This is a genomic window from Aliirhizobium cellulosilyticum (assembly GCF_014198105.1).
GTDB lineage: Bacteria > Pseudomonadota > Alphaproteobacteria > Rhizobiales > Rhizobiaceae > Neorhizobium > Neorhizobium cellulosilyticum.
In genome coordinates this window covers 1-57,671 of sequence record NZ_JACIGW010000011.1, presented here as the reverse complement: position 1 = coordinate 57,671, position 57,671 = coordinate 1, and the positions used below count along the sequence as shown (strand labels likewise).

52 protein-coding genes and 1 pseudogene (1 of these 53 running past the window's edge) are annotated in these 57,671 nt (G+C 59.4%); 24 read left to right on the top strand and 29 right to left on the bottom strand.

Features of this window, described 5'->3' with window-relative positions; translation table 11 throughout:
• Positions 1-306 carry the end of a DNA polymerase III subunit epsilon gene (gene dnaQ / locus GGE33_RS25450; RefSeq protein WP_183829760.1) on the top strand. Its footprint begins 399 nt before the window's first position, so the window shows 306 of its 705 coding nt (coding positions 400-705); the start codon falls outside the window, past its left edge; it ends in the stop codon at positions 304-306.
• Positions 307-416: 110 nt separating this feature from the next.
• On the opposite strand, the gene secB is transcribed toward dnaQ, so the two are convergent.
• Positions 417-893 carry a protein-export chaperone SecB gene (gene secB / locus GGE33_RS25445; protein ID WP_148143820.1) on the bottom strand — a complete coding sequence of 159 codons (477 nt, stop codon included), beginning with the start codon at positions 891-893 and terminating at the stop codon, positions 417-419.
• Between the two features lie 82 nt (positions 894-975).
• Positions 976-1,500: an FxsA family protein gene (locus tag GGE33_RS25440; protein WP_183829756.1), complete on the bottom strand. Its 525-nt coding sequence runs from the start codon at positions 1,498-1,500 to the stop codon at positions 976-978.
• Between the two features lie 120 nt (positions 1,501-1,620).
• Between GGE33_RS25440 and GGE33_RS25435 the strand changes: the two genes are divergently transcribed.
• The 5 genes from GGE33_RS25435 (at position 1,621) to gyrB (ending at position 6,930) form a co-directional block, all read left to right on the top strand.
• Complete coding sequence (locus GGE33_RS25435; RefSeq protein ID WP_183829752.1) at positions 1,621-2,319, top strand: Tim44/TimA family putative adaptor protein; 699 nt, start codon at positions 1,621-1,623, stop codon at positions 2,317-2,319.
• Positions 2,316-3,440: a murein transglycosylase A gene (gene mltA / locus GGE33_RS25430; protein ID WP_183829748.1), complete on the top strand. Its 1,125-nt coding sequence runs from the start codon at positions 2,316-2,318 to the stop codon at positions 3,438-3,440. Before GGE33_RS25435 ends, mltA begins: the two co-directional genes overlap by 4 nt.
• Positions 3,437-4,000, top strand: a complete 564-nt coding sequence (locus GGE33_RS25425) for a Smr/MutS family protein (RefSeq protein WP_148143824.1) — start codon at positions 3,437-3,439, stop codon at positions 3,998-4,000. The genes mltA and GGE33_RS25425 overlap by 4 nt, the downstream gene beginning before the upstream one ends.
• Positions 3,997-4,353: a helix-turn-helix domain-containing protein gene (locus tag GGE33_RS25420; RefSeq protein WP_183829745.1), complete on the top strand. Its 357-nt coding sequence runs from the start codon at positions 3,997-3,999 to the stop codon at positions 4,351-4,353. Before GGE33_RS25425 ends, GGE33_RS25420 begins: the two co-directional genes overlap by 4 nt.
• Positions 4,354-4,494: 141 nt before the next feature.
• A complete protein-coding gene (gene gyrB, locus GGE33_RS25415) occupies positions 4,495-6,930 on the top strand; it encodes a DNA topoisomerase (ATP-hydrolyzing) subunit B (protein ID WP_183829742.1) in 2,436 nt (811 codons plus the stop codon).
• A 97-nt stretch (positions 6,931-7,027) separates the two neighbouring features.
• On the opposite strand, the gene GGE33_RS25410 is transcribed toward gyrB, so the two are convergent.
• Positions 7,028-7,627, bottom strand: coding sequence for a nitroreductase family protein (locus GGE33_RS25410; protein WP_183829740.1), 600 nt, complete (start codon positions 7,625-7,627; stop codon positions 7,028-7,030).
• 168 nt (positions 7,628-7,795) lie between these two features.
• Between GGE33_RS25410 and GGE33_RS25405 the strand changes: the two genes are divergently transcribed.
• The 3 genes from GGE33_RS25405 (at position 7,796) to GGE33_RS25395 (ending at position 10,508) form a co-directional block, all read left to right on the top strand.
• Positions 7,796-9,091, top strand: a complete 1,296-nt coding sequence (locus GGE33_RS25405; RefSeq protein ID WP_183829802.1) for a polyhydroxyalkanoate depolymerase — start codon at positions 7,796-7,798, stop codon at positions 9,089-9,091.
• 136 nt (positions 9,092-9,227) lie between these two features.
• Positions 9,228-9,650, top strand: a complete 423-nt coding sequence (locus GGE33_RS25400; RefSeq protein ID WP_183829737.1) for a DUF2852 domain-containing protein — start codon at positions 9,228-9,230, stop codon at positions 9,648-9,650.
• Positions 9,651-9,746: 96 nt separating this feature from the next.
• Positions 9,747-10,508: a M48 family metallopeptidase gene (locus GGE33_RS25395; protein WP_183829734.1), complete on the top strand. Its 762-nt coding sequence runs from the start codon at positions 9,747-9,749 to the stop codon at positions 10,506-10,508.
• Positions 10,509-11,030: 522 nt separating this feature from the next.
• Here the strand turns inward: GGE33_RS25395 and GGE33_RS27625 are convergent.
• Positions 11,031-11,427: pseudogene (locus GGE33_RS27625) on the bottom strand (cell wall hydrolase); the annotation flags it as partial.
• Positions 11,428-11,885: 458 nt separating this feature from the next.
• Between GGE33_RS27625 and GGE33_RS25385 the strand changes: the two are divergent.
• From GGE33_RS25385 to GGE33_RS25365, 5 genes are all read left to right on the top strand, one after another.
• Positions 11,886-12,542, top strand: coding sequence for a phosphoribosylanthranilate isomerase (locus GGE33_RS25385; protein WP_183829727.1), 657 nt, complete (start codon positions 11,886-11,888; stop codon positions 12,540-12,542).
• A gap of 11 nt (positions 12,543-12,553) precedes the next feature.
• On the top strand, positions 12,554-13,774 hold the full coding sequence (gene trpB / locus GGE33_RS25380) for a tryptophan synthase subunit beta (protein ID WP_183829724.1): 1,221 nt from the start codon (positions 12,554-12,556) through the stop codon (positions 13,772-13,774).
• Positions 13,775-13,776: 2 nt separating this feature from the next.
• Positions 13,777-14,616 carry a tryptophan synthase subunit alpha gene (gene trpA / locus GGE33_RS25375; protein WP_183829721.1) on the top strand — a complete coding sequence of 280 codons (840 nt, stop codon included), beginning with the start codon at positions 13,777-13,779 and terminating at the stop codon, positions 14,614-14,616.
• 148 nt (positions 14,617-14,764) lie between these two features.
• Positions 14,765-15,661: an acetyl-CoA carboxylase, carboxyltransferase subunit beta gene (gene accD, locus GGE33_RS25370; protein WP_183829718.1), complete on the top strand. Its 897-nt coding sequence runs from the start codon at positions 14,765-14,767 to the stop codon at positions 15,659-15,661.
• Between the two features lie 128 nt (positions 15,662-15,789).
• Positions 15,790-17,133 carry a bifunctional folylpolyglutamate synthase/dihydrofolate synthase gene (locus GGE33_RS25365; protein WP_394353695.1) on the top strand — a complete coding sequence of 448 codons (1,344 nt, stop codon included), beginning with the start codon at positions 15,790-15,792 and terminating at the stop codon, positions 17,131-17,133.
• A 697-nt stretch (positions 17,134-17,830) separates the two neighbouring features.
• On the opposite strand, the gene trxA is transcribed toward GGE33_RS25365, so the two are convergent.
• The 12 genes from trxA to GGE33_RS25305 all read right to left on the bottom strand — a co-directional run bounded on the left by trxA (position 17,831) and on the right by GGE33_RS25305 (position 35,399).
• Entirely contained in the window at positions 17,831-18,151 is a 321-nt protein-coding gene (trxA, locus tag GGE33_RS25360) for a thioredoxin (RefSeq protein ID WP_148143837.1), read from the bottom strand.
• 72 nt (positions 18,152-18,223) lie between these two features.
• Positions 18,224-21,778 (bottom strand): double-strand break repair helicase AddA, encoded by a 3,555-nt coding sequence (gene addA, locus GGE33_RS25355; RefSeq protein ID WP_183829712.1) that lies wholly within the window; start codon positions 21,776-21,778, stop codon positions 18,224-18,226.
• On the bottom strand, positions 21,771-24,968 hold the full coding sequence (gene addB, locus GGE33_RS25350; protein WP_183829708.1) for a double-strand break repair protein AddB: 3,198 nt from the start codon (positions 24,966-24,968) through the stop codon (positions 21,771-21,773). Before addB ends, addA begins: the two co-directional genes overlap by 8 nt.
• 3 nt (positions 24,969-24,971) lie before the next feature.
• Complete coding sequence (locus GGE33_RS25345) at positions 24,972-25,709, bottom strand: nucleotidyltransferase family protein (RefSeq protein WP_183829705.1); 738 nt, start codon at positions 25,707-25,709, stop codon at positions 24,972-24,974.
• 14 nt (positions 25,710-25,723) lie between these two features.
• Positions 25,724-27,238: a tRNA (adenosine(37)-N6)-threonylcarbamoyltransferase complex ATPase subunit type 1 TsaE gene (gene tsaE / locus GGE33_RS25340; RefSeq protein WP_183829702.1), complete on the bottom strand. Its 1,515-nt coding sequence runs from the start codon at positions 27,236-27,238 to the stop codon at positions 25,724-25,726.
• Entirely contained in the window at positions 27,235-29,802 is a 2,568-nt protein-coding gene (locus GGE33_RS25335) for a sensor histidine kinase (protein WP_183829699.1), read from the bottom strand. The genes tsaE and GGE33_RS25335 overlap by 4 nt, the downstream gene beginning before the upstream one ends.
• A gap of 206 nt (positions 29,803-30,008) precedes the next feature.
• Positions 30,009-31,409, bottom strand: coding sequence for an adenosylhomocysteinase (ahcY, locus tag GGE33_RS25330; protein ID WP_183829696.1), 1,401 nt, complete (start codon positions 31,407-31,409; stop codon positions 30,009-30,011).
• A 143-nt stretch (positions 31,410-31,552) separates the two neighbouring features.
• Positions 31,553-31,828: an HPr family phosphocarrier protein gene (locus GGE33_RS25325; protein ID WP_183829693.1), complete on the bottom strand. Its 276-nt coding sequence runs from the start codon at positions 31,826-31,828 to the stop codon at positions 31,553-31,555.
• 13 nt (positions 31,829-31,841) lie between these two features.
• Positions 31,842-32,243 (bottom strand): PTS sugar transporter subunit IIA, encoded by a 402-nt coding sequence (locus GGE33_RS25320; protein WP_112459233.1) that lies wholly within the window; start codon positions 32,241-32,243, stop codon positions 31,842-31,844.
• A gap of 124 nt (positions 32,244-32,367) precedes the next feature.
• A complete protein-coding gene (locus tag GGE33_RS25315; RefSeq protein ID WP_183829690.1) occupies positions 32,368-32,826 on the bottom strand; it encodes an HPr kinase/phosphorylase in 459 nt (152 codons plus the stop codon).
• A complete protein-coding gene (locus GGE33_RS25310; RefSeq protein WP_183829799.1) occupies positions 32,823-34,592 on the bottom strand; it encodes a stimulus-sensing domain-containing protein in 1,770 nt (589 codons plus the stop codon). The genes GGE33_RS25315 and GGE33_RS25310 overlap by 4 nt, the downstream gene beginning before the upstream one ends.
• A gap of 87 nt (positions 34,593-34,679) precedes the next feature.
• A complete protein-coding gene (locus GGE33_RS25305; RefSeq protein WP_112511969.1) occupies positions 34,680-35,399 on the bottom strand; it encodes a response regulator transcription factor in 720 nt (239 codons plus the stop codon).
• Between the two features lie 353 nt (positions 35,400-35,752).
• Here GGE33_RS25305 and GGE33_RS25300 point away from each other — a divergent pair, with 353 nt between their 5' ends.
• The 3 genes from GGE33_RS25300 to GGE33_RS25290 all read left to right on the top strand — a co-directional run bounded on the left by GGE33_RS25300 (position 35,753) and on the right by GGE33_RS25290 (position 38,523).
• The gene (locus tag GGE33_RS25300) at positions 35,753-37,363 is read left to right on the top strand and encodes a phosphoenolpyruvate carboxykinase (RefSeq protein ID WP_148143845.1); all 1,611 of its coding nucleotides are present in this window, start codon (positions 35,753-35,755) and stop codon (positions 37,361-37,363) included.
• A gap of 102 nt (positions 37,364-37,465) precedes the next feature.
• Positions 37,466-37,900 carry an alternative ribosome rescue aminoacyl-tRNA hydrolase ArfB gene (arfB, locus tag GGE33_RS25295; protein ID WP_148143846.1) on the top strand — a complete coding sequence of 145 codons (435 nt, stop codon included), beginning with the start codon at positions 37,466-37,468 and terminating at the stop codon, positions 37,898-37,900.
• Between the two features lie 14 nt (positions 37,901-37,914).
• Positions 37,915-38,523 carry an alpha-ketoglutarate-dependent dioxygenase AlkB family protein gene (locus tag GGE33_RS25290; protein WP_148143847.1) on the top strand — a complete coding sequence of 203 codons (609 nt, stop codon included), beginning with the start codon at positions 37,915-37,917 and terminating at the stop codon, positions 38,521-38,523.
• Here the strand turns inward: GGE33_RS25290 and GGE33_RS27765 are convergent.
• Entirely contained in the window at positions 38,520-38,642 is a 123-nt protein-coding gene (locus tag GGE33_RS27765; RefSeq protein WP_281388891.1) for a hypothetical protein, read from the bottom strand. The two genes, GGE33_RS25290 and GGE33_RS27765, sit on opposite strands and share 4 nt — an antisense overlap.
• Positions 38,643-38,780: 138 nt before the next feature.
• Here GGE33_RS27765 and GGE33_RS25285 point away from each other — a divergent pair, with 138 nt between their 5' ends.
• The gene (locus tag GGE33_RS25285; RefSeq protein WP_183829687.1) at positions 38,781-39,764 is read left to right on the top strand and encodes a glycosyltransferase family 87 protein; all 984 of its coding nucleotides are present in this window, start codon (positions 38,781-38,783) and stop codon (positions 39,762-39,764) included.
• On the opposite strand, the gene coaA is transcribed toward GGE33_RS25285, so the two are convergent.
• The 7 genes from coaA to hisB are packed head-to-tail and all read right to left on the bottom strand — an operon-like array spanning position 39,751 to position 44,404.
• The gene (gene coaA / locus GGE33_RS25280) at positions 39,751-40,740 is read right to left on the bottom strand and encodes a type I pantothenate kinase (protein ID WP_183829684.1); all 990 of its coding nucleotides are present in this window, start codon (positions 40,738-40,740) and stop codon (positions 39,751-39,753) included. The genes GGE33_RS25285 and coaA overlap by 14 nt on opposite strands.
• A complete protein-coding gene (locus GGE33_RS25275) occupies positions 40,737-41,060 on the bottom strand; it encodes a phosphoribosyl-ATP diphosphatase (protein ID WP_183829681.1) in 324 nt (107 codons plus the stop codon). Before GGE33_RS25275 ends, coaA begins: the two co-directional genes overlap by 4 nt.
• Positions 41,061-41,084: 24 nt before the next feature.
• Entirely contained in the window at positions 41,085-41,861 is a 777-nt protein-coding gene (hisF, locus tag GGE33_RS25270; protein ID WP_183829678.1) for an imidazole glycerol phosphate synthase subunit HisF, read from the bottom strand.
• On the bottom strand, positions 41,858-42,601 hold the full coding sequence (gene hisA, locus GGE33_RS25265; protein WP_183829675.1) for a 1-(5-phosphoribosyl)-5-[(5-phosphoribosylamino)methylideneamino]imidazole-4-carboxamide isomerase: 744 nt from the start codon (positions 42,599-42,601) through the stop codon (positions 41,858-41,860). Before hisA ends, hisF begins: the two co-directional genes overlap by 4 nt.
• Positions 42,602-42,631: 30 nt before the next feature.
• Positions 42,632-43,282, bottom strand: a complete 651-nt coding sequence (hisH, locus tag GGE33_RS25260; protein ID WP_183829672.1) for an imidazole glycerol phosphate synthase subunit HisH — start codon at positions 43,280-43,282, stop codon at positions 42,632-42,634.
• Entirely contained in the window at positions 43,282-43,776 is a 495-nt protein-coding gene (locus tag GGE33_RS25255; protein ID WP_183829669.1) for a DUF2628 domain-containing protein, read from the bottom strand. The genes hisH and GGE33_RS25255 overlap by 1 nt, the downstream gene beginning before the upstream one ends.
• A 19-nt stretch (positions 43,777-43,795) precedes the next feature.
• Positions 43,796-44,404, bottom strand: a complete 609-nt coding sequence (hisB, locus tag GGE33_RS25250; RefSeq protein WP_183829796.1) for an imidazoleglycerol-phosphate dehydratase HisB — start codon at positions 44,402-44,404, stop codon at positions 43,796-43,798.
• Positions 44,405-44,629: 225 nt separating this feature from the next.
• Between hisB and hslV the strand changes: the two genes are divergently transcribed.
• The 5 genes from hslV to GGE33_RS25225 all read left to right on the top strand — a co-directional run bounded on the left by hslV (position 44,630) and on the right by GGE33_RS25225 (position 51,222).
• Positions 44,630-45,157 (top strand): ATP-dependent protease subunit HslV, encoded by a 528-nt coding sequence (gene hslV, locus GGE33_RS25245; protein WP_139679091.1) that lies wholly within the window; start codon positions 44,630-44,632, stop codon positions 45,155-45,157.
• Positions 45,158-45,232: 75 nt separating this feature from the next.
• Positions 45,233-46,543 (top strand): ATP-dependent protease ATPase subunit HslU, encoded by a 1,311-nt coding sequence (gene hslU, locus GGE33_RS25240; RefSeq protein ID WP_183829666.1) that lies wholly within the window; start codon positions 45,233-45,235, stop codon positions 46,541-46,543.
• A 205-nt stretch (positions 46,544-46,748) separates the two neighbouring features.
• Positions 46,749-47,684 (top strand): DUF1402 family protein, encoded by a 936-nt coding sequence (locus GGE33_RS25235; protein WP_183829663.1) that lies wholly within the window; start codon positions 46,749-46,751, stop codon positions 47,682-47,684.
• A gap of 44 nt (positions 47,685-47,728) precedes the next feature.
• Positions 47,729-49,126, top strand: a complete 1,398-nt coding sequence (locus tag GGE33_RS25230) for a cytochrome P450 (RefSeq protein ID WP_183829660.1) — start codon at positions 47,729-47,731, stop codon at positions 49,124-49,126.
• 86 nt (positions 49,127-49,212) lie between these two features.
• Positions 49,213-51,222, top strand: coding sequence for a hydantoinase/oxoprolinase N-terminal domain-containing protein (locus GGE33_RS25225; protein WP_183829657.1), 2,010 nt, complete (start codon positions 49,213-49,215; stop codon positions 51,220-51,222).
• A gap of 163 nt (positions 51,223-51,385) precedes the next feature.
• Here the strand turns inward: GGE33_RS25225 and GGE33_RS25220 are convergent, their stop codons facing one another.
• A complete protein-coding gene (locus GGE33_RS25220) occupies positions 51,386-52,057 on the bottom strand; it encodes a L,D-transpeptidase (protein WP_183829654.1) in 672 nt (223 codons plus the stop codon).
• A gap of 187 nt (positions 52,058-52,244) precedes the next feature.
• Here GGE33_RS25220 and GGE33_RS25215 point away from each other — a divergent pair, with 187 nt between their 5' ends.
• Entirely contained in the window at positions 52,245-52,739 is a 495-nt protein-coding gene (locus GGE33_RS25215) for an MmcB family DNA repair protein (RefSeq protein ID WP_183829651.1), read from the top strand.
• Positions 52,740-52,808: 69 nt separating this feature from the next.
• Here GGE33_RS25215 and GGE33_RS25210 read toward each other — a convergent pair whose 3' ends face one another.
• The 4 genes from GGE33_RS25210 to GGE33_RS27405 form a co-directional block, all read right to left on the bottom strand.
• Positions 52,809-53,384, bottom strand: coding sequence for an ActR/PrrA/RegA family redox response regulator transcription factor (locus GGE33_RS25210; protein ID WP_148143861.1), 576 nt, complete (start codon positions 53,382-53,384; stop codon positions 52,809-52,811).
• Positions 53,385-53,447: 63 nt separating this feature from the next.
• Positions 53,448-54,749, bottom strand: a complete 1,302-nt coding sequence (locus tag GGE33_RS25205) for an ActS/PrrB/RegB family redox-sensitive histidine kinase (RefSeq protein WP_183829648.1) — start codon at positions 54,747-54,749, stop codon at positions 53,448-53,450.
• A gap of 101 nt (positions 54,750-54,850) precedes the next feature.
• Complete coding sequence (hrpB, locus tag GGE33_RS25200; RefSeq protein WP_183829646.1) at positions 54,851-57,340, bottom strand: ATP-dependent helicase HrpB; 2,490 nt, start codon at positions 57,338-57,340, stop codon at positions 54,851-54,853.
• Between the two features lie 150 nt (positions 57,341-57,490).
• Positions 57,491-57,671: hypothetical protein (locus GGE33_RS27405; protein ID WP_210298034.1), on the bottom strand; the 181-nt coding region annotated here is incomplete at its 5' end.

The window sequence follows — 57,671 nt, the reverse complement described above, 5'->3', positions numbered from 1 at the left end:
GACGCCCTTTGCCGTCGTTACGGGATCGATAACACCCACCGTACAAAACACGGCGCATTGCTGGACTCCGAACTACTGGCCGAAGTTTATATCGAAATGAATGGTGGCCGACAGGCCGCCTTGGGACTGGTCGGCTCAGATCAGGTGGTAGAAGTCGCCGAGGCTGAAGAGACGGTGTTCATCACGGACCAGGTGCGCCCGCGCGCACTTGCGAACCGGTTGAGTGCAAAGGATTTGGAGCACCATGCATCAATGATCGCCTCTATGAAAGGCAAAGCGATCTGGCTGAAATATCGTCAGGAATAGGGTCGTTCCAGCAAAAGCGCAAAATGGTCTTGTGCCGGGAACTGCGTGAGACGTAGCGATTGAGCAATAAAAAAGCCCGGAACTTCCGGGCTTTTCCGATTTTTGTCTGATCAGCTGTTGAGCGGCTGAACCTTGGCGCGGGCCTGTTCTTCGGCCATGCGCTGCGAAAACATCTGGGCAAAATCGATTGGATCGATCATCAGCGGCGGGAAACCGCCATTGCGGGTCACATCTGCGATGATCTGACGCGCGAACGGGAACAGCAGGCGCGGGCATTCGATGAACAGAACCGGCAGCATGTGTTCCTGCGGAAAACCGGTGATGCGGAAGACGCCGCCATAAACCAATTCGGCTGCGAACACGACCTTGTCGCCTTCCTTGGCTTCGGCGTTCAGCGAAAGAACGACGTCGAAATCGGTATCCGACAGCGGGTTGGCGTTGACGTTCACGCCGATATTGATGGCCGGCGCGTTGTCACGCGCCTGAAGCGACCGGGGTGCACCTGGATTTTCGAAGGAAAGGTCCTTGGTGTACTGGGCAAGAATGTTGAGCGAAGGGCTCGCCGACTGCGTGTTTTCGTCTGCCATGGGATATCCTCAGGACTGATGCGTTGAGGCCGCATAACATCTAGGCATTTTGCTTACAACCCGTTGTGGCTCTGGCTTATGGTCACGGATCGCGGTCAATGCCTTTTGACCACGGAGAAGATGGGTTCGGATCCGTGTTCCGATGAAAATCCTCTTCCTCGAGATCGACGACCTTGCCGGCTGCATTCGGATTTTCGCGCGCGCCGCCGGCCGGATGGCTGAAACCGCCACGGCTGCTGCGGGGGCCGACCACCACGACACGCTTTCCGATCGCCGACCAGAGAAGCCGCCGCACAAACGGAATGAACAGTGCGATGCCGATAATGTCGGTGACGAAGCCGGGCAGAAGCAGAAGGATGCCGGCAACGACGATCATCGCCCCGTCGATAACGGAACTTGCCGGGATTTGCCCCTGCTGGCTTTGCTCCGAAAGCTTCTTCAAAAGATGCAGGCCCTGTTGCCGCATCATGAAGGCGCCGAGCAATCCGGTACCGATGACGAGGCCAAGTGTCCACCACAGGCCGAGCGCACGCCCGACCACGACAAATCCGGCGATTTCGGCCAAAGGCCAGGCAAGCAGCACGCTAAGAGCAATAAATGGGCGCATGATCCATTGAATGTTGTACGAGGTCGTTTCGAAGGCTCACACCTTCGCTATTTGAAGATGGCTTAATGCAGACTATATGATGATGTGAATTCAACTTTTAAACGGTAATTGCGGGTTAATATGGGTTCCAACGACTTCATTACACTCTTTTTCCTTGTTGCGGCGGTCCTGATTTTCCTGCAACTGCGCAGTGTGCTCGGCCGCCGGACGGGAAACGAGAAGCCGCCGGAGACATATGTCTCGCGCGAAGCGCTTAAAACCCCTGCCGCTGCGGATGACGGTAAGGTCGTAACTTTGCCGCGTCGCGAAGCCGGCGAAGAGGATCAGCGTCTGGCGGAGGTCGATGCTCTCGTAAAGCCCGGCAGCGAGTTGAACGAGTCGCTGAAGTCGCTGATAAGGGCCGATGTGTCCTTCCAGCCGAAGGAATTCCTAAACGGCGCTAAGATGGCCTATGAGATGATCGTCATGGCGTTTGCCGATGGCGACCGGAAGACCCTGAAGGGCCTTCTCTCTAAGGAAGTCTTTGAAGGTTTCGATTCCGCTATCCGCGAACGCGAGGCCCGCGGCGAAGTGGTGAAGTCCACTTTCGTCGGCATCGACAAGGCGGCCTTCACCCAAGCCGCTGTCAAGCAGTCGGAAGCTCAGGTCACGGTTCGCATCGTCAGCCAGCTGATTTCGGCTACCTTCGACAAGGAAGGCAAGCTAATCGACGGTGACCAGGAGGCCGTTGCCGAAGTGACCGATATCTGGACCTTTGCAAGGGATGTCCGCTCCAAGGATCCGAACTGGAAACTGATCGCGACCGAATCCGAACAATGAGCCCGACTTCGCCAGGATACCGCCTGTCTTCCGTATCCTTCGGCGACCTTCCCGGTTGGGAAAGGGACGATCCCCGCGCCTTGTTTGATGCGATGGCGCGGTGTCTTACCCATATTCGCGACGTGAAGCCCTATCGGACCGGCGTTCTTGGCCTCACCGCCGATGACTTGATGCCGCTTCTGGCTGCAGCTGGCATACTATCGTCTGATATGACGCAAGCGCAGGCGCGCGCGTTTTTCGAAGAGAGTTGCATTCCCTTCCGTATCGAGCGCGATGACGCCCAGCCGGGTCTGGTGACCGCCTTTTACGAGCCGGAAGTCGATGTCTCGGCAAAACCAGACGAGACGTTCGCCCATCCCTTCTATTTCCGTCCTGACGATCTCATCGATCTTGACGAAACCAACCGGCCTACCGAAATGGACTCCGGCTACATGTTCGGTCATGCGACTGCTTCCAGTGTGACCGAATATCCGGATCGTAAGGAAATCGATCGAGGTTTTCTCGCCGGGCGCGGCCTTGAAATTGCTTGGGCACGGTCGAAGGTTGACGTCTTTTTCGCCCATGTCCAGGGCGCAGCACGCCTTCGTTATCCGGATGGCGACATTCGCCGTATCACCTATGCCGCAAAGGCTGGTCATCCATTTTCTCCGATCGGAAAGCTCCTGATCGATCTCGGGGAAATCCCGCGCGAAAAAATCTCGATGCAGAGCATCCGTAAATGGCTAGCCGAGAATCCGGCTAAGGTTGATGAAATCCTTTGGCATAACCGGTCCTATATCTTCTTCCGCGATGCCGATGTTTCCGACGACACACTCGGTCCCGTCGCCGCGGCCAAGGTGCCGCTCATCGCCGGGCGCTCCCTTGCTGTGGATCGTATGATCCATACATTCGGTTATCCCTTCTTCATTCATGCTCCGACGCTGCTTCATCTCGATGACGGTCAACCCTTTGCCAGGCTGATGCTGGCACTCGATACCGGATCGGCTATTGTCGGCCCAAGCCGCGGCGATATCTTTACTGGTTCAGGTTATGAAGCGGGAGAACGCGCCGGAACTGTCAGGAACGAAGCCGATTTCTATATCCTGATTCCCAAGGCGGCGGCTGGCAGGTTTGGAGCATGAACGGCGGACGTAAACTCAATTCCGAGGAACGGATACTGTGGGGCAAGGTGGCAAAATCCACCCGCGCCTTCAAGGAGCGCTGGACCGATCTTGCCGCCTTCGAGGCCGAAGAAGTCGCCCACGCGGCAGAGGTCGAGAAATCGAAACCCGCATCGCCTCGAGAAGTGCCGGAACAGCTGGCAGAACAGGTTCGCACCGCTAAGAAGCCGGCCGGCTATCACTATCCGCTCGAAAAGCCGACGAAGAAAAAACTCGCCAAAGGAAGGCTTGCAATCGAGGCGCGCCTCGATCTCCACGGCCTTTTCCAGGGTGAGGCGCATGACCTTTTGCTCGATTTCATCTATCGGGCGCATGAACGGGGCTTGCGCCATGTTCTCGTCATCACTGGCAAGGGCAGTTCGATGGGCAGTGAAGGCGCCCTTCGCCGCGCAGTCCCGCTCTGGTTCTCCAAGGCCGAGTTTCGTTTCCTGATTTCGTCCTATGAATGGGCAGCCCGCCATCACGGCGGCGACGGTGCCCTTTATGTAAGGCTTACGCGTGCAGAAAGGCCGGACCGTTGACGCCGTTCGGCCAGGCGATGCGCGAACTCCGCCAGCGCAGGGGCGTTACCCAGCGCGCCCTGGCGCAGGCCATAGGCGTCACGCCAGCCTATCTTTCCGCGCTCGAACATGGCCATCGCGGCCGCCCGACCTTCGAGCTTTTGCAGCGTATTGCCGGCTATTTCAACATCATCTGGGACGAGGCGGACGATCTCTTCCGCCTGGCGGATGCATCCGATCCCAGGGTTGTTATCGATACCGCAGGCCTGCCGCCGGAATACACGCTTCTGGCCAATCAGCTGTCGAAACGGATTAGCACTTTGACGCCAGAGATGGTAGAAGAGATCAACAGGCTCTTGAAGAGCCCGCAATAGTCATTTTTCTCGGGAAGAACCACGGCTTTCCTGCCATAATGGTGTGCTCAACCTTTAGAAGCCGCCCGCGATTTCCTATATTGAAAACGGAAAAAGCGGTGATTCGCGCGTCACCGAGAAGAACCAACTGGAAGAAGCTGAATGACCGATCTACCCGCCAGCGAAAATGGTGCGAGTGCAGAATATGGTGCCGATTCGATCAAGGTGCTGAAGGGCCTAGATGCCGTTCGCAAGCGCCCCGGCATGTATATCGGTGATACGGATGACGGCTCCGGTCTTCATCACATGGTCTACGAAGTCGTCGACAACGCGATCGATGAGGCCTTGGCCGGCCATGCCGATATCGTCACCGTCACGCTCAACTCCGATGGCTCCGTCACCGTGACCGACAACGGTCGCGGTATCCCGACGGACATCCACAAGGAAGAGGGGGTATCGGCGGCGGAAGTCATCATGACTCAGCTCCATGCCGGCGGCAAGTTCGACCAGAATTCCTATAAGGTTTCAGGCGGTCTGCATGGCGTTGGCGTCTCGGTCGTCAATGCTTTGTCGGTCTGGCTTAAGCTTAAGATCCGCCGCAACGGCAAGGTCCATGAAATTCGCTTCACCCATGGTGTCGCCGATGCGCCGCTGAAAGTAATCGGTGACTACGAGGGACGTTCAGGCACGGAAGTCACCTTCCTCGCCAGCCCTGAAACCTTCACCATGACCGAGTTCGATTACAATACACTCGAACACCGCCTGCGCGAACTCGCCTTCCTGAATTCGGGTGTCCGAATTCGGCTCACGGATCGCCGCAAGCCGGACGTGAAGGAAGAAGAGATGGTCTATGACGGTGGCCTCGAGGCCTTCGTAAGCTACCTCGATCGTTCGAAGAAACCGCTCGTTGAAAAGCCTGTCGCCATCAAGGGCGAGAAGGATGGGATGACGGTTGAAGTGGCCATGTGGTGGAACGACAGTTACCACGAGAATGTTCTCTGCTTTACCAACAATATTCCTCAGCGTGACGGCGGAACCCACATGGCGGGTTTCCGAGGAGCGCTTACAAGGCAGATCACGTCCTACGCGGAAACCTCGGGTATTATGAAGCGCGAGAAGGTTTCGTTGACCGGTGACGACTGCCGCGAGGGACTGACGGCCGTGCTGTCGGTCAAGGTTCCGGATCCGAAGTTCTCGTCGCAGACCAAGGACAAGCTGGTTTCTTCGGAAGTTCGCCCTGTTGTCGAAAGCCTTGTCAACGAGGCGCTCAGTTCTTGGCTGGAAGAACACCCTGCAGAAGCCAAGGTTCTCGTAGGCAAGGTCGTAGAAGCCGCCGTTGCTCGTGAAGCCGCCCGCAAGGCGCGCGAGCTCACCCGCCGCAAGGGCGTTCTTGATATCGCTTCCCTGCCGGGCAAGCTGGCTGACTGCTCCGAGCGTGATCCATCCAAGTCCGAAGTCTTCCTCGTCGAGGGTGATAGTGCAGGTGGCTCCGCCAAGCAGGGTCGCTCGCGTGAAAACCAGGCTATCCTTCCGCTGCGCGGTAAGATCCTCAATGTTGAGCGTGCCCGCTTCGACAAGATGCTCTCTAGCCAGGAAATTGGCACGCTGATCACCGCGCTCGGCACATCGATCGGCAAGGACGAGTTCAACGCCGACAAGCTGCGCTATCACAAGATCATCATCATGACGGACGCTGATGTCGACGGAGCGCATATTCGCACGCTGCTCCTGACCTTCTTCTTCCGCCAGATGCCGGAACTGATCGAGCGCGGCCACATCTACATCGCCCAGCCGCCGCTCTATAAGGTCGCGCGCGGCAAGTCCGTTCAGTACCTGAAGAACGAGGCGGCGCTTGAGGAATACCTCATCAGCATGGGTATCGAGGAAGCAAGGTTGATCGTCGGTTCCGGTGAGGTTCGTGTCGGCGAAGACATGCGCGAAGTGATCCACGATGCACAGCGCCTGCGCTCGCTCGTCGACGGTCTTCATTCCCGCTATAACCGTTCGATCATCGAGCAGGCGGCAATTGCTGGCGCGCTCAATCCGGACCTTACCGACAACCGCGAACGTGCCCAGCAGACCGCCGACCTCGTCGCACAGCGCCTGGACATGATTGCGGAAGAGACGGAACGCGGCTGGACCGGTCACGTGACGGACGAGGGTGGCCTGCGTTTCGAACGCATGGTACGCGGCGTTCGCGAAGCGGCCTTCATCGATAACGCGCTGATCGGCTCGGCCGACGCTCGCCATATCGATCAGCTGTCGGGCCGTCTGCAGGAAATTTACTCGACCTCGCCGATCCTTGCCCGCAAGGATGGCCAGCTGGAAATCTCCGGTCCCCGTGCGCTTCTCGATGCTATCTTCGCCGCCGGCCGCAAGGGCCTGTCGATGCAGCGCTACAAGGGTCTTGGCGAAATGAATGCCGAGCAACTGTGGGAAACCACGCTCGACCCGAATGTTCGCTCTCTGCTGCAGGTCAAGGTGAACGATGCGACCGATGCCGACGGCCTTTTCTCCCGTCTTATGGGCGACGAAGTCGAGCCGCGTCGCGAGTTCATCCAGGACAACGCATTGAGCGTCGCCAACCTCGATATCTGAGGCATTTGCTCAGTCCAAAGCTGAAACGGGGCCGACAGGCCCCGTTTTCGCATCCGGCTAAGGATTCACGCGAAACCTTGCACAGTCAGGCTTTTGATCACGGTTCGCCGGAGAACTTCCCCTCGAAGGCGATCTCCGAAACGGCCTTTCGTCCGCTCGGTATCTCGCGCTCCCTCAGGTCTTCCGGCAATGTCTCCTTCGCGGCCATGCGGCCAAGCGCGGCTGCAGCTTCCACTCTGAAACCCTCGGGCAGTTCGAGCACGTCCACAGATTTTTCCTTGTCGAACCCCTCCATTCCATGCGCGTGATAGCCGAGCTTCATGGCCTGGCAGATTACTGAGAACCAGGCTGCGCCCGTATCGTAGGAATGCGTATAGGCGGGCTTGTGCTCGCCGTTTGATGAAACCCGGTAGCATTTCGAAACGATAATCATCAGGGCAGCGGCATTCTTTGCCCAACGCTGGTTGCCGGGAACGAGAAGATCAAGGATCGCCTCGAATGCCGGCGTGCCGCGAAGACCATAGATGAAGCGCCAGGGCTGATTGTTGCCGGACGAGGGCGCCCAATGCGCCGCGTCGAGAATGGTCAGCATCTGTTCGCGATCCATCGTCTCGTCAGTAAAAGCGCGCGGCGACCAGCGATCGAGAAAATACGCGTCGATGGGAAATTCGGATGTGCGGGAATTGCTGCTGGTCATCGAGGTCTCCTTGTCATGTTGCCCAACATATGCCTCACCGGCTCTTTGGCAATCACCCTCGCGCAGGTGACAATCGACCCCACATCCGTCATAGATGGGTGAGGGGAGGGAGGCGTTCTACGGAGCGCGCAAGGAGAGGAGTGCACCGCCATGAAAGGCAGCGCGATCATGTTCTATCAGCTGTATGAATTGAACCACGCTGCGCTCGCGCCGTTTCGCGCCGGTGTGGAAGCACTTCGCTATGTCTCTAGCAATCCGCTCAACCCCATGTCGCAAACCGTGCTCGGCCGTACGTTGACGGCAAGCCTCGAAGTTTTCGAGCGGGCCACGCGACGCTATGCCAAGCCGGATTTCGGCCTGAACGAAACCACCGTGAATGGCGAAACGGTCGCAGTGGAAGAAGAGATCATTTGGTCTAAACCCTTCTGTCAGCTGCTGCATTTCAAGCGCGATCTTCCGCCGGCCCATCAGCCGGATCCGAAAATCCTGTTGGTCGCGCCTATGTCCGGACATTATGCGACACTGCTGCGTGGAACGGTCGAAGCGCTGCTTCCTCATGCGGAGATTTACATCACCGATTGGGTCGATGCGCGGGTCGTGCCTGTCACGGAAGGCGGGTTCGATCTTAACGATTACATCGATTACGTTATCGAGATGCTGCAGGAGATAGGCCCTGGCGCACATGTCGCCGGCGTCTGCCAGCCTTCCGTCCCGGTCCTCGCCGCCGTTGCGATCATGGAGACGCGGAAGGATCCGATGTTGCCCGCCTCGATGATCCTCATGGGCGGCCCGATCGATACTCGCATCAACCCAACGGCGGTCAACAAGCTGGCAAACGAGCATCCGCTCGAATGGTTCAAGGATAACGTCATCATGACGGTCCCCTTTCCGCAACCCGGCTTCATGCGTCCGGTCTATCCCGGCTTCCTGCAGCTCTCGGGTTTTATGTCGATGAACCTCGACCGCCATGTGATGGCACATCGCGAATTCTTCGATCACCTCGTCAAGAATGACGGCGAGTCGGCGGAGCGACACCGGGACTTCTACGACGAATACCTCGCCGTGATGGACCTGACCGAGGAGTTCTATCTCCAGACCGTAGATACCGTCTTCATCCGCCATTCTTTGCCGAAAGGCGAGATGATGCATCGCGATGTCCCGGTTGACACTGGTGTCATTCGCAACGTTGCGTTGATGACGGTCGAAGGCGAGAATGACGATATCTCCGGCTTGGGCCAGACCAATGCCGCCCACGCGATATGCCCGAATATCCCTGACAGCATGCGCCTTCATTACATGCAGCCGGATGTCGGTCATTACGGCGTTTTCAATGGTTCCCGTTACCGCCAGGAGATCGCGCCGCGGATCATCGAATTTACCCGGCTGCATTCCGGAACCCGGCCAAGCGATGCGGCGCCTAAGCCTACGCGTAGCGGCAGGAAAAGCGCGCCGAAGCCGGAATAGATCGAATTCCACTATCGATTTCCGCATTTTAGCGGATTTAATCTTTGCTCTTCTTGAAGCGCGATCCGGGGCTCACCAAATCGATTCCCGTCGGGCTGGCATCTGGCCTCCCGCTCTAACCCTAAGGGTGTGACCTATGAACCAGTCTGCATTGATACGTCCGGAGTGGACGCCGGCCACCATTGCTCTCATGGTGCTCGGTTTCATAGTTTTCTGGCCGCTTGGCCTTGCTATGCTCGCCTATATCATTTTCGGGGATCGGCTTCGCGGCTTCAAGCGCGATGCCAATGATCGCACTGACAAATGGTTCGCCGGGTGCCGCAAGGCAAGCCGCCGTTACAACACGCATTTTTCGACCGGCAATGTCGCTTTCGACGACTGGCGCAAGGCCGAACTGGATCGCCTGGAAGAAGAACGCCGCAAGCTTGATGAGATGCGGGAAGAGTTCGATACCTATGCGCGCGAGCTTCGCCGCGCCAAGGATCAGGAAGAGTTCGACCGCTTCATGCGCGACCGCAAAAATCGTCCTTCGGGCGATCAGCCGGTGGTCGATGTCTGACCCCAAAGTCGGCTCTGATGTGATGAAGGCCGGTGCTCTTCGGAGCGCCGGCTTTTTTGATGGGCAGAATCCCGGTGAATCGGGTAAGGAATAGTCATGTTCGCGCTCTTGAAGAAGCCGGTTCGCCGGTCACCCAAACCACTGCAGACGGTCAAGCGCACGCTTGCTGTGGGGGATCGCGCCATGCCATTGACCATCAAGGAGAACAGTCGCGCGACCCGTATCACGCTCAGGATCGAGCCGGGCGGCAGGGCGCTCAATCTCACCATCCCCGTGGGCCTGAAACATTACGAGGTGGATGACTTTCTGTATCGCCACGAGGGCTGGCTGAAAACCAAGCTCGCCAAATTCTCCCTCGACAACCCGATCCGGCCGGGTGGCACCATTTCCATCCGCGGCGTCCAGCACCGGATCGAACATACCGGATCCTTGCGCGGCATCACCCAGGCGCTGGTTATCGATGGCGAACCGGTACTCAAGGTAAGCGGGCTTGAGGAACATATGGGCCGAAGGATCTCGACCTTTCTCAAGAAGGAAGCGCGCCACGATCTCGAAGCGCTGGCCCGCCGTCACGCCGCTGCCATCCGCAAGCCGATTGCCTCAGTGTCAATGAAGGATACGCGTAGCCGCTGGGGCTCATGTTCCTGGGACGGCAATCTCAGCTTCTCGTGGCGCATCGTCATGGCGCCGCCGCTGATCATCGATTACCTCGCAGCTCACGAGGTCGCACATCTGAAAGAGATGAACCACGGCCCGAAATTCTGGGCGCTCTGCGGAGATCTGTGCCCGCGTATGGACGAGGCACGCCGCTGGCTGAAGCTGCACGGTTCGCAGCTTCACGCGATAGATTTCAGTTGAAGGAAGTGAACTACAGGGCCGAGGAATAATCCTCGGTTTACTGCCAGTTGCTTGTCCGGATGGACCAGTTTTCCTGGCTCAAACCTGGGGTCGGATCAGCCATCGCCATCCCGGCTCCAGGACGCTTCTGCACATTCGGACGTGCAGCCGGGACCGGAACCTTTGCGACGTTCTCAAGGCTGGCCTGATAGGCATGGGCAGGGGTATAGGAAGCGTTCTGCGGCACCGCATAGGCGGTATCGAATGCCTCTTCCATGCTGGACCGAGCAACCGCTGCCGTAATCACCGGCGCAAGCGGCGGGTTGTTCGAGGCGACGGCCGGCTGTGCCGAACCGTTATGTCCGCTCTTTTCCGGCATTGCAGCAGCCTGGGACGTGACGGCAGGTGCCGAAACCGCGGCCACCTGCGTGCTCGCAGCGGCAGCACTTGCAGCCTCGGCAATGATCGACGACGACAGGGCTGGGTTCTGCTCGGGATCGTTCGACGCATAGGCGAGAATGTAGCTGTTGGCCGGCTTCGGAGCCGCCGTCTGCAGATTGCCGTCCTCGTCACGCTTTTCGTAGAACACGTTGCCGCCGGCAGCGGCTACATAATGCATGTTGTTGTATGGGAAGCTGTATCCCTCTGTATGGAAGAACATAGCGTTCTTCACGTCGGGATGGCGCGCGCCCTTCAACACTGCATCTGCCGCCGTGTTGAGATCCGGCGCGGTAGCCTCGTCCATCTTGCGGGTCATCACGCCCGGAGCAAACTGGTTTTTCTGTGCCACGACGCCGCAAATCGTCTCCGGGTAGATGCCGGAGGTCAGGCGGTTCATGATCACGCTTCCAACGGCCAGAAAGCCATTTTCGCTCGTCCGCCTGGATTCGAAATACATCGCACGCTTCAGGCATTCACGATCTTTATTGGTGTAGCTATATACGGCCTTTTGTGAGCCAGTTTGTGCTGACGCCAATTTGGTCGTTTTGTCTTTAGCGTCCACTGACGACACGGTCTGCGTGCTGGTGCATGCAGAGAGCAGCCCCCCAGCCGTCAGACATAAAGCTGCCCGCCAGGCAACTGTCGTAATCCTCGTCATGGTACCCCGCCAAAAAATTTCAAAAATCATCTGGTTGAGGAATAACCTACCTCAATTCATACAGTTTATCAATTATCTTTCATGACAGGCCAAACCTCGGAAATTCCATTCCTTTTTCGATTTTGGCTGCAACAAACTTTCATGAGCGAAAACTGATATTTCACACATTCATCAAGCGTGAGCATGTTACGATTCGTATATGAGACATCACGGTTAATTCTTCGTATCCGGCAATCCGCCGCTGTCCATCCATGTAAAAGATTCTCGACTCCGCAGGCATTTCGTGTCACTCCGCGATCATGAAACTCGACATCAAGATTTGTGGTTTGTCGACGGCGGATGCCGTGGATCGCGCCGTTGAGCGCGGCGCAACCCATATCGGCTTCATCTTCTTCGAAAAGAGCCCGCGTAACATCGCGCCCGAGATCGCCGGTGAGTTGGCCGACCGGGTCCGCAGCAGGGCAAAGATCGTCGCCGTTACCGTGGATGCGAATGACGAAGACTTGGACGATATAGTCTCGCTTCTGCACCCGGATATTCTCCAGCTTCACGGACATGAGACGCCGGAACGCATCCTGCATATCAAGGCGCTCTATGGCCTGCCGGTAATGAAAGTGTTTTCGGTAAGGGAAGCCACGGATCTGCATCGGGTCGACCCCTTCATCGGCGTCGCCGACCGCTTCCTCTTCGATGCGAAGGCACCGAAAGGATCGGATCTTCCGGGCGGTAACGGTGTCTCCTTCGACTGGAACCTGATGGCTTCGCTTGACGAAGGCGTGAATTACATGCTTTCCGGGGGCCTGAATAAGGATAATGTCGCTGATGCGATCGCGTCCACGCGCGCAACGGGTATCGATGTATCGTCCGGAGTGGAAAGCGCCCCGGGCCTCAAAGACGTTGGAATGATCGATGCGTTTTTTGATGCTGTCGCCGATGCGAAAGCCAATAAGCGCTGAAGGAGCATAGAGTGAACGATACGCCTAAACCCAATTCCTTCCGCTCCGGCCCCGATGAGGACGGCCGTTTCGGCATTTTCGGTGGCCGCTTTGTCGCGGAAACACTGATGCCGCTGATCCTGGATCTTCAGGCCGAATGGGAAAAGGCGAAGAACGATCCGGAGTTCCAGAAGGAACTGGCTGATTTAGGCACCCATTATATCGGTCGCCCAAGCCCACTCTATTATGCCGAGCGTCTGACTGAACATCTCGGCGGCGCAAAGATTTATTTCAAGCGCGAAGAGCTGAACCATACCGGCTCCCACAAGATCAACAACTGCATCGGCCAGATTCTGCTGGCCAAGCGCATGGGCAAGACCCGTATCATCGCCGAAACCGGTGCCGGCCAGCACGGCGTGGCCTCGGCCACCGTCGCTGCCCGTTTCGGCCTCCCTTGTGTCGTCTATATGGGCGCCACCGATGTTGAGCGCCAGGCCCCGAACGTCTTCCGCATGAAACTGCTTGGCGCCGAGGTGAAGGCCGTCACGGCCGGTTCCGGCACGCTGAAAGATGCCATGAACGAGGCGCTGCGTGACTGGGTCACCAATGTCGACGACACCTATTACCTGATCGGCACTGCCGCCGGCCCGCATCCCTATCCGGAAATGGTCCGCGATTTCCAGGCCGTCATTGGCCAGGAAGCCCGTGAGCAGATCCTGGAAGCCGAAGGCCGCCTGCCGGATGTCGTCATCGCTGCCGTTGGCGGCGGTTCTAACGCCATCGGCCTTTTCCATCCCTTCCTCGATGACGAAGGCGTCAAGATCGTCGGCGTCGAAGCCGGTGGCCATGGCCTCGACGGCAACGAACACTGCGCCTCGATCACCGCAGGCTCTCCGGGCGTGCTGCATGGCAACCGCACCTATCTCTTGCAGGACAAGGACGGCCAGATCCTCGAAGGCCATTCGATCTCTGCCGGCCTCGATTATCCGGGCATAGGCCCTGAGCATTCCTGGCTGAACGATATCGGCCGCGCCGAATATGTGCCGGTCATGGATGACGAAGCGCTCGAAGCCTTCCAACTCCTGACGAAACTCGAAGGCATCATCCCGGCGCTAGAGCCCAGCCATGCCATCGCCGAAGTGATCAAGCGTGCGCCGAAGATGGGCAAGGACCAGATCATCCTGATGAACCTGTCCGGCCGCGGCGACAAGGACATTTTCACCGTCGGCAAGTTGCTTGGAGTGGGGCTGTAATCATGACTTCCAGAATGGACACACGCTTCGCCAAGTTGAAGGCCGAAGGTCGCCCCGCTCTTGTCACCTATTTCATGGGCGGCGATCCGGATTATGCAACCTCGCTCGGCATTATGAAGGCTTTGCCGGAAGCCGGCGCCGATGTGATCGAACTCGGCATGCCGTTTTCCGATCCGATGGCGGATGGCCCGACCATCCAGCTCGCCGGCCAGCGCGCCTTGAAGGGTGGCCAGACGCTGGCAAAGACGCTTGATCTCGCCCGCGATTTCCGCAAGAGCGACGATGAAACCCCAATCGTCATGATGGGCTATTACAACCCGATCTATATCTACGGCGTCGACAGGTTCGTCGATGACGCGATCGCAGCCGGCATCGATGGCCTGATCATCGTTGATCTGCCGCCGGAAATGGATGACGAGCTCTGCATCCCGGCGCTCGCCAAGGGCATCAACTTCATCCGCCTGACGACCCCGACCACGGACGAGAAGCGTCTGCCGACCGTGCTCAACAATACGTCCGGCTTCGTCTATTACGTTTCGATGAACGGCATTACCGGTTCGGCTTTGCCCGATCCGTCGCTGATCTCCGGCGCCGTCGCCCGTATCAAAGACCACACGGATCTGCCGGTCTGCGTTGGCTTCGGCGTCAAGACCGCCGATCATGCCAAGGCAATCGGTGCCGCAGCAGATGGCGTTGTCGTCGGCACGGCGATTGTCGCCCAGGTCGCCGGCAGCCTCACCAAGGATGGTGCTGCTACCGCCGACACGGTTTCCGCCGTTTCCACTTTCGTTCGCGGTCTTTCAACCGGCGTGCGTTCCGCGCGCCTTGTTGCTGCCGAATAACTGGCCCACATAAGGCATGCCTCTCGAAAGTCGCCACCGGTCTCGAGAGCGAGGCATGTCTGAAAATTGAAGATCTGAGGCGTGGCACGCGATTTTAAGGATCGCGATACGCTTCAGTCCTGACACTGTTTTATCGGAGTACCCCCAAGTGAACTGGATCACCAATTACGTTCGACCGCGCATCAATTCCATGCTGGGTCGTCGCGAAGTTCCGGAAAACCTCTGGATCAAGTGCCCTGAAACCGGCGAAATGGTCTTCCACAAGGACCTCGAAGAGAACAAGTGGGTCATTCCTGCCTCCGGCTTCCACATGAAAATGCCTGCCAAGGCGCGCCTCAGGGACCTGTTTGACGGCGGCGAGTTTGAAGCCCTGCCGCAGCCCAAGGTCGCCCAGGATCCGCTGAAGTTCCGCGATTCCAAGAAATATGCCGACCGCCTCAAGGACAGCCGCCTGAAGACCGAGCAGGAAGATACGATCCTGTCGGGCCTCGGCACCGTCCAGGGCGTCAAGCTGGTTGCCGTCGTGCATGAGTTCAACTTCATCGGTGGCTCGCTCGGCATGGCAGCCGGCGAGGCGATCGTGAAGGCTGCCGAGCGTGCGCTGAAGGAAAAATGCGCCCTGATCATCTTCCCGGCGTCGGGCGGTGCCCGCATGCAGGAAGGCATTCTTTCGCTCATGCAGCTGCCGCGCACCACGGTTGCCGTCGATATGCTGAAGGAAGCCGGCCTTCCTTACATCTGCGTGCTGACCAACCCGACCACCGGCGGCGTTACCGCGTCCTACGCGATGCTGGGTGATGTCCATATTGCCGAGCCGGGCGCTGAAATCGGTTTTGCCGGCAAGCGCGTCATCGAACAGACCCTGCGTGAAAAGCTGCCGGAGGGTTTCCAAACCTCTGAATACCTGCTTGAACACGGCATGGTCGATATGGTGGTCAAGCGGCACGATATTCCCGAGACGCTTGCCCGCATCATCCGCATGCTGATGAAGCAGCCGGTGCAGGAAGCGCTTCCAGCACCCGCACCGGTCGCTGCGACCGCCTGACTTGAGGCAATTCCGGCAACCGGTTTTGTCGGAATTGCGTTGAAACCAAAAAACTGGGTGGCCGTACCCTCGGACAGGGTGAGACTGCTCGAAAAGACGACCAAAGCCGGAGCTACGGGATGTCGACCATGAACCAGCCCGTCGCAAGCGAAGCCGCTCAGGAAATCGAGCGGCTGATGACCCTTCATCCGAAAGGGTTTGATCTGTCGCTTGAACGTATCACCCGCCTCCTTGAGGTGCTCGGCAATCCGCAGCTGAAACTGCCGCCGGTCATCCATGTCGCCGGCACCAACGGCAAGGGTTCCTGCACCGCCTTCTGCCGCGCGCTGCTGGAGGCAGGCGGCCATTCGGTCCACGTTCACACATCCCCCCATCTGGTAAATTGGCACGAGCGTTTCCGCATCGGCGTCAAGGGCGGTCGCGGACAATTGGTGGATGACGCGCTGCTTGCAGATGCCTTGCGCCGTGTCGCAGCCGCCAATGACGGCCAAACGATCACCGTCTTCGAGATCCTCACTGCTGCCACCTTCCTGCTGTTCTCCGAACAGCCCGCGGATGCGGTCATTCTGGAAGTCGGGCTGGGCGGACGGTTCGATGCCACCAATGTCATCGCCAATCCTGCCGTCTCGGTGATCATGCCGATCGCGCTCGATCACCAGGCTTATCTGGGAGATCGTGTCGAATTGATCGCCGCCGAGAAGGCCGGCATCATGAAACGCCGGCGTCCGGTGGTTGTGGGTCACCAGGAATTTGAAGCCGCCCGCGAAGTTCTGATCTCGACGGCGGATCGCCTTGGCTGTCCACTCTCGGTCTATGGTCAGGATTTTTCCGCCCATGAGGAATTCGGCCGCCTGATCTATCAGGACGAGGATGGTCTGCATGATCTGCCTTTGCCGCGCCTGCCGGGCCGGCATCAATACGCCAATGCCGCAGCCGCCATCCGCGCTGTCAAGGCAGCCGGTTTTGCCGTTACCGACCAGATGATGGAAAAGGCGATGGTGAGCGTCGAATGGCCGGCGCGCCTGCAGCGGATCACCGAGGGCAAGCTTCTGGAATTCGCGCCCAAGGGTGCTGAGATCTGGCTCGATGGCGGACATAATCCCGCTGGCGGCGAAGTCATTGCAGAGGCGATCGCGGCTTTCGAGGAGCGTCAGCCGCGCCCGCTTTATCTCATCACCGGCATGATCAACACCAAGGATCCGGTCGGTTATTTCCGCGCCTTTGCCGATCTCGCGGAACATGTCTTTACCGTTCGCATCCGCGACAGCGAAGCCGGCCTTGATCCGGTGGTCTTGGCCCATTCCGCTTTCGATGCGGGACTGGTCGCCGAACCGTCCGCCTCGGTCGCCGAAGCGCTTCAGGAAATTACCCTCCGCCAGATCCCCGATCGCCCACCAACCCGCATCCTCATTGGCGGTTCCCTCTATTTTGCGGGTAATGTTCTGGCAGATAACGGCACTCCGCCGACGTGATGTAGGGGCCTACGGATGGCCCTCACCCAAGGGGCAGCTTGCTTCCACCTTGCCCCGTAAATGGGGAGAGGGGACTTGTTATGCTGAAGTTCAGCGCGAGACGGAGAGGGGCAACTTGCGTCCTTCTCTCTGTCAAAAAGGGGAGAAGATTCCGGCAGGTGGATGAGGGGCTGGCACTGTCACCAGCGTCGCCACAAGCGGGGACGAGATCCCAATCCCGCTCCAACAATCCCAATCATTTAACTGGTTTTTCATCCCCGCCCTCGCGCCGCGTGCCTAGAATGTGCTCGTTCCGCTTCGGCTACACCGGTCCGCATAACCGGCGAGGCGGAACCGGTGATCGGATGTTCCACCCTTATGCAGGCGGACCATCCGGAGCTGCGCAGAAAATGGTCTGCCCCTGAATAAGGCGTGCGTGTGTCGCACACATACCGGCCTGCAGTTCGATGAGGACATAAGCCCGACCGCCGCAGACGGACCGGAGTTGCGCGGAAAAACACACAGAACGGGACACGCCGAGTGTCACATATAAAAATTCAATTCGAGGCACCCGACGTGTCCCGGCCAAAACAAGAAATATCCAGATCGCCAAGGGCGGACTGTGTCCATTCGGAAGCCAGCTTCAAAATAGGCAAACAAAAAACCCGGCTAATTTCCCAGCCGGGTTTTGGATTCACGTGAAACACTTTTTTAAGTGTTATGCAGCGCCGGAAATCCAGGCGGCAAGCGCGGTCTTCGGAGCAGCGCCAACCTTGATGTCAGCCACTTCGCCGCCCTTGAACATGGCAAGCGTCGGGATCGAGCGAACGCCGAACTGGGCAGCCAGTTCCGGGTTTTCGTCGATGTTCAGCTTGGCGACCTTCACCTTGCCGGAAAGTTCGGTTGCGATCTCTTCAAGGCTCGGAGCGATCATCTTGCACGGGCCGCACCATTCAGCCCAGAAATCCACGACGACCGGCTCGGCGGAGTTGAGAACTTCGGCCTGAAAATTGTTGGTATCGACCTTAACGGTAGCCATAGGGCTCTCCTTTACGATTCTTCGTTGCTGCAAATGTGAGATCGGCATTGATCATTTTCAATCTCCGTCATGTCACTTTGTCTTGAGCTCTGCAAGCGAGCGCGACATCAGCTCGACAGGTAATGTCATGACTGTTGCCGTCTCGGTATAGACCAGCACACAGTCGACTTGCTTGCCGGGATAAAGCGGCTTCATGATCTCGCGATAGATGGCAAGCTGCGCCCGATGCGTCAGCGGCACGGCCTCGACGTCCGCCGGTGGCTTGCGGTTGGTCTTGTAGTCGAGAATGATCACCCGATCGTCCATCTCCACCAGCCGGTCGATCCGCCCTGAAATCGCATAATCCTGCCCCTCCAGATGAAGCGTCCCCATGATCGACACTTCCGCCTGGCTGCGGGCCGAAAAGACCGGCGCAAGGCCGGAGTGTGAAAGCACCGAAATGACGCTCTCGACCAGCTTTTCCCGCTCGGCCTTGGGCCAGAACCGTGCAGCCCGCTCGGCATAGCGGTTGGCGGCAGTTTCACGCTCCACGTCGGAAAACTCCGTCAGCATCTGCAGCATGCGGTGAACCAGTTTACCCTTCTGCAGCGCAAGGCTTGCCGTTGCCTTGTCGCCGAACAGGGGAGAGGTGACGATCAGGTCGTCCGCATCGTCATCGATCATCACGCCGGCGCCCGATGGGCTGAGTGGTCGCGGCAAAATCTTCTGTGGGGGCAGGGGGCGTGACAGATCGCCCGGCAGGCCCGGTCTCTCCGCCGCCTTGTGTTCTTCGCGCTCCGCCCGCTCGACACTTCCGCCGGTAACCGGCAGCCGCCATTTCAACCCGCTCCATTCGCCATCCGGCCCGTTGAACGTGGTGGCGCTGCAATGCTGCTCGTCCAGCGAAAGCGCCCGCGAGATCATCGCCTGCCAGCTGTCCGGATTGTCACGCACGCCGCGATAGCCGCAGACGATCAGCCGGTCGGCCGCGCGTGTCATGCCGACATAAAGCAGCCGCCGATATTCCTCTTCGGAAAGCGTCTTCAGCCGCTCCTCATCGGCACCAGTCAGCGCGTTCGAAAGCGTCTTTCCCGGCAGCCATGCCGGAACATCGCCCTGCGCGGTTTTCAAGAACCGGAATTTCGGCACATGCGAGGAAATGAAGGATTTCGAATTGCTGTCGACCAGAAACACCACCGGCGCCTCGAGCCCCTTGGAGGCATGTACGGTCATGATCCGCACCTCGTTGCGCCCGCCATCCTGCTCGCGTTTGACCTCCGGGCTTTCAAGCTCCAGTGTCGAAACGAAAGCCTGAAGTCCGGGCAGGCCGGATGTTTCATGGTCCAGCGCGAAGGTCAGGAACTCATCGAGAATATCGCCGGCCTCCGTGCCGAGCCGCCCGAGAAACTTTCGCCGCCCGCCATATTGCCCCAAAATCCGCGCATAAAGATCATGCGGGCTGAGCAGCCGGGAAAGCGCAAGCAGATGCTGCAACCGTTCCGCAGCATCGCGAAATCGCAGCGGCTGTTCCTCGGCAAGCGCGAGAAGCCGCATCCAGGCGCTGGTATTTTCCGCCCGCAGCGCCGCGACCTCGAACACATCTTCTTCGGAAAGATCGAACAGCGGGCTCTTCAGAAGCGCCGCCAGCGAAAGATCATCCTGCGGCAAAAGCATGAAACGCCCGAGCGCGAGCAGATCCTGCACCGCGATATGGCTGGTCAGTCGAAGCCGGTCGGCACCGGCAACCGGAATGTTGTCGCGCCGCTTCAACGCCCGTGTCAGCGCATTGACGAAGGCATCGCGCTTGCGCACCAGAACCAGAATGTCACCCGGCTCGATCCGACGTTCCACACCTTTCTCGATCACCGTTTCATGGCCGATCATCTCACCGATCCGGTCGGCGATCCGCGCTGCAAGGATGGCAGCCGGTGCCTTGTCCGGCGTCGAATCGAAAGGCGCTGTCCAGTCCTCTTCCTGCTCGGACACTTCCGGCGCAACTACATCCCACAGATCGACCGCGCCGGCATGGCCCATTCGATTGGACCGGTGCTGCACCGCGTCGCCGATCGCCGAAAGCCCCTTGGCGTTCTCCTCCAGCGAAAACACCTGGTCGACGGCGGAGAGAACATCTGCCGTGGAGCGGAAGGAGAGCGGCAGGCGGATCGCGTGAAACGGCTGGCCGCTGCCGCTCACCTGCTTCTGTGTCGCGCTGCGCTCCTCGGCAAACCGTTCCGGACGCGCACCCTGAAACGAATAGATCGACTGTTTCTCGTCACCCACGGCAAAGATGGTCCGCAGCGTTTCGCGGGCGCTGGCGCCGGAATAGAAATCCTCCGCCAGCGACTTGATCACCGTCCACTGGATCGGGCTGGTATCCTGCGCCTCGTCGACCAGGATATGATCGATGCCCTGGTCAAGCTTGTAATGCACCCAGGCACCGACCCCGTCGCGGGTCAGAAGATCGGCGGTCCGCGCAATCAGATCCTCGAAGTCGAGCAGGCTACGCCTTCTCTTCAGCTCCTCGTAATCCTCGGTCAGCCGCGCCGCCAGCGTCAGTGCGGCCTTGGTTGCCGAAAACATCCGGATCAGCCGCAACCGGTCGCGGCAGGCAAACACATGGCTCCGCGCCGCATCGATCGCCGCCGCGAGCTCCGGCGCTGGCTTCAGCATCGTTTTGGCAACCAGAGAACTGTCGGCCTTGACCGTGCCCTTGGCGGCCAGAAAGATCGATTCCAGATAGTCGGCCCGCTTGAACGCATCCAGCTCCTTCATCACCACCCGCAGGCCATAGGCGACATCGGTCACCTTGGATCCACCACTCTGGTCGGCCAGCGACAGATAGAGATCGAGGGTAAGGCCCGACAGGCCGGGAAGCGGCCAGTAACTGCCAGCGATACTCTCTTCCGTATCACCCGCATCAAGCCCCAGCATTCGTTTAAGCTCAGGCCCTATCCCATCATGGCGCTCGGCATTCGCCGTGAAACGCCGGATCGCCGTCCGGTTGGCCACGATGTCGGAAAGCAGGGCTTCCAGCCCGAACTCGTCACCGAGATCGAGAACATGGGCAAAAGCTTCCGCCAGATCAGCATCATCCTCGGCAGACGTTGCAGTCAGAAGCGAACGCCGTGCTTCCGCCAGAAGCGCCGAAGCGGCCCGGTCGTCGAGCACGGAAAAATGCCCGGCGACATTGGCTTCCAGCGGAAACTGATGGAGCAGCGCTTCGCAGAATGCGTGGATCGTCTGGATCTTCAGCCCGCCTGGCGTCTCCAGCGCCTTGGCGAACAGCCGCCGCGCCTCGGCCAGCTTGGCGGAATCCGGCTCATGACCTTCGATGCCGGTTATCCGCTTGCGCAACTCCTCGTCGGAAAGCACCGTCCATTCTGACAGCCGCTGAAAAACCCGGTTCGACATTTCCGATGCCGCGGCCTTGGTATAGGTGAGGCACAGAATGGAAGAGGGGCGGCAGCCGGCCAACAGCAACCTGATCACGCGCTGGGTCAGGACATGCGTCTTGCCCGAACCGGCGTTGGCCGAAACCCAGGCCGAGCTTGCCGGATCCGAAGCTCGCGATTGCTGCACCGTCGTCCAGTCGATCCACTGCTTCGGCTCGTCGCCGGCCGGCAATTCATCGGTGAGGATCTCACTCATCGGCTTCACCCTCTCCGTCATCATCCGCCGTCGACCATTCGGCAACCCGGGCGAGGTGGTCGTATTCGCCACCAAAATCGCCCTGCGCAAAGGGCACCAGCCGCGAGGCAAAGCCGGCATCGCCGCTTCGCAGTTTCAGCACGAACCTGGTCAACTGATCGATCGAATCCTGCGCCAGGTCGATTGCCGATTTCGGCTGTTTCTTCGCACTGGCGGAAGAACCTTCATTGTTCACCCGCTCGGACCTGAACCGGTCCCCGGGCCGCAACCGCACATAAAGAAGATCGCCGGGCTGCTGAACACCCATCACTTTGAAGGCCCCCGCCTGAAGTGCCGCCGCCTCCAGCGCAAGCTGTGGATCGAGCAGCGCACGGGCCTGCGAAACCGAAGGGCTCAAACCCGTCTTGTAGTCGATAATGTCGGCGGTCCCCGAGCGCATCAGATCGATCCGGTCGGCAATACCGGTCACCCTTATCCCGGCCGTCTCGACCTCGAAACCGGCTCCGGCTTCCGTCACCGTGCTGCGCACCTCCGGCGCCCGTTTTTCTTCCCAATCAAGAAATGCCTTCGCCACTTCGACAAAACGCGGCCGCCAGACCCGGTCGATATGCGGCGGCAATTGCTCGGCATCGAACAGCTCCTGTGTGATCCGCATCATGGATTCACGTGAAACATTGCTGCCCGGCTTGTGGCCCTGCCGCGTATAGCGGTCGATGATCGCGTGATAGAGTGTGCCGCGCTGCGACGCGCCGGGGTCTTCGTTGAACGGCGAAAGCGGATCGAGTTTCAGGATGCGGCGGGCGTAGACGGAGTAAGGATCGCGCCGCAACCGGCCGACCTCGCTGAAGGAATATTTGACCGGCTGCAGCTCCGCCGGTGGTCTCGGGGCAGGGCGCTTTGCCGGCTTCTGGTCTGCGCCCGCGTCGATCAGCGAGGCCCAATGACGATAGTCTTCGCCGCGCGCTTTCAACCCGTCGGCAAAAGTCTTGCCCCCCAGCGCCAGCAATCGCTGCAGCCAGCGGGAAGCAACTGTCGGCGTCGCACCCTGGCGCAGCGAGCGCGAAAAGATCAGGTTGCGGGTGCCGCAGGCCATTTCGAAATCATGCGCCAGCTGGCCAATCCGTCGTTCCGGCGGCTCCAGCCCCATATCGGTCTTCATCGAGCGGGACAGGAACGGATTGTTGACCGTCTGCCCCGGCCACGATCCTTCGTTCAATCCGCCGAGGATCATCGTGTCGACGCTCTGCAATCGTGCCTCAAGCGTACCGAAGATGAATACCCGCGGATGTGCAAGCGAGCGGGGTTTCACGGCCCCGCCCGTCGTCAACGCCATGACGATATCGATCCATTGCGGACCATCGGCATCGATCTGCCCGTCGGTTTCCATCACTTCGGCAAGCAGGCCCGAAAGCTGCTCACCCGCCTCGCCGGACCAGAGCGCCGCAAGATCGCCGCGCTCGTCGATCGCAATTGCCTCCAGCGCCTTGCCGGTGCGGCTCGCCCATTCGGAAAGCGGCAACTTTGCCGTCAGCCCGCGACCGTCAGCGCGCCGGTGAACGAAAGAGCTCACCAGAGGTTCGACCGCCTGCGTGATCCGCCGAGCAACATCCCGCGCCATCTCGATCGCTTCTTCCGGCAACGAATCGATCCAGTGCGGCGTGTGCCGGTCCTCGGCATGCGCTGCCAGTTGGGTCTCCAGAAGCGGTTCGAGCGTCGAAATATCCATCTCGCCGACACCGCCACGCAGTGCGAGAACTTCCAGTGCGTCGATCGCGGTCTTGAGCTCGGCAACCGGCAGGCCAAGCCGCATCAGCGGATGTTTCATCAGGCCGACAATCGCAACCGGATCGCCCGGCCGAAGTGCCGCCTCCAGAAGCAGCTGGGTCAGCGTTCCCTGCGGTGTGCCGGAAAGCGCCGAACCGGCCGAATCGTCGGCAAGGATGCCGAACCGGGCAAGCTCCGCCGTCACCCGCCGGCCAAGCGCACGGTCCGGTGTGATCAGCGCCGCCTGCGCGGCATTGCCATTGCGGCCGGGCTTCTGCAGCGCGAGCCGAAGCGCGATGGCAATCGCAACCGCTTCCTCCCGCTCGTTGGCAGCCTCGATCAGGGAGACATCGGCAAATGCCGCACGAAGCGCCTCGATATCTGCATCGTCGCGCCACTCGCTCCAACGGTCGGTCGCCTTGGCCGGCACCAGCGCCTGCGAGATGGCGGCCGCCCGGAACGCCAGATCGACCGGAACCTCTCCGATGATCCCGACGTCGTCCCGCACGGCACCGATCTTCTTCAACAGCTTGGAAAGCCCGAATTGCGAATGGCTGCGGCTGGCGGGGTCGGGCTTGCCGTCAAAGGTTTCCTCTTCGACGGTTGCCCATTGGTCATCCGGCATGGATGTGTCGAGGCCTGGAAGCACCACCGTTCCATTCGGCAAGCGAGAGATTGCCGCGATCAGCTCTGCCGCCGCCGGCACCGAACCCGTCGATCCTGCAACGATCACTGGGCCCTTATGGTTCCGTTCTCCGATCCGCCGCGCCTCGCTGCGCAGAATTGCAGCGCGATGTTTGGCAGGGGAGGAGCGCTTCAACTCTTCCAGCCGGAGAGGCCAGAAGGCACTGGCGATCTTCAGAAACTCGGCGGTCAGCTGCCACCAGAGCGCATGTTCGCCGGTCTGCAGATTGTCGAGGTCCGCCCAGTCGCGTTCTTCCGTCTCGATAGCGTCGAGCAATTCGGCGAGCGCTCGGGCAAGCCAGATCGCATCGGCCGGGCTTGCCGGCGCCACGAGCGGCGATTCCGAATGCACGTCGAGCACGATCTTTGGCAGCTGGTTGCGCCAGGCAAGGATCAGTCGGCCAAGTTCGAGCAGTCGGGATGTCCCGCCGATCGGCAGCGCCATGTCCATTTCTTCCGGCGCTACGAGATCGAAAAAGCCGCTGTCGTCGTCTGTTTCGCCAAGCGGCCGGATCACCGGCAGGATGGCCGCCCGACCGCCGAGCAGATCGACGAATTCCGAGCGCAGCACACGGGCGGAGCGCCGCGTCGGTACGAAGATGGTCACATCGGCGAGCGATAATGGATCGGCAGGATCGTAGCGAAATTCCTCGTTCAGCCGCCCGTTGCAAAGTGCGGCGGCGAGCGTCTTCAGGAATGGCACACCTGACGGGATCGAGAAAATTCGCCGTTTAGCCGGCATGGGTCACACCTTTCCGGAATGGCGGGCAATCACAGCCTCGGCCTCTGGAAGCGCTTGCGGCGTTCCCACCGTAATCCATTCGCCATCCATGACGAGGCCGAAAAGCCGGCCCCTGGCGATCGCCCTGTCGAAATAGATGTTGAGGTTGAAGGCGTCATCCGGCGCGTCCTCGAGCAGCGAGGAATGCAGCACGATCGCGCCGGCATAGACCACCGGGTTACCGCCATCGACATACCGGCTCAGCCGCCCGTCCGGATCGAGTTGGAAATCCCGCTTGCCGTTATGACCGGTCGTGCGTTCCAGCGGCACGCAGAGCAGTGCCATATCCATCCGCTCGGGATCGAAGAATCCGGCTAATTTCTGCAGGTTGTTGGGGGTGCCCTGCTTCTCGCCGATCCAGAACAGATCGGCATTCATCACATAGGTGATGCCGGGAGGAAGCAGCGCGAGACCCTTCTTGAGGCCCCCGCCGGAATTCATCAGCTTGGCGCGCTCGTCGGAAATGAGGATCTCGAGCCGTGGATAGGCTAAAAGATGCGCCTCCATACGGTCGGCAAAATGATGCACGTTGACGACGGCGCTGGTCACCCCGGCATCCGCCAGCGCATCGAGCCCGTAGTCGATCATCGGTTTTCCGGCGACCGGCACCAGCGGTTTTGGCATCGTGTCGGTGATCGGCCTCAGGCGCGTGCCAAGCCCGGCGGCAAGCACGACGGCCTGCGTGAGTGGAACCAAAGTCATCATCGAAGCCGTATTTATGATTCGGAAAAGTCTATTCCAGCCCGTGCGCACCAATCGCGCAAGGGGGCGAGCGCCTCATGGCTAAGCGCCGTGGAAAGATGACGCAATGTGCGCGGCATGTGCTGAAGATATTGCGGCTTGCCGTCACGCTCTTTCAATCGCACCCACAGACCGCCAAGCTTGCAGTTCCGCTGCGCCGCCATGATCGCCCAGGATTTGAGAAAGCCGGCTTCATCGAAATCACCCAGTGATCGACGCAGCGTCAGATAGTCGATCATCATCTGGTCGGCCAGCGCCTTCGGAATATCGACACGCGCGTCCTGCACGATCGAGGCAAGATCATAGGCAGTCGGCCCGATCATCGCATCCTGGAAATCGATCAGCCCAACCCGGCGCACACCGGCTTGCTCTGGCTGCCAGATGATGTTGGGCGAATGGAAATCACGCAGCAGCAGGTTCTTTTCCGCGCTCTGAAGTTTGCCGATCAGCCCGTCCCAGATCGCAAGATAATCCTGTCGCTCTTGCTCGCTCGGCTGTTCACCGCGTTTCCACGGCAGATACCAGTCGAGCAGCAGCCGGGCCTCCATCTTCATCGCGGTCGGATCGAAATCCGGCATGTGATGGATCGGGCCGCCTTCGATCGGCAGTTCCTGCTGCATCGCGTGGCCGTGCAGATAACCGAGGCAGACGACGCTTTCGCGATAACGATCCTCGATCGGCCTGCCACCTTCATCCAGCACGCCTTCCTGGCCGAGATCTTCGATGAGCAATATGCCCTGGTCGTAATCGACCTGCAGCACTTCCGGTGCCGTCAGGCCGATGCCGCGCAAATATTGCGAGATCGCCACGAAAGGATAGGCATCCTTCGCAATATGGGCGACCTTGGGATAGGGCTTTCCGTCCAGAACCGGCGGACCTTCCGGCCGCTTGGGCCAGTCCATCAACACCAGTGTTTCGCCGGTCGCGGTCGTCACACTTTCATAGGCCCGCATCGACGCGTCGCCGGTCAGAAACCTGCGGCTCGCACCGGCATAGCCGCGTGAATCGAGAAATTCGCGGATCGCCAGCACGCGGCTTATGCGCGAAAGGGCAGGGCCCCGCGCCGTGATCGTCACCCGGCGTCCCGTGCCCTCATGCGCAAGCTTCATCACGATCCGATCGGTGGGCAGAAGATCGCCGGCCATTTCCGGCCATTCGACCAGGCAGATGCCGGATGACAGTGCTTCGTCGAAACCGAGTTCGTCGAGTTCGCAGGAATCACCCAGCCGGTAGAGATCGAAATGCGCGATCGGAATGCGCAGCTCGTCATAGGATTGCACGAGCGTGAAGGTCGGGCTCGGCACTTCCAGATCGACGTCATCGGCCACCGCACGGATCAGCGCCCGAGCAAAAGTCGATTTACCGGCGCCGAGATCGCCCGAAAGCGCCACGCAATCGCCCGGCTTCAGCGCCAGTGCCAGATCCTCGCCGAACTCTATCGTATCCCGCTCACCGGCAAGGATCAGCGTCAGCGACTGGCCGTCACTCATTCGGCCGCGACCGAGTGGAATGAAGCATTGGTCGGAATGCGGCAGGTGACGGTCGTGCCTTCACCGGCCCGGCTATCGATCGAGACATCGCCATTATGCAGGTGGACGAAGCTTTCGACGATCGAAAGGCCAAGGCCCGCACCGCTGCGCTTGCCATCCTTGGCCTGCGCCTTGAAGCGGTCGAACACGGTCTTCAGCATGTCCGGAGGAATGCCGGGGCCGCGATCGCGCACCGAGAAGAACACGTTTGCCGCATCGCGCCAGCAATTCAGCGTGATCGTCGAGTTCTCCGGCGAGAAATTCGTCGCATTGGTCAGAAGCTTGATCAGGATCTGCTTCAGCCGCTGCTGGTCCGCCACGATCGTGCCCATTCCGGCGGGCGCGATGATTTCCAGCGTCATGTTGTTTTCCTGCAGCCGGTCGGCGATCTGCATCGCCACATCGTCCAGCAGGTCCTCGATCGCCAGCTCGGAATAGTTCAGTTCCATGATGCCCGCATCGACGGTCGCGAGATCGAGAATGTCGTTGACGATGGTCAGCAGCACCGACGACGAGGTGGAGATATGGTCGATATATTCGGCCTGCCGCTCGTTCAGCGTGCCGATGCCAGGCGTCTTCAGGAGATCGGTAAAGCCGATGATATTGGTCAGCGGCGAACGCAGCTCGTAGGAAACGTGCTGCACGAAATCGTTCTTCAGCTCGTCGGCCTTGCGCAGCGCCTCGTTCTTTTCCTTCAGCGCCGTTTCGGCCTGCACGCTGGCCGTCTTGTCGACAAAGGTCAGCATAGTTTGTGCATTCGGCAGAGGTGTGACCGCGTAATCGAGGATCAGTCCGGTATAAAGCTGGAACTTGCCGTCGAGTGTTGGTCTCTCGTCATCGAAAGCGGTAAGCGCCTGCGCAAACCTGCGCCAGCCGTCCGGTTCGGCATAGGAGGCGGCACATGCAGCCTCGATCGTCTTGATATGGGTGCCGGGTTCCGCCTGTTCGGTGGTAATGCCCCAGAGAGCACGGAAGGCCGGGTTCGACAGCCGGATGCGGCCATCGGGACCAAACACCGCCACGCCTTCGGTCAGGTGATCGATCGTCTCGCCCTGAACCCGAACCAGCGTATTGTAGCGTGCCTCGAGATCCACCTGTTCGGTGAGGTTTTCGAATACCCAGGTCGCGCCGCCCTGCGGGTGTGCGGTGGCGATGACGCGCAGCGTCTGGCCGTTCGGCAGATGCCAGGTATCCGTCTTGGTATCAAGCGACTGGTAGACGGCGAGCGCCGTGTCCTTCCAGTTCCGCCAGTTCAGCTGTTCCGGCAGTTTGCCGTTCGTGCGCAGCCGATCCAGCAGCTCGCTGTTATCCGGCTTCGATTCCAGGAACGGCAGATCCAGATCCCAGAGCTGCATGAAGGCCTGATTGTAGAACTGCAGGCGGCGCTGGCTGTCGAAGATCGCCACCGGTGTTGCCAGATGATCGAGCGTTTCGGCATGACTTTTCAGCGTCCGCTTCAGCTCCTCGCGCACGGCCTCTGCCTCGGACACGTCGATCGCCATGCCGGCCGAACCGTCGGTCGTCACCACATCGACGACATCCAGCACGGTGCGATTACCATGAACGACGGTCGAAAGTCGGTCATGGTAAGGCGATGTGACGGTGGCCTTGGCCCGGATCATCTCGCGGCTGACCGTGCCGAGCAGTTCGCGGCCTTCTTCCACGGCGCGTGCAGAGCTTATCGCATCGACGGCCTCGCCATAGGCGTGATTGACCCAGGCAAGCTTGCCCTGTGCATCACGGCGCCAGACCGGCTGTTCGATCGTATCCAGCAGGGATTCGAACATCGAGATCGAGCTTCCCAGCCGATCGCGCTCGATCTTCAGTTCGGCAAGTTCCGCCCGCAGATTGTTGAGTGCGAGGAAACGCACGAAAGCCTTGCCGCCCGAAACTCGGCCCTGAACCTCAAGCACTTCGTCTCTGGCGGTCTCGATCACCATGTCGAAGCTGCGTGCATTGCTTCTAAGCTCGTCGATCGCCTTTTCGAGTTCCGCAGCGGAACCCGGACGAAGCCAGCGGCCGAAAGCGAGGAACTCATTATCCGCCTGCGGAGCGCCTGTCTCGACAGGCAGATGGCCCAGGAGTTCTGCTTTGAATGCGCCGCTTTCCCAGACCACGATGCGCCGGTTCTTGTCGGCGATCAGCGCCTCGTATTTAGAAATCCGCTGCTGCGCTTCAGATAGCGCGCCGCGCATTTCTTCGGTCTCGACTTCCATATTGCCGCGCTGGCGCACCAGCCAGACGGTCGAAAGCAGCGCAGCACCCAGCGCACCGATGACGACCGAGGAAACGATGACCTGCGCCGAGGAGAACAGCTGCACAGCCGTTTCCTCCTGCGCAAAGGCAGCAGTCGGCAATGCGACCAGCGCCGTCCCTGAAAGAAGGGAACGGGCGATCCGCTTAAGCCGGATATAGGTTTTTCTGCCGTATCCGCCATTCGCGAAATACGGGTTTCCAAAAGCGCGCATGCGCAAGCCAGAAACTGGATCGGCCTGCTTTGACAGGCTCGTTTTTTTTACCGCCATGACCGGTGTGTCTCCGTCCAATTGCCGCTCATCGACAAGACATACCACTTCGCACCTTGCCCGAAGCCGAATGGCCGAGAGGTCGAATCAAGTCCCAAAACAATACGTGTTCGGCGGATAGGCGGGAAGGGATGAAGGCAAAAAAGAAGCCGCAGGCCTTTGTCAAGGCTGCGGCTACAAGATGTTGTGGATTAACCGGCTAGCTATTAGTAGCGGTAGTGGTCAGCCTTGAATGGGCCCTGGGCCGGAACGCCGATATAGGCGGCCTGCTCATCGGAAAGCACCGAAAGCTTCACGCCGAGCTTGTCGAGATGCAGGCGAGCGACCTTCTCGTCGAGATGCTTCGGCAGGATGTAGACCTCGTTCTTGTACTCGCCCTGCTTGGTGAACAGTTCGATCTGGGCCAGCGTCTGGTTGGTGAACGAAGCGGACATGACGAAGGACGGGTGACCGGTCGCGTTGCCGAGGTTCAAGAGACGGCCTTCCGAAAGAAGGATCATCCGGTTGCCCTTCGGGAACTCGATGATATCGACCTGCGGCTTGACGTTGGTCCACTTGAGGTTCTTCAGAGCAGCGACCTGGATCTCGTTGTCGAAGTGACCGATATTGCCGACGATCGCCATGTCCTTCATCTCGCGCATATGCTCGATGCGGATGACGTCCTTGTTGCCGGTCGTGGTGATGAAGATATCGGCAGACGATACGACGTCTTCGAGCGTGACGACCTCAAAGCCGTCCATGGCGGCCTGCAATGCGCAGATCGGGTCGACTTCGGTAACCTTGACGCGGGCGCCGGCACCCTGAAGCGAAGCGGCAGAACCCTTGCCCACGTCGCCGTAACCGCAGACGACTGCAACCTTGCCGGCCATCATCACATCGGTGCCGCGGCGAATGCCGTCGACCAGCGATTCCTTGCAGCCATACTTGTTGTCGAACTTCGACTTGGTGACCGAGTCGTTGACGTTGATCGCCGGGAAGGGCAGCAGGCCCTTCTTGGAGAGTTCGTAGAGACGGTGAACGCCTGTCGTGGTTTCTTCGGTGACGCCCTTGATTGCGTCGCGCTGCTTGGTGAACCAGCCCGGCGAAGCCTTGAGGCGCTTGTTGATCTGCGCGAACAGGATCTCTTCTTCTTCCGAACCCGGATTGGACAGAACATCCTCGCCGGCTTCGGCGCGGGCGCCGAGCAGGATGTACATGGTGGCGTCACCGCCATCATCGAGGATCATGTTGGAGCTACCGCCATCGGTCCACTGGAAGATCTTGTCGGTATATTCCCAGTATTCGGTCAGCGACTCGCCCTTGACCGCGAAGACCGGAATGCCGGCTGCAGCGATTGCGGCTGCGGCATGGTCCTGGGTCGAGAAGATGTTGCAGGAGGCCCAGCGGATATCGGCACCGAGTTCCTTCAGCGTCTCGATAAGTACGGCCGTCTGGATCGTCATGTGCAGCGAACCGGAGATGCGGGCACCCTTGAGCGGCTTCGAAGCGCCGAACTCGCTGCGGCAGGACATCAGGCCCGGCATTTCCGTCTCGGCAATGTCCAGTTCCTTGCGGCCGTAAGCGGCAAGGTTGATATCCGCGACGATGTAGTCCTTTTCAGTGCTCATAAAGCTCTCCGATAACGTTGCATGGCGCGCAGCAGGAAAACGGGGACCCCGCTGGCTCAAACTCCCATGCGGTGTAGCAGGCTTCCCGGCCGCTTGCAACGTTGATATAAAGAGGTCTTTATATGTTTATGTGGTGCCGCTAATCAGGCTTCTTCGCCGAATTTGTTGGCGATCAGCGCTTCCAGCGCATCGAGCGCTTCTCCAGCCTGAACACCTTCGGCCGCGACGTCGATGCAACAGCCCGTGCTGGCGGCAAGCATCATCAGCCCCATGATCGAGGTGCCGCCGACGCTCATGCCGTCCTTTGAAACGGTCACCTGCGCATCAAAACCTTCGACCATCTGGACGAATTTGGCGGATGCCCGGGCATGCAGCCCGCGCTTGTTGACGATCACGAATTGGCGGGAGGGGGCAGACATTGAGCTCAGGGCCTCACTTGCCGCTCAGCACGCGGCTGGCAACGTTGATGTATTTGCGCCCGGCCTCGGATGCTTCCGCCAGAGCCTTCTCCATATTGTCCTCGCCGCGTATGCCTGCAAGCTTGATCAGCATGGGCAGGTTGACGCCGGCGATCACTTCGGTCGTGCCGCTTTCCATGACGGAGATCGAAAGATTGGATGGCGTACCGCCAAACATGTCGGTCAGGATGATGACGCCCTTGCCTGCATTGGCTCGCGCGACCGCATCGACGATATCCTGTCGCCGCTGATCCATGTCATCCTCGGGACCGATACAGACGGTTTCGATGAATTTCTGGGGTCCGACGACATGCTCCACCGCATGTCTAAACTCCTCAGCCAGCTTGCCATGGGTGACAAGCACCAGTCCGATCATGAAAATACGCCCCCTGATTTCAAAGCTCGCGGCCCATATCGTAACGCACTGGTGCCGTAAAGCGGCGGGATGCCATCTTCGCCAACTGGAAATGAAGTTCAAGTCAAAAAATCGGGCGCAGCGCTCACCAAAAAGGCGTTTCCTGCCTCCAAGCGGGCAACAGCCCCCCGATAACGGCAAGTGGATCGGCCACATTATTGGCCATTTTGACAAGTGGCAGACTGCCGATATCGCCGATTTGCCAGGATTCGTTTTCGGGCGGAAGCCGTTCGGCTTCGGAGACCGGCACAAGCTGGATGGCAAGGTCAAGCGGGGCGGAGCCGACATGATCCATTCTGACGATGCCGCTGCCGCGTAATTCCATCAGCCCGCTTATGCTCGGCGGACAGGTCGCAACGATCCGCTCCTGCTGTTGGGTCAGGAAAACCTGGTCATCCGAGATCAGCGCCGAAAAAGCCTTGGCACGGCGGGCTATGGCAAGACAGGTAAACGCCATCATCGATTTGCCGACACCCGATGGGCCGATGAAGATCAGACCGCGTTCACCCACCACAATGGCTGTGCCGTGGACGTTCCGGGTCATGCTGCATTCCCCGCAGGAAGAGAAAGGGTGAAACGTGCTCCGATCGTCTCTTGCGCCTTTCCGTGCAGGTTTTCCGCCTTCAGGCTGCCGCCATGCGCCTCGGCGATCTGGCGGCTGATGGAAAGTCCAAGACCCGAATTCTGGCCGAAGCTCTCGCCGTCCGGTCGGTCCGTATAGAAACGCTCGAAGATCCGGTCGATATTTTCTGCCTGGATGCCGGGACCATTGTCATCGACCGTGATGACCACCTTTTCCTTGTTGCGGGTGAGGCGGATGAAAAGCCGGCCGCCTTTCTCGGGCACGAAGGAGCGAGCATTTTCGATCAGGTTGGTGACGATCTGCCCGAGACGCAGGTCGTGGCCGTTGACCACATAGATATGCCGATCGCCGCCCTTGTGATCGATGGCAAGATCGATCTCGACCGGTTTGCGCCCGCTGCGGATCTGCCGGGAAATATCGACCAGATTGCTCAGCAGTGTCTCCATGTCGACCGGCGCCGAATCCGTGCGAGCAAGTTCCGCATCCAGACGAGATGCATCGGAAATATCGCTGATGAGACGATCCAGCCGGCGCACGTCATGGAAGATGATTTCCGTCAGCCGTCGTTTCGAATCCTCGGATTTCGCCAGCGGTAGTGTTTCGACAGCGCTGCGCAGCGAGGTCAGCGGGTTCTTCAATTCGTGGCTGACATCGGCGGCAAAGCTCTCGATTGCGTCAATGCGGTCGTAAAGCGCATTGGTCATGTCACGCACTGCGATGGACAGGTTGCCGATTTCATCCTGGCGATAGGAGAAGTCCGGAATCTCCTCACGCTGCTTGGCACCGCGGCGCACCCGGATGGCGGCCGCAGAAAGGCGGCGCAGCGGATTTGCGATCGTTGACGACAGAAGCAGCGACAGCACGATATTAACGAGCGTCGCCACGCCGAAGACGCGCATGATGGCAAGACGTTCGGCGTGAACGATCTTGTCGATATCGCCGGCCTGTGTCGACAGAAGCAAAACGCCGAGAACCGCCCGGAAGCGCTGGACAGGAACCGCGACGGAAACGATCAGTTCGCCGCGCTCGGTAATACGCACCAGCGCGCCGCGAACACCGGTCAGCGCATTCATCACTTCCGGATAGATCGAGCCATCGCCGCCCGGCGCTTCCTTGTAGATCGGCAGGTTGCCAGGCTGGAGCAGCCGGTTGAACATGCCCGACATCCACTCGCTCCAGGTCTGCGTCTCGTTCTCGACCGGTGGCAGATCGTAGCGAAGAACCTGTCCGCGGGAATAGAGATGCCGCGAATCGAGTAGCAGGTTGGCATCCGCATCGAACAGGCGGGCGCGTGTTCTGGTGGGAGAAATCAGTCGTCGAAGTACTGGCGCAACGCGCTCCGGATCTATCGGAAAATCGAGATCCTCATCGTTCGGCACCGGCGTGATGCTTTGCCCGGCTTGCAGTTCCAGCAGCTTTTCGGGGTCGATAGTGATCGAATTCGTGTCGACGGAGGCGGATGCCGAAATTGCGGCTGAAATGATCTCGCCCTGGGTCAGAAGGCTTTCTACGCGGGCGTCGATCAGCCCCTCGCGGAATTGGTTCAGGTAGAGGATGCCGGCCACGAGAACGACAGTCGCGGCGATATTGAAGAATAGGATACGCCGTGTAAGGCTCGAAAACACGGCATGGCCAAACAGTCGCCGGATGATGGTGAAGACATGCGGCCAGTGCCGGCGCGCCTTGGGCTTCGCCGGTGCCGTCTCCGTTTCGTGGTTTTCGAGCAGTCTGTCTGCCACGTCTTATCCTTCCACCGGGCCAGTCTATCGCTGACCCGGTCGTGGCTTCAAGTTAACCTGTTGTAACGCGACGCGTCAGGCTGCTTCGCGGAAGCGATAGCCGACACCGTAAAGCGTTTCGATCATGTCGAAATCCGTGTCAACCATCTTGAACTTCTTGCGCAGTCGCTTGATGTGGCTGTCGATCGTGCGGTCGTCGACATAGACCTGCTCATCATAGGCTGCATCCATCAGCGCATCGCGGCTCTTCACAACGCCGGGGCGTTGGGCCAGCGAGTGCAGAATAAGGAACTCCGTGACCGTAAGCGTCACGGGCTCGCCTTTCCAGGTGCAGGTATGCCGCTCTTGGTCCATTGCCAGTTGCCCGCGCTCCAAAGTACGGGCGGCGATCTGGTCGGCCGTGGGCTTCATGCCCGGCGCCTGAAGATCACGGCTTCCGGCGCGGCGCAAAATGGCCTTCACCCGCTCCACCAGAAGGCGCTGCGAGAACGGCTTGGTGATGAAATCGTCGGCGCCCATCTTGAGACCGAACAATTCATCGATTTCCTCATCCTTCGAGGTGAGGAAGATAACCGGAAGGTCCGATTTCTGCCGCAGGCGGCGCAGAAGCTCCATGCCGTCCATGCGTGGCATCTTGATGTCGAAAATGGCAAGCTGCGGTGGGCGGGCGACCAGACCGTCCAGCGCCGATGCGCCGTCCGTATAAGTCTCGACCTTGTAGCCCTCCGCCTCGAGCGCGATCGACACCGAAGTCAGAATATTTCGGTCATCGTCTACGAGCGCGATTGTCTGCATACCGTCCATCTCCATTGCCATTTCGTGCGCATCTCCAGGTAATGACTTCTCGCCAACCCCTAGCCCTCGCCATGCGCTTCATGAGGAGAAAGGTGGAACAAATTGTGGCAAAGTTAAAGGGTGGCGATTTGCTTTCCTGTTCGATGGCGCGTCTCAATGCCTCAAAACTGCCTATTATCAAGCGCATTAAAACGTTCGGCTAACCGATTTAAAAAGAAATAAATTTCTTTAAATCGATTAAATAATTGATTTCGTTGATATATTCTATTGCTCTCGCTTGCCGTTTTGAAAAACAGCAACTAGGTTCACGCCTCAATACCAATCCCGTCAATTGTAACCTGAGGTGAGCGCGTATGGAGCAGCTTGGACTTTATAACCCGGCAAATGGCGTAGCAGCGATCGGCCTCGATAAGGTTTCTCGCGTCAACTACAACCTGTCTGAGGTCGAGCTTTACGAAGAAGCCATTCGCCGCGGCGAGGCCGATCTGACCGCCGATGGCGCGTTGCGCGCTGTCACTGGCCAGCACACCGGCCGCTCGCCGAAGGACAAGTTCGTCGTGCGCGATGCCGTGACCGAAGACAAGATCTGGTGGGATAATAACAAGCCCATGTCTCCGGAGCATTTTGCCGTTCTGAAGGCCGATATGCTCGCCCATGCAGCAGGCAGGGAGCTTTTCGTCCAGGACCTGATCGGCGGAGCCGATGCCGATAACGCGCTTCCCACGCGTGTCGTCACTGAATACGCATGGCATGCGCTGTTCATCCGCAATCTTCTGATCCGCCCGAAGCGCGATACCCTCGGCTCCTTCGAACAGAAGCTGACCATAATCAACCTGCCGAGCTTCCGGGCTGATCCGGAGCGTCACGGTTGCCGTTCGGAGACCGTGATTGCCTGCGATCTCGCCAACGGCCTCGTCCTCATCGGCGGCACATCCTATGCCGGTGAGAACAAGAAGTCGGTATTCACTGTCCTCAACTACCTTTTGCCTGCCAAGGGCGTCATGCCCATGCATTGCTCGGCTAATGTCGGCGCCGAAGGCGATACCGCCGTGTTCTTCGGCCTTTCCGGCACCGGCAAGACGACGCTTTCTGCCGATCCGGCCCGCACGCTGATCGGCGATGACGAGCATGGCTGGGGCGAAAACGGAGTCTTCAACTTCGAAGGCGGCTGCTATGCCAAGGCGATCAAGCTTTCGGCCGAAGCCGAGCCTGAAATCTATGCCGCGACCCGCCGTTTCGGCACCGTGCTCGAAAATGTCGTGCTCGACGAGAACCGCGTGCCGAATTTCGACGACAATTCGCTGACGGAAAACACCCGCAGCGCCTATCCGCTGCATTTCATTCCGAACGCTTCGGAAACCGGCCTTGCGCCGCACCCGAAGACGATCATCATGCTGACGGCGGATGCCTTCGGCGTCATGCCGCCGATAGCCAGGCTGACGCCGGAACAGGCCATGTACCACTTCCTCTCCGGTTATACCGCCAAGGTCGCCGGTACGGAAAAGGGCGTAACCGAGCCGGAAGCGACCTTCTCCACCTGCTTCGGCGCTCCGTTCATGCCGCGTCATCCGGCCGAATACGGCAACCTGTTGAAGGAGTTGATCGCCAAGCACGGGGTCGATTGCTGGCTGGTCAATACCGGCTGGACCGGTGGCGCCTACGGCACCGGCCGCCGCATGCCGATCAAGGCCACCCGTGCGCTGCTGACGTCTGCCCTGAACGGCAGCCTGAAGAATGCCGAATTCCGCACCGACGCCAATTTCGGCTTCGCGGTTCCGGTTTCGGTCGATGGCGTCGAAACCGCGATCCTCGATCCGCGCTCGACCTGGGCCGACAGCCTTGCCTATGACAACCAAGCGGCAAAGCTGGTTTCGATGTTCATCAAGAACTTCGAAAAGTTCGAGGCTCACGTCGATGCCAAGGTCAAGGATGCCGCGCCTGGATTGCTGATCGCCGCCGAGTAAGCGCAAAACGTGTGATTCACGTGGAACCGTAGGTCGGGTAACACCTGACCGGCGGTTTTCTTTTGTCCACGTTTGTGGGAAAGATGCGCGCCGGAGAATATCATGGCCAGCAATCCCCTCATCATCAACAGCCGCATCACCATCGCCGCATGGGAACTGACCGAACAGTTCGTGCTGGCAGGCGGTCCCGGTGGCCAGAACGTCAACAAGGTCTCGACTGCCGTTCAGCTGTTCTTCGACCTCGTGAACTCTCCGTCGCTTCCGGATCGCGTGAAGACGAATGCCTTGAAGCTTGCCGGGAAACGGGTGTCGAAGGATGGCGTGTTGATGATAGAGGCAAGCCGCTCCCGTAGTCAGGAGCGTAACCGCGAAGATGCACGCGAAAGGCTGAAGGAACTGATCCTCGAAGCCGCCAAGCCGCCGCCGCCCGTCCGCAAGGCGACGAAACCGACGAAGGGTTCGGTGGAACGACGGCTGAAGGCGAAATCCGGCCGTTCGGATGTGAAGAAAATGCGCGGCAAGCCAACTGGCGACTGAACAGGGAGACGGATATGGCGACCTTGCTGAACGGAATTCGCCATCTGCCTGGCTATCTGGATCGTCCCGCACAGGAAAATCTGGTCGAGATCATCCGCCGGATCGTTACCGAAGCACCCCTTTATACGCCTGCCATGCCCGGTACCGGCAAGCCGATGTCGGTCAGGATGACCAATTGCGGGCAGCTAGGCTGGGTGACGGACAAGGAGCGCGGTTATCGATATCAACCCACCCACCCCCAGACGGGAAGACCCTGGCCAGCCATTCCTCCTGAATTGATGGCGTTATGGCAGAAACTGGCCGGATATTCGAAACCGCCCGAAGCCTGTCTGGTGAATTTCTATACTGACGACGCGAAGATGGGCCTGCATCAGGACAAGGATGAAAACGAGCTTGCCGCGCCCGTTCTGTCGATTTCGCTCGGCAATAGCTGCCTCTTTCGCGTCGGCGGTCTGGAGCGGAAGGATCCGACCAGTTCCTTCAAGCTGCAGAGTGGCGATATCGTGCTGCTCGGCGGGGAGGGCAGGCTCGCCTTCCATGGCGTGGACCGCCTCTATCCGGGAACTTCTACGCTGCTGAAAAACGGCGGGCGGATCAATCTGACGTTAAGGCGAGTGACCTAGTTTGGACGCCGGGCAATACCGGCAAGGGTAAAGACGTTGTGCGCGACAGGCAGGATCTTCAGTTTGCGGCGGTGATCGCTGGTTGCGGCATTCTTGTCGGCTTCGTCTATCACCTTCAACTATGGACATTCCGCCCTGATGGCTACTCGGTTCTTTCCGAGCGGCTAGCCTATTGGGATTTTACCAATCTCTGGTCGGGAGGACGGCTCGCAACCGAAGGCCGGGTGGATGCTATATTCGATGTCGAGGCCTATCGTTTGGCGCTGCGCGGATGGTTTGGCTCCGGCCTGCCGGATCAGGAGTGGAGTTATCCGCCGTCGATACTGTTGATCGGCGTTCCCCTGTCGCTTTTGCCATTGCCATTGGCCTACGGCATCTGGACGGTGGCAACATTGGCTTGTCTCTATCTGGCCGTGAAGAACCTGAGGCTTCCAGCCATTGTGACACTGGCGTTGCTTTTCTCGCCTGCCGCGGTGATGAACTCGATTTTCGGCCAGAACGGCGCTCTCACAGCTGCACTTCTCATCGGCACTTTGCTTCTCCTGCCCCACCGGCCCGTTTTGGCGGGCATTCTGGCCGGCCTGCTTACGATCAAGCCGCATCTCGGTTTGTTGTTGCCATTCTGTTTTCTGGCAGCAGGGCAATACCGGGCCATCATGGCGGCGATCCTCACCACGATCGTGCTCATCGTCCTGACGGGCCTGCTATTTGGTTTCGAGGTATGGACCGGCTTTTTCAAAGAGACCGGACCTCTCATGCGGAAAATCATGGAGGCGGACTATCCGCAACCCTATCACAAAAATGCCCTGACGGCCTTCATTCTGGGCCGATGGCTGGGGTTTGGTATCGCGGGGGCCTATTTTCTACAGGCTCTCGTAACCTTGTTGGCGATTATAGCCTCAGTTCGGATCTGGCGACCCGAGTTCATGATGGACAATCGCCTGCGCGCCCTTCTGACAGGCGTTCTGGCAATTCTCGCCACACCCTACGCATATTCCTACGATGCAATACCCTATTGCCTTGCCGTGGCCTGTTTTTTCCTCGCCGATCGGCGTTTGCCACGCTGGCCGATCGCGGTGGCGTATCTTTGGCCGCTTTTCCTGCATGTCCTCAATGGCCAGGGCATCGGCATAGGGATCTTGCCGCCGGCCGTTTTCGCAGGCGCGATGGTCAGACTGGCAATAGTGGACGACAGGTCGACAAGAAAACGCACGAATCTAGCGCTCTCTAAAGCTTCCTGAGCGAGACCGTCTCGATGAAATGATTGCGGCTCTTGCGCAGGATGATGTCGGCGCGGGGACGGGTTGGGATAATGTTCTGGCGAAGGTTTTTGAGGTTGATGTTTTCCCAAAGCCCTTCGGCGACGGCCAATGCCGCATCCGTGTCGATCGCCGCATATTTCTTGAAGAACGATGTCGGATCGCGGAAAGCGGTCTCGCGCAACTTCATGAAGCGCTGCACATACCACTGATGGATTTGCTCTTCGTCCGCATCGATATAGATCGAGAAGTCGAAGAAATCCGAAACGATCGGCACGATCTTGCCGTCCGCCGGCAGCGGCCGCGATTGCAGCACGTTGATGCCTTCGAAGATCAGGATGTCCGGTCGGTCAACAAGCGTATGCGCGTCGGGCAGGACATCATAGGTCAGGTGCGAATATTGCGGCGCCCTGACATTCGGCTCGCCGGCCTTGATCGCCGAAAGAAACCGCAGAATCTGGCCGACGTCATAGCTTTCCGGAAAACCCTTGCGCTGCATCAGGCCGTCGCGCTGAAGCACGGCGTTCGGATAGAGAAAGCCGTCCGTGGTGATCAGGTCCACCTTCGGGCTCGATGGCCAGCGCGCTAGCAGTTCCTTCAGCACACGTGCCGTCGTCGATTTGCCGACTGCAACCGATCCGGCAATGCCGATGATGAAAGGCGTCTTGGAAACGTCGGGCAGGCTCAAAAACCGGTTTCGCTGCCGAAACAGTTGCTGCGACGCCTCGACATGGGTCGACAGAAGGCGCGACAACGACAGATAGATCTGCCGAACCTCATCAATATTGATCGGATCGTCCAGCGAGCGCAGGCGCGCGATTTCATCGGATGTCAGCGTCAGTGGCGTATCGGCGCGAAACTTGGCCCACTCGTTCGCTGTAAAGTGATGATAAGGAGAATAATACTCTGTCATCGGGCTGACTTCCGACACTTCGACGGGCTGCGGTGCGCTACTCATGACTTGGGCCGGCTCGCCTTTTCCTGCAGTCCAGATTGCGCGGTCCTGCGTTGAAGTTCGTCCAGCACATCCTGCAATGGAATCCCTGCAATATTCAATACGACTAACAGATGATAGAGCAGGTCGGCGCTTTCGGAGGCGAGGTCCTTTTTGTCTTGGGCAAGCGCGGCAATTACCGTCTCCACCGCCTCCTCGCCAAGCTTCTTGGCGGCTTTGGTCTGGCCCGCCGCGGCAAGTTTCGCTGTCCAGGATTCGTCCGGCGAAGCTTTCGCCCGTGCCGCGACGATCTTTTCGAGATCGCTGAGAGTGAATTCGCTCAAGTCTTTGTCCTCCGGTCCCGAAACTCAGTCGAGACGCATGGCGATGCCGTGATCAGCCATATAGCGTTTTGCCTCTCCGACCGTATAGGTGCCGAAGTGGAAAATCGATGCGGCGAGAACCGCCGTCGCATGACCTTGTTTGACGCCAGCCACGAGATCGTCGAGATCCCCGACGCCGCCCGATGCAATCACTGGCACGCGCACCGAGTCCGCAATCGCGCGGGTCAGCTCCAGATCGTAGCCGACCTTGGTGCCGTCACGGTCCATCGAGGTGACCAGCAACTCTCCGGTCCCGCGCTCGACCATGCGCCGGGCAAAATCGACGGCGTCGATCCCCGTCGGGTTACGGCCGCCATGGGTGAAGATTTCCCAACGGTTCGCTTCGCCCGCTGCTGAAACCTTCTTGGCATCGATCGACACGACGATGCACTGGTTGCCGAACTTGTCGGCGGCCTCAGCGACGAAATCGGGATTGTTCACCGCTGCCGAATTAATCGACACCTTGTCGGCCCCGGCCAGCAGCAGCTTGCGAATATCGCTAACCGCGCGCACGCCGCCACCGACGGTAAGCGGCATGAAGCAATGGTCTGCCGTGCGCGCCACGACATCGAATATCGTCTCGCGATTGTCGGAAGAGGCGGTGATGTCGAGAAAGCAGAGCTCGTCCGCACCGGCCAGATCATAGGCCTTGGCCGCTTCTACGGGATCGCCGGCATCGACCAGATCGAGAAAGTTGACGCCCTTGACGACGCGGCCGTCCTTCACGTCGAGGCAGGGGATGACGCGGGCTTTGAGGGTCATGCTGCACGACCTTTCGCGGCGCGGATCAGCGCCAGTGCTTCGGTGGGATCGATACGGCCGTCATAAAGCGCGCGACCGGAAATCGCACCTTCGAGGCGGGCCGCATCCGGCTCGAGCATCCGGCTGATATCGTCGAGCGAGGCAAGCCCGCCCGAGGCGATAACCGGAATGGAAACGGAATTCGCAAGTTCCAGCGTCGAAGCCCAGTTGATGCCGGCCAGAATGCCATCGCGGTCGATATCGGTATAGATGATCGCGGACACGCCGGCGCCTTCGAATTTCTTCGCAAGCTCGATGACGCCGAGTTCGGACGCTTCCGCCCAGCCTTCGACCGCCACCTTGCCGCCCTTGGCGTCGATGCCGACGGCGACCTTGCCCGGAAACTGTTTGCAGGCCTCGATGACCAGCGCCGGATCACGCACGGCAACGGTGCCGAGGATCACCCGCTCCAAGCCTCTGGAAAGCCAGCTTTCGATATGATCGAGCGTGCGGATACCGCCGCCGAGCTGCACCGGGTTCTTCGTCGCTTTCAGGATTGCATCGACTGCCGCGCCATTGACGCTCTCGCCGGCAAAGGCGCCGTTGAGATCGACCACATGCAGCCACTCGAACCCCTGGTCCTCGAAGGCTTTCGCCTGGGCGCCGGGGTCCGGATTATAGACGGTCGCCTGCTCCATGTCGCCGAGCTTGAGGCGCACGCACTGACCGTCCTTGAGATCGATAGCCGGGAAAAGGATCATCTTCTTGGTCCTTGGATAGATGCGCGAGCCTTACGGCTTCCAGCGCAGGAAGTTGGAAATCAGGGCGAGGCCGAGCTTCTGGCTCTTTTCCGGGTGAAACTGCGAACCCGCCATGTTGTCGCGCCCGACGAATGCCGTCATCGCCCCGCCATATTCGGTCGTGGCGATCACTTCGGCCGGATTGGTCGCGGCAAGATGGTAGGAATGGACGAAATAGGCATGCAACCCGTCCGGCCCGGTGGGAATGCCATCGAACAGCGGGTGAGGCGTGGCAAGTTCCAGCGTATTCCAGCCGATCTGCGGGATCTTCAGGCCCGGATCGGACGGCGTCATCTCGACGACATCGCCCTTGATCCAGCCAAGCCCCTCGGTCGTGGTCTTTTCCAAGCCACGGGATGACATCAGTTGCATGCCGACACAAATACCGAGAAAGGGTCGTGCCTTGGTTTCGACCGCTTCGACAAGCGCTTCGTTCATGCCCGAAACGGCCTTGAGACCGGCGCGGCAATCCGCATAGGCGCCGACACCCGGCAGCACGACGCGGTCGGCAGCGGCAACGATATCCGGCTTGTCGGTCAGCTCGATTGCAGCATCTATGCCGGCTTCGCGGGCCGCGCGTTCGAATGCCTTGGTGGCCGAGCGCAGGTTGCCCGAGCCGTAGTCAATTATTGCGACGCGCATCAGCGTCCTCCGTGATCGAAAAGTCCGAGAGCCGGACCCTGCCAACCCGAAACGGCCGGCTGTTTTGTCTTATCCCAGTTTGCTTGGGCCCAGTCCGCAGAAGAGGGCAGGGGCTGCGTCTCTTTTGGCGGCAGGGCGGAAAAATAGATCTCTTCCGCGGTCTCTCTGTCCGTCGCGCCGATCACACTTTCGAGTGTCCAGCCGCGGCGGATAAGGGAGTTGGCGTAGTGGTTGCGCCCCTCAAGCGCGACAAAGACATGTGTCGCTAAGCCGAGCAGCACTCCGCCAAGCCAGAAGCCCTGGGTGCCCATCAGCAAGGCTCCGGCGACCTGCAGCACAAGCGCGAAAATTCCCGCAAGCCAGAGCCGATGCCAGATCAGCCAGATCCAGGAAAAAACGAGCGCCATCCAGGAAAACCCGTCGGGCAGGAAAAGCGTCGAGCGGTGATCCCTGTCGGGACCATTCGGCGGTATCAGAACGAGATAGCTTCTCAAGGATGATCTCCCGGAAGCGTCAGGCAAGCGTTCCCTTGGTGGACGGAACGCGGTTGGCCTGTCGCGGATCAATTTCGGTCGCGGTGCGCAGAACGCGCGCCACGGATTTGAAGCAGGTCTCGGCGATATGATGGTTGTTGGCGCCGTAATGGTTGAGGATATGCAGGGTGATCCCGGCATTCTGCGCCAGCGCTTGGAAGAATTCGCGGACCAGTTCCGTATCGAATGTGCCGATCTTCGGTGCCGAAAACGCAACGTTCCAGACGAGGAAAGGCCGGCCCGACACGTCGATCGCAGCCTTGGTCATCGTCTCGTCCATGGCGAGATCGAGCGAGGCATAACGGGTGATGCCGCGACGGTCGCCGAGCGCCTTGGAAATCGCCTGGCCGATCGCAATCCCGGTGTCTTCCACCGTGTGATGGTCGTCGATATGCAGGTCGCCTTTGACGTCGATCTCCATGTCGATCAGCGAATGTCGCGCCAGCTGGTCGAGCATATGGTCGAAAAAGCCGACGCCCGTCGAAATCTTGGCCACGCCGGTGCCGTCCAGATTGACGGAAACGGAAACGGAGGTTTCGTTGGTCTTGCGGGAAACGCTTCCCACGCGTGCGGCTGCGGTTTCGCCCATCAGGGTCTGCTCCATGCTTTTCTCGCCGCTCCTTATCAGCCGTAAGGTGAAATATCCAGCCAAAGCACGGGCCTTTGCGACACCTTGTCGATCGAAAGCAGCGAGATTGTATTCGTCACTCGGTCACTTACATAGGTGTCAACACGATCCCGGCAAAGCCAGAGCGGTTTGGCGGGATTTCTTCGGTCCAAAAGCCCGCTTTCAAAGGGGCAGACAGGTGTATTGATGACAACGATTATTACAGTCAGGAAGGGCGGCAAGGTCGTCATGGCCGGTGACGGTCAGGTGAGCCTCGGCCAGACCGTGATGAAGGGCAATGCCCGCAAAGTGCGCCGCATCGGCAAGGGCGGTGATGTGATCGCCGGTTTCGCCGGCGCCACGGCAGATGCCTTCACGCTTCTCGACCGTCTCGAAAAGAAGCTCGAACAATATCCCGGCCAGCTTATGCGCGCCGCAGTCGAACTCGCCAAGGACTGGCGCACCGACAAATATCTTCGCAATCTTGAAGCCATGATGCTGGTCGCTGACAAGTCCACGACGCTGGCAATCACCGGTAACGGTGACGTTCTTGAGCCCGAACATGGCACGATCGCCATCGGCTCCGGCGGCAATTACGCCTTCGCTGCGGCCCGGGCGTTGATGGACAGCGAAAAGTCGGCCGAAGACGTGGCGCGCCAGGCGCTCGATATCGCTGCCGATATCTGCGTTTATACCAACCACAATCTCGTCGTCGAAACGCTCGACGCCGAGTAATTCAATCAATTCCCAAAAGGGTCCCGCGGACCGGGCCGCATTGGCCGGCCGCAACGGGAAAGCCGAGAGGATCACATGACCAATTTCTCCCCCCGCGAAATCGTTTCCGAACTCGATCGCCACATCATCGGCCAGCATGATGCCAAGCGCGCCGTTGCAATTGCGCTGCGTAACCGCTGGCGTCGTCACCAGCTCGACGAGAGCCTGCGCGATGAAGTCATGCCGAAGAACATCCTGATGATCGGCCCGACCGGTGTCGGCAAGACGGAAATCTCCCGTCGTCTCGCTAAGCTCGCCGGCGCGCCGTTCATCAAGGTCGAGGCGACAAAATTCACCGAAGTCGGTTATGTCGGCCGCGACGTCGAACAGATCATCCGTGATCTTGTCGAGATCGGCATCGGCCTCGTGCGTGAAAAGAAGCGCTCCGAGGTTCAGGCCAAGGCGCATCAGAGCGCCGAGGAACGCGTGCTTGACGCGCTGGTCGGCTCCACCGCATCGCCGGCAACCCGCGACAGTTTCCGCAAGAAGCTCCGCGCCGGTGAACTGGACGACAAGGAAATCGAGGTCGAAGTGGCCGATAGCGGCTCCGGCATGCCCGGTGGTTTCGAAATCCCCGGCATGCCCGGCGCGAATATCGGCGTGCTGAACCTGTCGGAAATGTTCGGCAAGGCCATGGGCGGCCGCACCAAGAAGGTCAAGACGACCGTCGCCAAGTCCTATGGCGAGCTGATCCGCGACGAATCCGACAAGCTGATCGACAATGAGGTAATTCAGCGCGAGGCGGTTCGTGCGGTCGAAAACGACGGCATTGTCTTTCTGGACGAGATCGACAAGATCGCCGCGCGTGACGGCGGCATGGGTGCCGGTGTTTCACGTGAAGGCGTGCAGCGCGATCTTCTGCCGCTCGTCGAAGGCACGACGGTTTCGACCAAGTATGGCCCGGTGAAGACCGATCACATCCTCTTCATCGCGTCCGGCGCCTTCCATGTCGCCAAGCCGTCTGATCTTCTGCCGGAACTCCAGGGCCGCTTGCCGATCCGCGTCGAGCTTCGTCCGCTGACCAAGGAGGATTTCCGCCGCATCCTGACGGAAACCGAGGCCAGCCTCATCCGCCAGTACAAGGCGCTGATGGGAACGGAAGACCTGACGCTGGAATTCACCGATGACGCGATCGACGCACTTGCCGATGTCGCGGTTCATCTGAACTCGACGGTTGAAAACATCGGCGCCCGCCGCCTGCAGACGGTGATGGAGCGCGTGCTGGATGAAATCTCCTTCACCGCTCCGGATCAGGGCGGCACGTCGGTGAAGATCGATGCCGAATATGTCCGTAAGCATGTGGGCGATCTGGCGGCCGATACCGACCTGTCGCGCTACATTCTCTAAGCCGCTCAAGTGGCAGCCGGGCAACGCCTGGCTGCCACACTCAAGCAACTTGACGCCTTTTTGAACGTCTTTATCTCGACATTCCAATATGTCTTAACGTATGGGTGACGCGCTTTCGCGAAGACGCGAGCGGCTTGCCAGATCGACCTGTCACAGTTTCTGGAGCCGGCAGTGGCGCAGATAAAACGCTGGGACACGGAAAATCTTGAAACGCACCCTTATTGCATTGCTGTTGACCGTCGCCTGGGCGGCTTCCTCGACCGGTCCGGTGATGGCCATGACCATCGTGCCGGAAGGCAATCGCAATGCCGTGCAGCCCAAGATCCCCGGCGCTTCCGTGCGCCGTACCCGCGCTGGCCGCACCACTTTCGACGACAAATACGACAAGATCCGTGAGCTTCTGGCGACCGACAAGACGCTGATCGGCAAGATCAAGTCCACCGCGGCCGCCTATGGCATCGATCCGATCCACATGGTCGGCGCGATCGTCGGCGAGCACACCTATAATGTCGACGCCTATGACAGGCTGCAGAGCTATTACGTCAAGGCGGCCGCTTACGCAGGAAACGCTTTCCGCTTCGCCTATGACGGCGAAACCATCTCCGAATTCCTGATGCACCCGCAGTTTTCCGCCTGTGAGGACAAATCCGGTTCCTACGCGCTGTGGAATTGCCGTGAAGCAGTATGGGAGAAATCGTTCCGCGGCAAAAAGGTCGATGGAAAGGCCTATCCCGACAACCGTTTCAGCGCGGTTTTCTTCCAGCCCTTTTATGCCGGCCAGACCTTTGGCCTCGGCCAGGTCAATCCGCTGACGGCGATGATGTTGTCCGACATGGTGTCGCGCACGTCCGGTTATTCGAAGCTGGATGAAAACGACGCCGCGGAAGTCTATGAAGCGATCATGGATCCCGACAAGTCGCTTGCCTATATGGCGGCCAATATCCGCCGCTCGATAGACGACTACAAGTCGATCGCCGATGTCGATATTTCCAAAAATCCCGGCATCACCTCGACGCTCTACAATACCGGAGGCTCGGCTCAGCGTGCAGCTGCGCTGAAGGCCCGCGGCGGTCTGCCGGAAGAGAATTATTACGGCTGGCTCGTCAACGACAAGATCACCGAGTTGAAATCGCTGCTCTAAGTCCTGATATTGGTTTAATCAGGAACGGAACAGGAGGGTTGCCTTTGGACATGCGCCCCGACCCCTTTGTGCCGCCGGCACCCATACCGCGCACCGTCCCGCCATCACGGCTGGAGATCATTCGCACGGTCATGCGCAACCCGCTGGAGCTGTGGGGTGTGCCGTCCTACACGCTGCCCTGGATCAAGACGAAATTCTTCAAGGAACGCACGCTGATCGTCAACGATCCCGGGCTGATTCGCCACGTCCTTGTCGATAACGCCTCAAACTACGAGATGTCGGAAATCCGCCAGCTTATCCTGCGGCCGATCCTGCGTGATGGATTGCTGACGGCGGAAGGCCCGGTCTGGAAACGTTCGCGCAGGGCCATGGCGCCGGTTTTCACGCCCCGTCATTCTCGCGGTTTTGCCGGCCAGATGCTGGCGAAGTCGGGAGAATACGCAGGGAAATATGCGACAGTCGGCACGGAGGGAGCGATCCACGATATCTCCGTCGACATGACGGAACTCGCCTATTCGATTCTGTCGGAAACCCTGTTCTCGGGCCAGATCGTCACCGAGAGCAACAGTTTTTCCGATGATGTCGACAGCCTGCTCCACCGCATGGGCCGCGTCGACCCGATGGATCTCTTGCGCGCACCGGCCTGGGTGCCGCGCCTGACCCGCATCGGCGGCCGCAAGGTGCTCGAAAAATTCCGCAAGATCGTCGCCGACACGATGCGGGAGCGGCAGAAGCGCATGCGCCAGACGCCGGACGCGGTGCCGCAGGATTTCCTGACTCTGCTCCTGCAGCTCGAAGGTCCGAACGGCCTCTCGCTGGATGAGATCGAGGACAATATCCTAACCTTCATCGGCGCCGGCCATGAAACGACGGCCCGCGCGCTCGCCTGGACGCTCTACTGCGTCGCTCATTCGCCGCATGTGCGCGAAGCAATGGAAAAGGAGATAGACCAGGTTCTTGGCTCCGGTGCCGAGCCGGTTGAATGGCTGGAACTGATGCCCTGGGTCCGCGCCTCCTTCGAGGAAGCGCTCAGGCTTTATCCGCCGGCCCCGTCACTGAATCGCGCGGCGATCGCCGACGACAAATGGACGAGCCCGAGCGGCGAAAGCATCGAGATCGAAGCGGGCGTCACCATCCTCGTCATGCCCTGGACCCTGCATCGCCACGAACTCTACTGGGAAAAGCCGCGCGCCTTCATGCCCGAGCGTTTTCTGCCGGAAAATCGCGGCAGGATCGGCCGTTTCCAGTATCTGCCTTTCGGCGCCGGCCCGCGCACCTGTATCGGCGCAACCTTCGCCATGCAGGAAGCGGTGATTGCGCTTGCCGTGCTGATGAAGCGCTACCGTTTCGATGCGATGCCCGGTACTGACATCTGGCCGGTGCAGAAACTGACGACCCAGCCGCAGAATGGCATGCCGATGCGTGTAAGCATCAGGTCCTGACCGCGACAGAACATGTCTTTCCCGGTCGATTGAACCTGTCGCGCCATGCTTTATTGATTGCTTCATAAGGATTTGGGAATTCTTGCGTGGCTTCACCTCTTCTTCTCGGCATCGATACCGGCGGCACCTACACGGATGCGGTTCTTTTCCGCGAGGATGAGGGGGTGATCGCCAAGGCGAAATCGCTCACCACTCGGCATGATCTTTCCGAAGGAATCTCGGGTGCTGTCGAAGCGGTACTGGCAAGGAGTGGTATCCCGGCCGCGGAAATCGCCATGGTCTCGCTGTCCACGACGCTTGCGACCAATGCTTTGGTCGAAGGGCAGGGGGGTCGGGCAGCGCTTGTCATGATCGGCTTCGGCCCGGAAGATATCGCCCGAGGGGGGCTCTCGGAAGCGCTCGGTACCGATCCGGTGATCTTCCTGCCTGGCGGCCACGATGTCCACGGCAACGAAACGCCGTTAGAGATGACGATGCTGGAAGAGGCTCTCCCGACACTTGGCCCGAAGGTTTCGTCCTTCGCCGTAGCCGGATATTTTGCCGTCCGGAATCCGGCTCATGAAATCAGCGTTAGGGATCGGATCCGCGAACTGAGCCACAAGCCCGTCACCTGCAGCCACGAGCTTTCCTCGAAACTGGGTGGACCGCGGCGCGCCTTGACGACGCTGCTCAATGCCCGCCTGGTGTCTATCATCGACCGACTGATCGGTTCGACCGAAGATTTTCTCGAAAAATCTGGCATCCATGCGCCCCTCATGGTCGTGCGAGGCGACGGCGCGTTGATGTCCGCTGGCGAGGCACGGCTACGCCCGATCGAGACCATTCTCTCCGGTCCGGCGGCAAGCCTTGTGGGTGCTCGTTATCTCACCGGGCTGGATGAGGCAGTTGTGTCAGACATCGGTGGCACCACGACGGATGTGGCGATAATTCAGGGCGGCAAGCCGAAGCTTGCGCTTGATGGCGCGAATGTCGGCGGTCACAAGACGATGGTGGAGGCGGTCGCGTTGCGCACTTTCGGCCTCGGCGGTGATTCGGAAGTGCATATCGATGACCGTGGGCTAGAGGCAAAAATCACGCTCGGTCCTCGACGTATTCTACCTCTCAGCCTTCTGGTGGCCACCTATGGCGATAGCGTTCTGTCGGCTATCGATATGCAGCTACGTGCCACCCACACTGGTCGCCACGATGGCCGTTTCGCCGTCCGGATCGCTTTGAACGAAGCCTTGGTTGGGAGCCTTCAACCGCAGGAACAGGCGCTTCTTGCGCGGATTGGCTCGGCACCCGTGGCATTGAACGCATTGCTCACAATGAACTCCCAGAAATCGGTTCTCGACCGGCTTGTGGGCCGCGGGCTCGTATACTTGAGCGGCATCACACCATCTGACGCACTGCATGTTCTTGGCCGCCAAGGCCAGTGGAATGCCGATGCAGCACGATTGGGGCTGCAGCTTGCAGCCCGGAAGAAGACCGGCGCGGGACGCGAGATCGCCACGTCACCAGAAGATTTGGCCGGCAAAATCGTCGCGAGGCTGACCCGGCAATCTTCCGAGATCTTGCTTTCGGCCTGCCTTGCGGAAGACGGTGCCGAATCAGTCAACCCATCGGTCTCGCTTGCGGTTGATCGGGCATTGAAGCGCGTCCCGGGTATCGCCCGGTTTTCCATTTCGCTTGACCGTCCGCTTGTCGGTCTAGGCGCGTCGGCACCGGTCTATTATCCTGCAATTGCCGATATGCTTGGAGCCGAATCGATCATTCCTTCTGATGCGGATGTTGCCAACGCCATCGGCGCTGTCGTCGGCCATATAAGGGTTACGGCGACGGTCACCATCACTTCGCCGGAAGAAGGTGTCTATATTGTAACCGGTGCCGGTGAGACAACCACGATAATCGGGGAAGCGAGTGCGCTAGAAGCCGCTGAGGAGCGGGCAGTCATTGCAGCGCGGCGCAAGGCCGGACAGGAAGAAGCCCAGGGCATCCTGATTTCCATCGAAAAGGAGATTATGGCACCGGAAGTTGAAGGCGGACGAAAACTCGTTGAAGCGCGCATCGTTGCCACTGCAACGGGCCGCCCGCGGATGGCACATCCACAATCCTGACCGAACCGCCGTGGGCTTTCCGCGCCTTGATACCCGTAATCCCGCAGGCAAAGCTACGGCACAGGAAAGGGTGACGGCCGGTAGATTCAGGCTCACGTCCTGGCAGCAAAAAAGCCGCCGGGAATGCCCTCGGCGGCTTTTTGATTTCGGTATCCCGTCAGTCCTACTGGACCACGACGACTTTGGTTGCCTTGCCCGGACGCACCCGGCTGTAAAGGTCGATAACGTCCTGGTTCATCAGGCGAATGCAGCCGGATGAAGCCGCCGTGCCGATCGAGGCCCATTCCGGCGTGCCGTGAAGGCGAAACAGCGTGTCCTGGCCCTTTTCGTTGAACAGATACATGGCGCGTGCGCCAAGCGGGTTGTTCAGGCCTGGACCCATGCCGTTTTCGACGTATCTGGCGACATCCGGCTTGCGGGCTGCCATTTCCTTCGGCGGATGCCATGTCGGCCATTCCTGCTTCCAGGCAACATAGGCCGTGCCCGACCATGCAAAACCAGCCTTGCCGACGCCGATGCCGTAGCGCACAGCACGGCCGCCCGGCAGGATGTAGTAGAGATGGCGTTCACGGGTATTGACGATAACCGTACCCGGCTTTTCCGCAGTTTCGTAATTCACGATCTGGCGGACGAACTCCTGCTTGACCCGGTTGATCGGAATGGCCGGCAGGGTATAGCCTGCATCGGTCACCGATCCGTAGGAATCGGTGAAGATCTGGGCCGTCTCGATGCGAACCGGTGCATCTGTCTTGGCTGTTTCGGACGTGGTCGAGCAGCCGGCCAGGGCGGCGGTTGCCAACAGGCCGAGTGCGAGCATGCTGTTGCGAAAGCGCATGGATATCTCTTGGTGAAACTATCGATTGAAATGGCGTCAAGCCGCCGTCGAAACCGTTATTTTCCATTCGATTGCGGTTGGCAAGTTGCGCAAGCGCTCAGCGCGTCGGCAGCAGTCGAATTGAAAAGCCCATTGTCTTTTTGCAACATTCACAATGCTGCCCACCTGTAATGGCTAAGGAACAGGCATGACGATATTGAATGTTGTGAACGACAACCCTCTGATCGATGGCCGTCAGTCGCCTCGCGCGATGATGGTCCGCAAGGGCGCGCAAATCCTGCTTCACGATATGAAGCATGCTGTTCTGCCCGAACTGGTCTTGCCGAATGGCAGAAGGGCCGACCTGATCACCGTATCCGATAAGGGAGAAATCTGGATTGTCGAGATAAAGACCTCGATCGAGGATTTCCGTATCGACCGCAAGTGGCCGGAATATCGGACTTATTGCGACCGGCTGATCTTTGCAACGCACAGGGATGTCCCGTTCGAAATTTTCCCTGAAGACTGCGGCCTGATGGTGTCGGATGGTTATGGGGCGCATCTCTTGCGTGACGCATCCCAACACAAGCTTGCGCCGGCGACCCGCAAGGCGTTGATGCTCGATTTTTCGCGTACAGCGGCGCACCGCCTGATGATGGCGGAATGGTCTACCGGCAAGAGCTTCGACGACATAGAGACGTAGTCAAGGGCATGGCCTGCCTCTCTGCCGCAATTACATAAATCCCGCAGCCCGCAAGTCGCGGCGGGCGCCTTATTTCGGTGCCCGCTTTGCCAGGATGCGCTGCAATGTGCGGCGATGCATGTTGAGGCGTCGTGCCGTTTCCGAAACGTTGCGTTCGCACATTTCGTAGACGCGCTGGATATGTTCCCAACGCACGCGATCTGCCGACATCGGATTTTCCGGCAGGTCAGCCTTTTCTCCGGGACGCTGCGTCAAGGCGTTGAACACATCATCCGCATCGGCAGGCTTGGAAAGATAGTCGACGGCACCAAGTTTGACCGCAGTGACGGCAGTCGCAATGTTTCCGTATCCGGTCAGTACGATGACGCGTGTATCCTGACGGAACTGCCTGATGGTTTCGATGACGTCGAGGCCGTTGCCGTCGCCCAGCCGAAGATCCACCACGGCGTATTTCGGTGCCCGCTGGCGCACTTTGGCAATGCCTTCGGCGACTGTTTCCGCGGCCTCAACGGTAAAGCCTCGTGTTTCCATGGCTCGTGCCAGGCGACGCAGAAACGGTCCATCGTCGTCAACGATCAACAGTGAAGGGTCGGAACCAATAAAGTCCTCATTCTGAGGATTGGATTGCTGCAGTGTTGTTTCCATCTTCATTCTCCGGGATCGATGGACCCCAATTATCATATAGAACGCGATAAAATTGGAGCTAGATCAAATTGGCTTGTCCATAATTGATCTTGGCCATTCTATTCGAATGCGTGCACCGACCTGTCCGTCGCCGCGATTGCTGAAGCGGATCGATGCGCCTGATCGCTCTAGCAGGGTTTTGGCGATGAAGAGCCCCAAACCCAGTCCGCCGGCATGCTCACTCCGCTCGCGTGTCCGGGATGTCATATAAGGCTCGCCGATACGCGAGAGGATAACGGCAGAATAGCCTGGACCATCGTCCTCGATCATGATCGCCACCCGCTGGTCATCGTATTCCACCGAGATGACCACCTCATTCTTTGCATAATCGACCGCATTTTCAATCAGATTGCCAAGCCCATAGAGAATTCCTGCGTTTCTCACGCCTATGGGTTCATGGCCACCGTCGGTTTTCTGCACCAGTCTGATGTCTATGTCGAACTGACGGTGCGGAGCGATCACCTCTTCCATCATCGACGATAGAGGCAGGCGCCGCAAATGCTCCTCGCCCTCCGCTGGCAGTGAGGTCAAGCGACGCAGGATATCGCGGCATCGCTCGCTCTGGCTGCGCAACAGTTGCACATCCTCCTTGAAGCGCTCGTCCTGCCCCAGCTCTCGCTCCATTTCCTTGGCGACGACGCTGATCGTTGCAAGCGGTGTTCCCAGTTCATGGGCCGCAGCAGCGGCCAGACCATCCAGCTGACCGAGATGTTTTTCCCGCTCCAGAATCATTTCCGTCGCCACCAGAGCGTCGGCAAGCAGGCTGGCCTCATGGGAAACGCGGTAAGCGTAGAAAGCCGCAAAAACCATCATCGAGGCGATCGAGAACCATACCCCGAGCTGCATGATCGGCTGGATACGCAAATGCTCTCCCTCATACCACGGGACCGGGTAAGGAGAGAGTGACAAAACCGTCGTGCACACAAGCGCGAAGACAAGCAGCACGAGCGAATGACGCAATGGCTGTGATGCAAAGGCTATGATGACCGGCACGCAGATCAGCGGTGCAAAGGGATTGCCCAGCCCGCCGGTGATAAACAATAGTGCGCCCATTTGCAGGAGGTCGAAGCAGAGCAAGGCGAGCGCTGATTTCGGTCCAAGCCGGTGGGTGGCCGGAAACCAAGCGGATAAAATGAGATTTGCGACCGCAAGGGCTGCGATCAATATGGTTGCCTGGGCGATAGGCATCGGAAAGTCGAGTACGCCCCAGATGATCAGGACCGTTATTGTCTGCCCCGCCACGGCCAGCCACCTCAGCCTGACGAGGGTTTGTAGGCGGATGCTGCGGCTTACATGGCCGATCTTGCTGTCCTGCGATGAAGTCATGTCTGTACTATGCAATATTGTTTCGGACATTGTTTATATGTGCCTTAAAGTGGTCAAACCTCTTAAAATCGACCCAGTATTTCATGGTACGTGACATCCTGTCACGTACCTTTGGGTTTTGCGCGGCTTGTCGGAGCGGCATCGACCGGATTTTCCGGCCATGGGTGTCTGGGATATCGGCCACGCATTTCCGCCCGAACATCTTTCCATGACCCGGACCAGAAGCCGGGCAGATCGCGTGTCGTCTGGATCGGCCTGTGTGCCGGCGATGTCAATTCAAGAAGCAGCGGCAGTTTGCCGTTCGCGATCGCGGGATGATTTTTCAATCCGAACAGCTCCTGGACACGGATTGTCAGCACCGGTTCTGCGCCATCATACTGGATAGGATGGCGTTGGCCGGTCGGCGCCTCGAAATGGGTCGGCGCAAGCCGGTTCATAGTGTGCAGCAACTCGTGTGGTACCAGCGAACGCAACCCATCCGAAAGGCTCGCCGCCGATATCGAAGTAAGTGCGGACGCATGGCCTTGATAGGGGACGAACCATTCATCAAGGCGGGCTATAAGCGCATCGTCGCTGACATCCGGCCATGGCTCGCCAAGCGATCGATGAAGGAACCCCAGCCTTTCCCTGAATTGTAGGGTCTCCTTCGAAAACGGCAGGCTGTGCAATCCGAACTGCCGTACGCCGTCGGCCAGCGCCCGTGCCGCCTGTTCCCCGGTCGGTTTGGGTAAGGGTTTTTCGCTAAATACGATTGCTCCGAGCCGGGTGGTTTGGCGCGCACGAACCTGACGGCTGGCGGGGTCGAAAAAACATTCTTCTGCGGACCGGATTGCACCGCCCATCTCCGCTTCCACCTCGGAACGAGATATTTCCGCGGCGCTGAGAATGCGTGGCCGCGCAGCCTTCCCGCTCACGTCGGAAATCACCAACATGGAGGCCCCGGCAAGTCGCTCGGTCTCCGGCAGTTCCGCTCCTCGGCCGTTGGCCATGATGAACCGGCCCTTGCCGCCGCGCTGCAGCGCGATCCGGTCGGGATAAGCATGGAGAAGAAGCGGGCCTGCTGACCCGCTTGTCTGTTGTGCTCCCTTGTTTGGCAGACTGTCGGCTATCCGGTTGGCCAGACCCCGGCTGGCTTGGGCCCGCTCGCTGCGGTCAGCCCGGAACCGCCGCAGCCGTTCATCGAGATCGATATCGTTTCCTCCAAGTCCCTGTTCGGTCAGGAGAACGGCGAGATGGCTCGCCTCGAGCCCGCGTCCTTCCTCGTCCGCATTGATGACCATCGCCGCCAGCCGAGGCGGCAAGGCCAGCTGACGGATAAGATGACCTCTCGGCGTTAGCCGGCCGGTGTCGTCCAATGCGCCGAGAAGGAGAAGCAGGCCTTTTGCCTCGGAAAGCGCAGGTCCGGGCGGTTGATCCAGAAAGGCGAGCGTTGTCGGATCAACCACGCCCCAATGAGCAAGGTCGAGCACGAGACTTGAGAGATCGCTCGCGAGTATTTGCGGCGGCGTGAAATCCGGCAGTGCAGCGGTCTGGCCCGCGTGCCAGAGCCTGATGGCGATACCCGGCATGGTTCGCCCGGCGCGTCCGGCCCGCTGGTCGGCCGAAGCCTGTGATACCCGTACCGTCTCCAGCCGGGTCATTCCGGTGGAAGGCTCGAAGACCGGCAGACGCTGCAATCCGCTGTCGATGACGATCCGCACACCGTCGATCGTGATAGATGTCTCTGCAATCGATGTGGCGAGCACGATCTTGCGCTTGCCAGGCGCTGCCGGCTTGATTGCCAGATCCTGCTCGTGTTGTGTCAGATTGCCATAAAGTGGCGCAATCGCGGTGTCTGCATCGAACCGGCCCTGCAGCCGCTCGGTTACCCTTCTGATTTCCGCCTGTCCCGGTAGAAAGGCAAGGATGGAGCCATCTTCGTCGCGATGTGCGCTTTCGATCGCACGCGTGACTGCGTCCTCGACACGCTCCTGCTGGCTTCTTTCATTATAACGGACCTCGACCGGAAAACTCCGTCCTTTGCTTTTGATCACCGGAGGGTCGTTCAGCAATGCCGCGATGCGATCCGTATCGAGGGTTGCCGACATTACGATTATACGCAGGTCTTCTCGAAGCGCCGACTGTGTGTCGAGCGCCAGCGCCAGTCCGAGATCGGCATCGAGCGAGCGTTCGTGGAATTCGTCGAAGATCACCGCGGAAACGCCGGCAAGTTCCGGATCGTCAAGGATCATTCGGGAAAATACCCCTTCCGTGACGACCTCGATCCGTGTCGCCTGCGAGATCCGCGTGTCGAGGCGCATTCTGTAACCGATCGTCTGCCCGACACTCTCTCCCTTGAGCGCCGCCATGCGCGAAGCGGCAGCTCGCGCCGCCAGCCGCCGCGGCTCAAGCAGGATGACCTTTCCCGTGCACCATGGCTCTTTGATCAGGGTAAGCGGCACCATGGTCGTTTTGCCTGCACCCGGTGGGGCGGAAAGGACTGCACAAGAGCTCCGGCGGAGCGCCACGGTTAGATCGCCCAGCACCTCTATAATAGGGAGTGGCGCATGCGTGCTGCTATCAGATCTGTCCTCTTGGGGTTTCTTTTCCATATATATGTGAGCTCTCGGTATTTTCGGGCGTCTAAAGACCCATCAGGTCGGTGGCGTCCTGATGAGGTTTTGCAATGCCATAGCAGCGCGAAACGCACGAGTGAACAAGAGCGCCGTTTCGACTGCTGAAAATCTATGCATGCCCGCAATTTAAGCCATGAGCATCTGCTCGCATGGCATTGGAGAAAAATGACATTTTTTTAAAAATGGCTGTTGACTCAATCGGGTCGTCGGATCTATAACCCGCTCACTGACGAGGGCGGCGGCGCTGCTAGCGACGAAGCTTCTCGTTCTAAAGAAAACCACTAAAGATTGGCATTTGCTGATTGGG

Excerpts from the sequence above, each read along its gene's own strand:
- hisB (WP_183829796.1), bottom strand. The coding sequence starts at position 44,404 with ATGGGCGAAACCGCAGCCGCACGCGTGGGAAGCGTTTCCCGCAAGACC.
- addB (WP_183829708.1), bottom strand. The coding sequence starts at position 24,968 with ATGCCGGCTAAACGGCGAATTTTCTCGATCCCGTCAGGTGTGCCATTC.
- GGE33_RS25335 (WP_183829699.1), bottom strand. The coding sequence starts at position 29,802 with ATGGCGGTAAAAAAAACGAGCCTGTCAAAGCAGGCCGATCCAGTTTCT.
- mltA (WP_183829748.1), top strand. The coding sequence starts at position 2,316 with ATGAGCCCGACTTCGCCAGGATACCGCCTGTCTTCCGTATCCTTCGGC.
- GGE33_RS25205 (WP_183829648.1), bottom strand. The coding sequence starts at position 54,749 with ATGACTTCATCGCAGGACAGCAAGATCGGCCATGTAAGCCGCAGCATC.
- GGE33_RS25345 (WP_183829705.1), bottom strand. The coding sequence starts at position 25,709 with ATGACTTTGGTTCCACTCACGCAGGCCGTCGTGCTTGCCGCCGGGCTT.
- GGE33_RS25435 (WP_183829752.1), top strand. The coding sequence starts at position 1,621 with ATGGGTTCCAACGACTTCATTACACTCTTTTTCCTTGTTGCGGCGGTC.
- trxA (WP_148143837.1), bottom strand. The coding sequence starts at position 18,151 with ATGGCTACCGTTAAGGTCGATACCAACAATTTTCAGGCCGAAGTTCTC.
- arfB (WP_148143846.1), top strand. The coding sequence starts at position 37,466 with ATGGCCAGCAATCCCCTCATCATCAACAGCCGCATCACCATCGCCGCA.
- GGE33_RS25300 (WP_148143845.1), top strand. The coding sequence starts at position 35,753 with ATGGAGCAGCTTGGACTTTATAACCCGGCAAATGGCGTAGCAGCGATC.
- GGE33_RS25425 (WP_148143824.1), top strand. The coding sequence starts at position 3,437 with ATGAACGGCGGACGTAAACTCAATTCCGAGGAACGGATACTGTGGGGC.
- GGE33_RS25305 (WP_112511969.1), bottom strand. The coding sequence starts at position 35,399 with ATGCAGACAATCGCGCTCGTAGACGATGACCGAAATATTCTGACTTCG.
- GGE33_RS25395 (WP_183829734.1), top strand. The coding sequence starts at position 9,747 with ATGTTCGCGCTCTTGAAGAAGCCGGTTCGCCGGTCACCCAAACCACTG.
- GGE33_RS25365 (WP_394353695.1), top strand. The coding sequence starts at position 15,790 with ATGAACCAGCCCGTCGCAAGCGAAGCCGCTCAGGAAATCGAGCGGCTG.
- secB (WP_148143820.1), bottom strand. The coding sequence starts at position 893 with ATGGCAGACGAAAACACGCAGTCGGCGAGCCCTTCGCTCAACATTCTT.
- hslV (WP_139679091.1), top strand. The coding sequence starts at position 44,630 with ATGACAACGATTATTACAGTCAGGAAGGGCGGCAAGGTCGTCATGGCC.
- GGE33_RS25440 (WP_183829756.1), bottom strand. The coding sequence starts at position 1,500 with ATGCGCCCATTTATTGCTCTTAGCGTGCTGCTTGCCTGGCCTTTGGCC.
- GGE33_RS25320 (WP_112459233.1), bottom strand. The coding sequence starts at position 32,243 with ATGATCGGACTGGTGCTTGTCACCCATGGCAAGCTGGCTGAGGAGTTT.
- GGE33_RS25325 (WP_183829693.1), bottom strand. The coding sequence starts at position 31,828 with ATGTCTGCCCCCTCCCGCCAATTCGTGATCGTCAACAAGCGCGGGCTG.
- hslU (WP_183829666.1), top strand. The coding sequence starts at position 45,233 with ATGACCAATTTCTCCCCCCGCGAAATCGTTTCCGAACTCGATCGCCAC.
- trpA (WP_183829721.1), top strand. The coding sequence starts at position 13,777 with ATGACTTCCAGAATGGACACACGCTTCGCCAAGTTGAAGGCCGAAGGT.
- GGE33_RS25215 (WP_183829651.1), top strand. The coding sequence starts at position 52,245 with ATGACGATATTGAATGTTGTGAACGACAACCCTCTGATCGATGGCCGT.
- GGE33_RS25315 (WP_183829690.1), bottom strand. The coding sequence starts at position 32,826 with ATGACCCGGAACGTCCACGGCACAGCCATTGTGGTGGGTGAACGCGGT.
- hisA (WP_183829675.1), bottom strand. The coding sequence starts at position 42,601 with ATGATCCTTTTCCCGGCTATCGATCTCAAGGACGGTCAGTGCGTGCGC.
- gyrB (WP_183829742.1), top strand. The coding sequence starts at position 4,495 with ATGACCGATCTACCCGCCAGCGAAAATGGTGCGAGTGCAGAATATGGT.
- GGE33_RS25385 (WP_183829727.1), top strand. The coding sequence starts at position 11,886 with ATGAAACTCGACATCAAGATTTGTGGTTTGTCGACGGCGGATGCCGTG.
- GGE33_RS25410 (WP_183829740.1), bottom strand. The coding sequence starts at position 7,627 with ATGACCAGCAGCAATTCCCGCACATCCGAATTTCCCATCGACGCGTAT.
- addA (WP_183829712.1), bottom strand. The coding sequence starts at position 21,778 with ATGAGTGAGATCCTCACCGATGAATTGCCGGCCGGCGACGAGCCGAAG.
- ahcY (WP_183829696.1), bottom strand. The coding sequence starts at position 31,409 with ATGAGCACTGAAAAGGACTACATCGTCGCGGATATCAACCTTGCCGCT.
- hisH (WP_183829672.1), bottom strand. The coding sequence starts at position 43,282 with ATGCGCGTCGCAATAATTGACTACGGCTCGGGCAACCTGCGCTCGGCC.
- GGE33_RS25405 (WP_183829802.1), top strand. The coding sequence starts at position 7,796 with ATGTTCTATCAGCTGTATGAATTGAACCACGCTGCGCTCGCGCCGTTT.
- hrpB (WP_183829646.1), bottom strand. The coding sequence starts at position 57,340 with ATGGAAAAGAAACCCCAAGAGGACAGATCTGATAGCAGCACGCATGCG.
- hisF (WP_183829678.1), bottom strand. The coding sequence starts at position 41,861 with ATGACCCTCAAAGCCCGCGTCATCCCCTGCCTCGACGTGAAGGACGGC.
- GGE33_RS25210 (WP_148143861.1), bottom strand. The coding sequence starts at position 53,384 with ATGGAAACAACACTGCAGCAATCCAATCCTCAGAATGAGGACTTTATT.
- GGE33_RS25220 (WP_183829654.1), bottom strand. The coding sequence starts at position 52,057 with ATGCGCTTTCGCAACAGCATGCTCGCACTCGGCCTGTTGGCAACCGCC.
- coaA (WP_183829684.1), bottom strand. The coding sequence starts at position 40,740 with ATGAGTAGCGCACCGCAGCCCGTCGAAGTGTCGGAAGTCAGCCCGATG.
- GGE33_RS25290 (WP_148143847.1), top strand. The coding sequence starts at position 37,915 with ATGGCGACCTTGCTGAACGGAATTCGCCATCTGCCTGGCTATCTGGAT.
- tsaE (WP_183829702.1), bottom strand. The coding sequence starts at position 27,238 with ATGAGTGACGGCCAGTCGCTGACGCTGATCCTTGCCGGTGAGCGGGAT.
- GGE33_RS25400 (WP_183829737.1), top strand. The coding sequence starts at position 9,228 with ATGAACCAGTCTGCATTGATACGTCCGGAGTGGACGCCGGCCACCATT.